General features: G+C 68.5%; 55 protein-coding genes (2 of these 55 only partly in view). 33 read left to right on the top strand and 22 right to left on the bottom strand.

All coding sequences use genetic code 11. The features are described from left to right. Positions 1–1,234: the 5' portion of a PLP-dependent aminotransferase family protein gene (locus tag WD026_RS12120; RefSeq protein ID WP_425723914.1), read on the bottom strand. 272 nt of this gene lie to the left of the window's left edge; only the first 1,234 of its 1,506 coding nucleotides appear in the window; the start codon lies at positions 1,232–1,234; the stop codon falls past the left edge of the window. A 79-nt stretch (positions 1,235–1,313) separates the two neighbouring features. Here WD026_RS12120 and WD026_RS12115 point away from each other — a divergent pair, with 79 nt between their 5' ends. The 12 genes from WD026_RS12115 to WD026_RS12060 all read left to right on the top strand — a co-directional run bounded on the left by WD026_RS12115 (position 1,314) and on the right by WD026_RS12060 (position 15,113). Next, positions 1,314–2,108, top strand: coding sequence for a gamma-glutamyl-gamma-aminobutyrate hydrolase family protein (locus WD026_RS12115; protein ID WP_425723913.1), 795 nt, complete (start codon positions 1,314–1,316; stop codon positions 2,106–2,108). A gap of 31 nt (positions 2,109–2,139) precedes the next feature. Then, positions 2,140–3,513, top strand: coding sequence for a glutamine synthetase family protein (locus WD026_RS12110; protein WP_425723912.1), 1,374 nt, complete (start codon positions 2,140–2,142; stop codon positions 3,511–3,513). Between the two features lie 21 nt (positions 3,514–3,534). After that, positions 3,535–4,974: an aspartate aminotransferase family protein gene (locus WD026_RS12105; RefSeq protein ID WP_425723911.1), complete on the top strand. Its 1,440-nt coding sequence runs from the start codon at positions 3,535–3,537 to the stop codon at positions 4,972–4,974. Between the two features lie 150 nt (positions 4,975–5,124). Continuing rightward, complete coding sequence (locus WD026_RS12100) at positions 5,125–6,300, top strand: extracellular solute-binding protein (RefSeq protein WP_425723910.1); 1,176 nt, start codon at positions 5,125–5,127, stop codon at positions 6,298–6,300. 110 nt (positions 6,301–6,410) lie between these two features. Next, a complete protein-coding gene (locus WD026_RS12095) occupies positions 6,411–7,514 on the top strand; it encodes an ABC transporter ATP-binding protein (protein WP_425723909.1) in 1,104 nt (367 codons plus the stop codon). A gap of 19 nt (positions 7,515–7,533) precedes the next feature. Next, complete coding sequence (locus WD026_RS12090; protein ID WP_425723908.1) at positions 7,534–8,442, top strand: ABC transporter permease; 909 nt, start codon at positions 7,534–7,536, stop codon at positions 8,440–8,442. Between the two features lie 10 nt (positions 8,443–8,452). Continuing rightward, the gene (locus WD026_RS12085) at positions 8,453–9,313 is read left to right on the top strand and encodes an ABC transporter permease (protein ID WP_425723907.1); all 861 of its coding nucleotides are present in this window, start codon (positions 8,453–8,455) and stop codon (positions 9,311–9,313) included. Positions 9,314–9,425: 112 nt separating this feature from the next. Then, positions 9,426–9,980, top strand: coding sequence for a porin family protein (locus tag WD026_RS12080; RefSeq protein WP_425723906.1), 555 nt, complete (start codon positions 9,426–9,428; stop codon positions 9,978–9,980). 172 nt (positions 9,981–10,152) lie between these two features. Then, entirely contained in the window at positions 10,153–11,640 is a 1,488-nt protein-coding gene (locus tag WD026_RS12075) for an aldehyde dehydrogenase (protein ID WP_425723905.1), read from the top strand. An 11-nt stretch (positions 11,641–11,651) separates the two neighbouring features. After that, a complete protein-coding gene (gene gabT, locus WD026_RS12070; protein ID WP_425723904.1) occupies positions 11,652–12,959 on the top strand; it encodes a 4-aminobutyrate--2-oxoglutarate transaminase in 1,308 nt (435 codons plus the stop codon). After that, positions 12,956–14,305: a type III glutamate--ammonia ligase gene (locus WD026_RS12065; RefSeq protein ID WP_425723903.1), complete on the top strand. Its 1,350-nt coding sequence runs from the start codon at positions 12,956–12,958 to the stop codon at positions 14,303–14,305. Before gabT ends, WD026_RS12065 begins: the two co-directional genes overlap by 4 nt. Before the next feature lie 49 nt (positions 14,306–14,354). Beyond that, positions 14,355–15,113, top strand: a complete 759-nt coding sequence (locus WD026_RS12060) for a hypothetical protein (protein WP_425723902.1) — start codon at positions 14,355–14,357, stop codon at positions 15,111–15,113. Between the two features lie 15 nt (positions 15,114–15,128). Here WD026_RS12060 and WD026_RS12055 read toward each other — a convergent pair whose 3' ends face one another. Beyond that, positions 15,129–15,899 carry a class II aldolase/adducin family protein gene (locus tag WD026_RS12055; protein ID WP_425723901.1) on the bottom strand — a complete coding sequence of 257 codons (771 nt, stop codon included), beginning with the start codon at positions 15,897–15,899 and terminating at the stop codon, positions 15,129–15,131. 178 nt (positions 15,900–16,077) lie between these two features. On the opposite strand from WD026_RS12055, the gene WD026_RS12050 reads away from it, so the two are divergent. The 4 genes from WD026_RS12050 (at position 16,078) to WD026_RS12035 (ending at position 18,181) form a co-directional block, all read left to right on the top strand. Then, the gene (locus tag WD026_RS12050) at positions 16,078–16,620 is read left to right on the top strand and encodes a cytochrome b (protein WP_425723900.1); all 543 of its coding nucleotides are present in this window, start codon (positions 16,078–16,080) and stop codon (positions 16,618–16,620) included. 20 nt (positions 16,621–16,640) lie between these two features. Next, positions 16,641–17,213, top strand: a complete 573-nt coding sequence (locus WD026_RS12045; RefSeq protein WP_425723899.1) for a YceI family protein — start codon at positions 16,641–16,643, stop codon at positions 17,211–17,213. Positions 17,214–17,249: 36 nt separating this feature from the next. Further along, positions 17,250–17,819: a YceI family protein gene (locus WD026_RS12040; protein WP_425723898.1), complete on the top strand. Its 570-nt coding sequence runs from the start codon at positions 17,250–17,252 to the stop codon at positions 17,817–17,819. Positions 17,820–17,902: 83 nt separating this feature from the next. Further along, positions 17,903–18,181, top strand: coding sequence for a hypothetical protein (locus WD026_RS12035; RefSeq protein ID WP_425723897.1), 279 nt, complete (start codon positions 17,903–17,905; stop codon positions 18,179–18,181). Here WD026_RS12035 and WD026_RS12030 read toward each other — a convergent pair. Both WD026_RS12030 and WD026_RS12025 read right to left on the bottom strand, forming a co-directional pair. Continuing rightward, positions 18,168–18,455: a YkgJ family cysteine cluster protein gene (locus WD026_RS12030; protein WP_425723896.1), complete on the bottom strand. Its 288-nt coding sequence runs from the start codon at positions 18,453–18,455 to the stop codon at positions 18,168–18,170. The genes WD026_RS12035 and WD026_RS12030 overlap by 14 nt on opposite strands. A gap of 5 nt (positions 18,456–18,460) precedes the next feature. Further along, positions 18,461–19,060 (bottom strand): NADPH-dependent FMN reductase, encoded by a 600-nt coding sequence (locus tag WD026_RS12025; RefSeq protein WP_425723895.1) that lies wholly within the window; start codon positions 19,058–19,060, stop codon positions 18,461–18,463. Positions 19,061–19,157: 97 nt separating this feature from the next. On the opposite strand from WD026_RS12025, the gene mnmG reads away from it, so the two are divergent. The 6 genes from mnmG to WD026_RS11995 all read left to right on the top strand — a co-directional run bounded on the left by mnmG (position 19,158) and on the right by WD026_RS11995 (position 25,177). Beyond that, entirely contained in the window at positions 19,158–21,158 is a 2,001-nt protein-coding gene (mnmG, locus tag WD026_RS12020) for a tRNA uridine-5-carboxymethylaminomethyl(34) synthesis enzyme MnmG (protein WP_425723894.1), read from the top strand. Further along, the gene (gene rsmG, locus WD026_RS12015; RefSeq protein ID WP_425723893.1) at positions 21,155–21,814 is read left to right on the top strand and encodes a 16S rRNA (guanine(527)-N(7))-methyltransferase RsmG; all 660 of its coding nucleotides are present in this window, start codon (positions 21,155–21,157) and stop codon (positions 21,812–21,814) included. Before mnmG ends, rsmG begins: the two co-directional genes overlap by 4 nt. A 485-nt stretch (positions 21,815–22,299) precedes the next feature. Further along, a complete protein-coding gene (locus WD026_RS12010; protein WP_425723892.1) occupies positions 22,300–22,914 on the top strand; it encodes a LysE family translocator in 615 nt (204 codons plus the stop codon). Between the two features lie 11 nt (positions 22,915–22,925). Further along, positions 22,926–23,696 carry a ParA family protein gene (locus WD026_RS12005; protein ID WP_425723891.1) on the top strand — a complete coding sequence of 257 codons (771 nt, stop codon included), beginning with the start codon at positions 22,926–22,928 and terminating at the stop codon, positions 23,694–23,696. A 20-nt stretch (positions 23,697–23,716) separates the two neighbouring features. Continuing rightward, positions 23,717–24,256, top strand: a complete 540-nt coding sequence (locus tag WD026_RS12000; RefSeq protein ID WP_425724169.1) for an RBBP9/YdeN family alpha/beta hydrolase — start codon at positions 23,717–23,719, stop codon at positions 24,254–24,256. Positions 24,257–24,259: 3 nt separating this feature from the next. Then, the gene (locus WD026_RS11995; protein WP_425723890.1) at positions 24,260–25,177 is read left to right on the top strand and encodes a ParB/RepB/Spo0J family partition protein; all 918 of its coding nucleotides are present in this window, start codon (positions 24,260–24,262) and stop codon (positions 25,175–25,177) included. A gap of 430 nt (positions 25,178–25,607) precedes the next feature. On the opposite strand, the gene WD026_RS11990 is transcribed toward WD026_RS11995, so the two are convergent. Then, entirely contained in the window at positions 25,608–27,029 is a 1,422-nt protein-coding gene (locus WD026_RS11990) for an FAD-binding oxidoreductase (RefSeq protein WP_425723889.1), read from the bottom strand. A 143-nt stretch (positions 27,030–27,172) separates the two neighbouring features. On the opposite strand from WD026_RS11990, the gene WD026_RS11985 reads away from it, so the two are divergent. After that, positions 27,173–27,739: a cob(I)yrinic acid a,c-diamide adenosyltransferase gene (locus WD026_RS11985; protein WP_425723888.1), complete on the top strand. Its 567-nt coding sequence runs from the start codon at positions 27,173–27,175 to the stop codon at positions 27,737–27,739. Continuing rightward, positions 27,736–28,065 carry a hypothetical protein gene (locus WD026_RS11980; RefSeq protein ID WP_425723887.1) on the top strand — a complete coding sequence of 110 codons (330 nt, stop codon included), beginning with the start codon at positions 27,736–27,738 and terminating at the stop codon, positions 28,063–28,065. Before WD026_RS11985 ends, WD026_RS11980 begins: the two co-directional genes overlap by 4 nt. A 10-nt stretch (positions 28,066–28,075) precedes the next feature. On the opposite strand, the gene WD026_RS11975 is transcribed toward WD026_RS11980, so the two are convergent. Both WD026_RS11975 and WD026_RS11970 read right to left on the bottom strand, forming a co-directional pair. After that, entirely contained in the window at positions 28,076–29,200 is a 1,125-nt protein-coding gene (locus WD026_RS11975; RefSeq protein WP_425723886.1) for a PilT/PilU family type 4a pilus ATPase, read from the bottom strand. Positions 29,201–29,213: 13 nt separating this feature from the next. Next, positions 29,214–30,500, bottom strand: a complete 1,287-nt coding sequence (locus WD026_RS11970; RefSeq protein WP_425723885.1) for a solute carrier family 23 protein — start codon at positions 30,498–30,500, stop codon at positions 29,214–29,216. A gap of 145 nt (positions 30,501–30,645) precedes the next feature. On the opposite strand from WD026_RS11970, the gene WD026_RS11965 reads away from it, so the two are divergent. Further along, positions 30,646–32,736 (top strand): acetoacetate--CoA ligase, encoded by a 2,091-nt coding sequence (locus WD026_RS11965; RefSeq protein ID WP_425723884.1) that lies wholly within the window; start codon positions 30,646–30,648, stop codon positions 32,734–32,736. A 154-nt stretch (positions 32,737–32,890) separates the two neighbouring features. After that, a complete protein-coding gene (locus tag WD026_RS11960; RefSeq protein WP_425723883.1) occupies positions 32,891–33,874 on the top strand; it encodes a tripartite tricarboxylate transporter substrate binding protein in 984 nt (327 codons plus the stop codon). Positions 33,875–33,886: 12 nt separating this feature from the next. Here the strand turns inward: WD026_RS11960 and WD026_RS11955 are convergent, their stop codons facing one another. Both WD026_RS11955 and WD026_RS11950 read right to left on the bottom strand, forming a co-directional pair. After that, entirely contained in the window at positions 33,887–34,789 is a 903-nt protein-coding gene (locus tag WD026_RS11955; protein WP_425723882.1) for a DMT family transporter, read from the bottom strand. A gap of 13 nt (positions 34,790–34,802) precedes the next feature. Further along, complete coding sequence (locus tag WD026_RS11950) at positions 34,803–35,318, bottom strand: flavin reductase family protein (protein WP_425723881.1); 516 nt, start codon at positions 35,316–35,318, stop codon at positions 34,803–34,805. Between the two features lie 102 nt (positions 35,319–35,420). Between WD026_RS11950 and WD026_RS11945 the strand changes: the two genes are divergently transcribed. Next, positions 35,421–36,242 (top strand): alpha/beta fold hydrolase, encoded by an 822-nt coding sequence (locus tag WD026_RS11945; protein ID WP_425723880.1) that lies wholly within the window; start codon positions 35,421–35,423, stop codon positions 36,240–36,242. Here the strand turns inward: WD026_RS11945 and WD026_RS11940 are convergent. Then, positions 36,228–37,580, bottom strand: a complete 1,353-nt coding sequence (locus tag WD026_RS11940) for a D-amino acid dehydrogenase (RefSeq protein WP_425723879.1) — start codon at positions 37,578–37,580, stop codon at positions 36,228–36,230. The two genes, WD026_RS11945 and WD026_RS11940, sit on opposite strands and share 15 nt — an antisense overlap. A 125-nt stretch (positions 37,581–37,705) precedes the next feature. On the opposite strand from WD026_RS11940, the gene WD026_RS11935 reads away from it, so the two are divergent. After that, the gene (locus tag WD026_RS11935; RefSeq protein WP_425723878.1) at positions 37,706–38,638 is read left to right on the top strand and encodes a LysR family transcriptional regulator ArgP; all 933 of its coding nucleotides are present in this window, start codon (positions 37,706–37,708) and stop codon (positions 38,636–38,638) included. A gap of 34 nt (positions 38,639–38,672) precedes the next feature. Here WD026_RS11935 and WD026_RS11930 read toward each other — a convergent pair whose 3' ends face one another. Continuing rightward, on the bottom strand, positions 38,673–39,128 hold the full coding sequence (locus tag WD026_RS11930; RefSeq protein ID WP_425723877.1) for a fasciclin domain-containing protein: 456 nt from the start codon (positions 39,126–39,128) through the stop codon (positions 38,673–38,675). 180 nt (positions 39,129–39,308) lie between these two features. On the opposite strand from WD026_RS11930, the gene WD026_RS11925 reads away from it, so the two are divergent. Continuing rightward, complete coding sequence (locus tag WD026_RS11925) at positions 39,309–39,950, top strand: TetR/AcrR family transcriptional regulator (RefSeq protein ID WP_425723876.1); 642 nt, start codon at positions 39,309–39,311, stop codon at positions 39,948–39,950. A gap of 27 nt (positions 39,951–39,977) precedes the next feature. Here the strand turns inward: WD026_RS11925 and WD026_RS11920 are convergent, their stop codons facing one another. The 3 genes from WD026_RS11920 to WD026_RS11910 all read right to left on the bottom strand — a co-directional run bounded on the left by WD026_RS11920 (position 39,978) and on the right by WD026_RS11910 (position 42,248). Next, a complete protein-coding gene (locus WD026_RS11920; RefSeq protein WP_425723875.1) occupies positions 39,978–40,400 on the bottom strand; it encodes a universal stress protein in 423 nt (140 codons plus the stop codon). 73 nt (positions 40,401–40,473) lie between these two features. Beyond that, on the bottom strand, positions 40,474–41,274 hold the full coding sequence (locus tag WD026_RS11915; protein ID WP_425723874.1) for a metallophosphoesterase: 801 nt from the start codon (positions 41,272–41,274) through the stop codon (positions 40,474–40,476). Then, positions 41,271–42,248: a LysR family transcriptional regulator gene (locus WD026_RS11910; protein ID WP_425723873.1), complete on the bottom strand. Its 978-nt coding sequence runs from the start codon at positions 42,246–42,248 to the stop codon at positions 41,271–41,273. Before WD026_RS11910 ends, WD026_RS11915 begins: the two co-directional genes overlap by 4 nt. A 102-nt stretch (positions 42,249–42,350) precedes the next feature. On the opposite strand from WD026_RS11910, the gene WD026_RS11905 reads away from it, so the two are divergent. Further along, positions 42,351–42,887, top strand: a complete 537-nt coding sequence (locus WD026_RS11905; protein WP_425723872.1) for a hypothetical protein — start codon at positions 42,351–42,353, stop codon at positions 42,885–42,887. 135 nt (positions 42,888–43,022) lie between these two features. On the opposite strand, the gene WD026_RS11900 is transcribed toward WD026_RS11905, so the two are convergent. The 4 genes from WD026_RS11900 to WD026_RS11885 all read right to left on the bottom strand — a co-directional run bounded on the left by WD026_RS11900 (position 43,023) and on the right by WD026_RS11885 (position 47,095). Beyond that, complete coding sequence (locus WD026_RS11900) at positions 43,023–44,879, bottom strand: phosphoenolpyruvate carboxykinase (GTP) (RefSeq protein WP_425723871.1); 1,857 nt, start codon at positions 44,877–44,879, stop codon at positions 43,023–43,025. Positions 44,880–45,234: 355 nt separating this feature from the next. Continuing rightward, positions 45,235–45,378, bottom strand: coding sequence for a hypothetical protein (locus tag WD026_RS11895; protein ID WP_179188548.1), 144 nt, complete (start codon positions 45,376–45,378; stop codon positions 45,235–45,237). Positions 45,379–45,443: 65 nt separating this feature from the next. After that, positions 45,444–45,869, bottom strand: coding sequence for a PaaI family thioesterase (locus WD026_RS11890; protein ID WP_425723870.1), 426 nt, complete (start codon positions 45,867–45,869; stop codon positions 45,444–45,446). A gap of 26 nt (positions 45,870–45,895) precedes the next feature. Further along, positions 45,896–47,095: a threonine ammonia-lyase gene (locus WD026_RS11885; RefSeq protein WP_425723869.1), complete on the bottom strand. Its 1,200-nt coding sequence runs from the start codon at positions 47,093–47,095 to the stop codon at positions 45,896–45,898. 142 nt (positions 47,096–47,237) lie between these two features. Here WD026_RS11885 and WD026_RS11880 point away from each other — a divergent pair, with 142 nt between their 5' ends. Next, positions 47,238–49,637, top strand: coding sequence for an ATP-binding protein (locus WD026_RS11880; protein ID WP_425723868.1), 2,400 nt, complete (start codon positions 47,238–47,240; stop codon positions 49,635–49,637). Positions 49,638–49,662: 25 nt separating this feature from the next. On the opposite strand, the gene WD026_RS11875 is transcribed toward WD026_RS11880, so the two are convergent. The 3 genes from WD026_RS11875 to WD026_RS11865 form a co-directional block, all read right to left on the bottom strand. Then, a complete protein-coding gene (locus WD026_RS11875) occupies positions 49,663–50,004 on the bottom strand; it encodes a hypothetical protein (protein WP_425723867.1) in 342 nt (113 codons plus the stop codon). Between the two features lie 168 nt (positions 50,005–50,172). Then, complete coding sequence (gene recQ / locus WD026_RS11870) at positions 50,173–52,074, bottom strand: DNA helicase RecQ (protein ID WP_425723866.1); 1,902 nt, start codon at positions 52,072–52,074, stop codon at positions 50,173–50,175. 4 nt (positions 52,075–52,078) lie between these two features. Beyond that, positions 52,079–52,498 (bottom strand): rhodanese-like domain-containing protein, encoded by a 420-nt coding sequence (locus WD026_RS11865; RefSeq protein ID WP_425723865.1) that lies wholly within the window; start codon positions 52,496–52,498, stop codon positions 52,079–52,081. 71 nt (positions 52,499–52,569) lie between these two features. Here WD026_RS11865 and WD026_RS11860 point away from each other — a divergent pair, with 71 nt between their 5' ends. Then, a complete protein-coding gene (locus tag WD026_RS11860) occupies positions 52,570–53,619 on the top strand; it encodes a homocysteine S-methyltransferase family protein (RefSeq protein WP_425723864.1) in 1,050 nt (349 codons plus the stop codon). Between the two features lie 239 nt (positions 53,620–53,858). After that, positions 53,859–54,809, top strand: a complete 951-nt coding sequence (locus WD026_RS11855) for a TerC family protein (protein WP_425723863.1) — start codon at positions 53,859–53,861, stop codon at positions 54,807–54,809. A gap of 36 nt (positions 54,810–54,845) precedes the next feature. Here WD026_RS11855 and WD026_RS11850 read toward each other — a convergent pair whose 3' ends face one another. Further along, positions 54,846–55,079: the end of a cyclic nucleotide-binding domain-containing protein gene (locus WD026_RS11850; RefSeq protein ID WP_425723862.1), read on the bottom strand. Its footprint extends 354 nt past the window's final position; only the last 234 of its 588 coding nucleotides appear in the window; its start codon lies off the right edge, out of view; it ends in the stop codon at positions 54,846–54,848.

Here is a 55,079-nt window from a genome sequence, read left to right as displayed (position 1 = left end):
CGTCGCGCAGCACCGGCCGCAGGGCATCGAGCAGCAGCTGGCGGCGCTCGGCATAGCTCTGGCGGGCGCGGCGCAGCGCGCTGGCAAAGTGGCCCATCTCGATGAACTCGGCCAGGGCCGCCTGCACCGGCATCTGGCCCGGCCGGTTGAGGTCGTAGTGGGCCCGGCGGAAGGCTTCGACCAGCGCCTTGGGCACCACCAGGTAGCCCAGCTTGATGCCGGGGTACAGCACCTTGGAGAAGGTGCCCATGTAGAGCACCCGCCCGGTGGTGTCCAGCCCTTCCAGGCTGGAGATGGGCGGGCCGCTGAAGCGGTATTCGCTGTCGTAGTCGTCCTCCAGCACCCAGGCTTCGTGGGCGGTGGCGGTGGCCAGCAGCTGGTGCCGCCGCTGCAGCGACATGACCGCTCCGGTGGGGTACTGGTGCGAGGGCGTCACATAGATCAGCCGCGGCGGGGTGGCATCGTCCTGCGGGCCGGGCGCGATGCCCTGGCGGTCCACCGGCACCGGGTGCACCTGCAGGCCGGTGGCCATGAAGGCCTTCATGGCGCCCCAGTAGGCCGGGTCTTCCACCCATACCGTGTCGCCGTGGTCGGCCAGCAGGCGGGCGCACAGCTCCAGCGACTGCTGGGTGCCGGTGGTGACGATCACCTGGTCGGCGTCCAGGTGCACGCTGCGGAACACGCGCAGGTAGTCGGCAATGGCGCGGCGCAGCGGCGCGTAGCCGCCCGAGGTGTTGTAGTCCAGCATGTCCGGGTAGGTCATGCGCCAGTGCTTGTTCTGCAGCCGCTGCCACAGGGGCAGGGGGAAGGCGCTGAAATCGGCGATGCCGGGGGTGAAGGGCTGCACCTCCAGGTCGGCCGCGCTGAAGCGGTGGGCCAGCCGTTCGCCGCGCTGCGACAGGCGCCCGGCCTGCTGCGGCGCCGCACGCAGCGGTGCCCCGGTGCTGGCGCGGCCCGGCGTGGCGCGGGGCACGTTGTCGTTCACGTAGGTGCCGCTGCCCACGCGGCTGGCCAGATAGCCTTCCACGCTGAGCTGGTTGATGGCCGCCACCACGGTGTTGCGCGAGAGGTTCAGGTCCTGCGCCAGATCGCGGCTGGAGGGCAGACGTTCGCCGGCACCGAGCTTGCCGTCCAGCATGGCGCGGCGCAGGGCCTCGTAGAGCTGGCGGTGCAGGGGCAGGGCGTCCTGGCTGCCCAGGCGGGTCATCTCACTGAGCAGGAATTCCGAGAGCAAGTGGCACCATGTGGTTGGCTCAACTGGCCCTCATTGTGATCCAATTTGCCCGCCACAATGGCCTGCAACCGGAGATTGCATGAACAAGCCGCCAAGCATGGTCTGGCTCCCCGCCGACCACCGCCTTCTGGGCGACCACGGCCATCAGATGCCCTTCCTGCTGCTGGGCGACAAGTACGCCCGCGCCGTCAAGGTGGGCGCCCAGGCCCAGCCCGTGATGTTCCCCCTGGCCAGCGCCGACCAGATCGACGAGCTGCTGGCCCTGGTGGATGGGGTCATGCTCACCGGCTCCCCCTCCAACGTGCACCCCTCGCATTTCGACGAGCCGGTGGCCGATCCCTCGCTGCCGCTGGACGCCGAGCGCGACCAGCTCACCCTGGCCCTGGTGCGGGCCTGCGTGCAGCAGGGCGTGCCGCTGCTGGGCATCTGCCGGGGCTTCCAGGAAATCAACGTGGCGCTGGGCGGCACGCTGTACCAGCAGGTGCACAACGTGCCCGGCCGCATGGACCACCGGGAACCCAAGGGCCAGCCGCCCGACGTTCAGTACGCCCCGCGCCACGCCATCCACCTGGAGCCCGGCAGCGTGTTCGCGCAGTGGGCCGGCGGCACCGAAGTGCAGGTCAATTCCCTGCACGGCCAGGGCATCCACCGCCTGGCCGACGGGCTGCGCGCCCTGGCCCGGGCGCCCGACGGCCAGATCGAGGCCTTCGAGGTGCTGGGAGCCCGCAGCTTTGCCTACGCGGTGCAGTTCCACCCCGAATGGCGCTGCTGGGAGAACCCGTTCTACAGCGCCATCTTCGAGGCCTTCGGCCGTGCCTGCCGCCAGCGGCGCAACGAACGCCTGAACCCGACCCCAGCGACATTGACCGCATGACAACACGAGCCCTGACGACAAGGAACCGGCCATGAACGCCCAGAAAACAGCCCCCAAGACCTTCAACGACCTGGAGAACTGGCTCAACGAACGCCGCGTGACCGAGGTGGAATGCCTGGTGCCCGACCTGACCGGTGTGGCCCGCGGCAAGATCCTGCCGCGCGAGAAGTTCACCGAAGACCGCGGCATGCGGCTGCCCCAGGCCATCGTGGCCATGGGCGTGACCGGCGAATTCCCCGAGAGCGGCCCCTACTACGACGTGATCGAACCGACCGACCGCGACATGCAGCTGCGGCCTGACCCCACCACCGCGCGCATCGTGCCCTGGGCCACCGACCCCACGGCGCAGGTCATCCACGACTGCTTCGACCACCAGGGCAAGCTGGTGCCGTTCGCACCGCGCAGCGTGCTGCGCCATGTGTGCAACCTGTTCGAAGCCGAGGGCTGGGACCCGGTGGTGGCCCCCGAGCTGGAGTTCTACCTGACCGCCCGCAACACCGACCCCAACACCCTGCTGCGCCCGCCGATCGGCCGCAGCGGCCGGGCCGAGACCTCGCGCCAGGCCTACTCCATCGACGCGGTCAACGAGTTCGACCCGCTGTTCGAAGAGATCTACGACTATTGCGAAAAGATGGAGCTCAACGTGGACACGCTGATCCACGAGGTGGGCGCGGGTCAGATGGAGATCAACTTCTTCCACGCCCACCCGCTGGGCCTGGCCGACGAGGTGTTCTTCTTCAAGCGCACGGTGCGCGAGGCCGCGCTGCGCCACGACATGTACGCCACCTTCATGGCCAAGCCCATTGCCGGCGAGCCGGGCAGCGCCATGCATGTGCACCAGAGCATCGTGGACAAGGCCACCGGCCGCAACATCTTCAGCAACGAGGACGGCAGCGCCTCCGAGGCCTTCCACCACTACATCGGCGGCCTGCAGCGTTACATCCCGGCGGCCATGGTGCTGGTGGCGCCGTATGTGAACAGCTACCGGCGCCTCTCGCGCCACACCGCCGCCCCCATCAACATCGAATGGGGCCACGACAACCGCACCGTGGGCATCCGCTCGCCCATTGCCAGCCCGCAGGCCCGCCGCGTGGAGAACCGCGTGATCGGTGCCGACGCCAACCCCTACGTGGCCATGGCCATGACCCTGGCCTGCGGCTACCTGGGCCTGAAGAACAAGATCAAGCCCAAGCCGGAGATGAAGGGCGACGCGTACCTGGCGCCGTACTCGCTGCCGCGCAGCCTGGGCGAGGCCCTGGACTGGCTGCGCCGCGAACCCGACCTGCACGAGGTGCTGGGCAAGGAGTTCGTGACCATCTACACCGAGATCAAGGAGCTGGAGTTCGACGAGTTCATGAAGGTGATCTCGCCCTGGGAACGCGAACACCTGCTGCTGCACGTCTGATCTGCCTGAAAGCGAAACGCCATGAACACCTCGACCCTCATTGCACCGCCCGCCATCGTCCGCCGCGCCGAGCAGCACGACACCAAGGCCATCCAGGCGCAGGACAGCGCGCACTTCATCCACCCGTTCACCGACCACGGCGATCTGGCCACGCGCGGCGCGCGGGTGGTGACCCGGGCCGAGAACATCTATGTGTGGGACTCCGAAGGCCACCGCATCCTGGACGCCATGAGCGGCCTGTGGTGCGTGAACGCCGGCTACGGCCGCAAGGAGCTGGCCGACGCGGCCTACCAGCAGCTCATGACGCTGCCCTACTACAACAGCTTCTTCCAGACCACCAACGTGCCGGCGGTGCAGCTGGCCAGCAAGCTGGCCTCGCTGGCGCCGGAGGTGGGCGGCCGCCGGTTTGAACATGTGTTCTTCTCCAGCAGCGGCTCCGAGAGCAACGATACCAACGTGCGTCTGGTGCGCCGCTACTGGGACCTGCTGGGCCAGCCGCAGCGCAAGGTCATCATCAGCCGGCACAATGCCTACCACGGCTCCACCATGGCCGGCGCTTCGCTGGGCGGCATGAGCGGCATGCATGCGCAGGGCGATCTGCCCATTCCCGACATCGTGCACATCGAGCAGCCCTACTTCTTCGAGAACGCGAAGCCGGGCGAGTCGGCCGCCGATTTCGGCCGCCGGGCCGCCGGGTGGCTGGAGGCCAGGATCCTGGAGGTCGGTCCCGAGCGCGTGGCCGCCTTCATCGCCGAGCCGGTGCAGGGCGCCGGTGGCGTGATCATCCCGCCCGAGACCTATTGGCCCGAGATCCAGCGCATCGTCGACCAGTACGGCATCCTGCTGATCTCCGACGAGGTGATCTGCGCTTTCGGCCGCCTGGGCCACTGGTTTGCCTACGAGAAGTTCGGCTACCGCCCCGACCTGGTGACCTTCGCCAAGGGCGTGACCAGCGGCTACGTGCCCCTGGGCGGCGTGATGGTGGGTGACCGGGTGGCCAAGGTCCTGATCGAGCAGGGCGGCGAGTTCAACCACGGCTACACCTACAGCGGCCATCCGGTGGCCTGTGCCGTGGCCCTGGCCAACCTGGAACTGATGGAGCGCGAGGACCTGCCCGGCCGGGTGAAGAACGACACCGGCCCCTACCTGGCCCAGCGCTTTGCCGAGCTCAACGACCACCCCCTGGTGGGCGTGGCCGAGACCTGCGGTTTCGTGGCCGGCCTGGTGCTGGTCAAGGACAAGGCCACCGGCCAGACCTTCGACCCCGATCTGGGGGTGGGCATGAAGTGCCGCGCGCACTGCTTCAGGAACGGGCTGATCATGCGCGCCGTGGGCGACCGCATGATCATCGCGCCGCCGCTGGTCATGACCCGGGCCCAGATCGACGAGATGATTGGGCTCATCCGACAGTGTCTGGACGCCACTTTGGTGCAATTGCGGGCCGAAGGGCTGCACTCCTGACTAGAATGACCGCCGCGCCATGCCCGGACCGCCTGCGGGCATCGGTGTCGCGCGCCACGGGTCTGGAACTTGCTAGCTGTCGGTGGGTCATCTTCCCGTTGCGTTGAAACCTTTCGGTCTACACACCCTCGTTCAGGAGAAAGCATCACCATGAAGAAGCACGTTCTGGTTCTCGCGATGTCGGCCATGCTGCTGGCCGCCTGCGGCAAAAAAGAGGAGCCGGTCGCTGCTCCGGCCGCCCCCGCCCCGGTGGCTGCTGCCCCGGCTGCCCCCGCCGGCCCGGTGCTGGATGACGAGAAGGTCCTCAACATCTACAACTGGCCCGACTACGTGCCGGAGAACCTGATCGCCGAATTCGAGAAGGCCACCGGCATCAAGGTCAACTACGACACCTTTGAGACCAACGAGGCACTCAACGCCAAGCTGGTCGCCGGCAACACCGGCTACGACATCGTCGTGCCCGGCACCGTGTTCGCCAAGCCCCAGATCGAAGCCGGCTTCTACCAGCCGCTGGACAAGGCCAAGATCCCCAACTACGCCAACCTCGACCCGGCCGTGATGCAGGTCCTGACCAAGGCCGACCCGGACAACAAGTACCTGGTGCCGTGGGCCTGGGGCTTCACCACCGTGGGCATCAACAAGACCAAGGTCGCCAAGGCCCTGGGCAGCACCCCCATGCCCGAGAACGCCTGGGACCTGGTGTTCAAGCCCGAGTACACCAGCAAGCTGAAGTCCTGCGGCATCGCTTACCTGGACTCGCCCACCGAGATCATCCCGGTGGCCCTGCACTACATCGGCAAGGACGCCTACTCCAACGACCCGGCCGACTACAAGGCCGCCACCGAGATGCTGGCCAAGGTGCGCAAGGACATCCGCCTGTTCAGCTCCACCATGATCGACGACATCGCCGGCGGCAAGGCCTGCGTGGCCGTGGGCTGGTCGGGTGACATCAACATCGCGGCCGGCCGCGCCAAGGAGAACGGCTCCAAGGACGAGATCGAGGCGCTGCTGCCCTCGACCGGCGCCCTGTCGTTCTTCGACACCATGGCCGTGACCAAGGATGCCAAGCACCCGAACAACGCCATGGCCTTCATCAACTTCTTCCTGAGCCCGGAGAACGGCGCCGCCATGGCCAACGAGATGAGCTACAACGCCGGCAACAAGGCCGCCATGGACAAGGTGAACCCCGAGATGGCTGCCAACAAGACCATCTTTGTGGACGCCGCCTACATGGGCAAGATGATCCCGCCGAGCAGCTTCACCAACGAAGCCCGCGAAGCCATGGCCACCGCCTACAACGCGTTCAAGACCGGCAAGGCCAAATAAGCCTGCTGTCCTGAACGGGCTGTGACCCCCGGGGCTGTTCGTACCGCCGTATGAACAGCCCCGTTTCTTTTTCTGTCGACCCACCCACCACCCCACAAGAGGCGCATTCCATGGCAGCGGCTGGACACACTGATGGCTACCTGATCACCGACAAACTGATCAAGCGCTTCGACGAGGCCGTGGCGGTCGACGAGGTGTCGCTCTCCATCGGCAAGGGCGAGATCTTTGCCCTGCTGGGCAGCTCGGGCTGCGGCAAGTCCACCCTGCTGCGCATGCTGGCCGGCTTCGAGAAGCCCACGTCCGGTCGCATCCTGCTGGGCGGCCAGGACCTGGTGTCCCAGCCGCCCTACGAGCGGCCGGTGAACATGATGTTCCAGAGCTACGCGCTGTTCCCGCACCTCAACATCTGGGAGAACATCGCCTTCGGCCTCAAGCGCGAGGGCCTGCCCAAGGCCGAGATCGAGAAACGCGTGGGCGACATGCTGGCCCTGGTGCAGCTCACCCCGTACGCCAAGCGCAAGCCGCACCAGCTGTCGGGCGGCCAGCAGCAGCGGGTGGCGCTGGCCCGCAGCCTGGCCAAGAAGCCCAAGCTGCTGCTGCTGGACGAGCCGCTGGGCGCGCTCGACAAGAAGCTGCGCGAACAGACCCAGTTCGAGCTGGTCAACATCATCGAGCAGGTGGGTGTGACCTGCGTGATGGTGACCCACGACCAGGAAGAGGCCATGACCATGGCCAGCCGCATCGCCATCATGAGCAAGGGCCGGGTGCTGCAGGTGGGCACGCCGCAGCAGATCTACGAATACCCGGGCAACCGCTTCGTGGCCGACTTCATCGGCAACGTGAACCTGTTCGAGGGCAAGCTCAGCCTGGACGAACCCGACCGCTGCGCCGTGACCACGGCCATCGGCGAGGTGCAGGTGGGTCACGGCATCAGCGGCAGCCTGGGCATGTCGGTGGCGGTGGCGGTGCGCCCCGAGAAGGTGAGCATCGGCAAGGAGCGCCCGGCCGACATGGACCACAACGTCTTCGGCGGCCGGGTCAAGGAGATTGCGTACTTCGGCTCCTACAACACCTACATCGTCATCACGCCGCAGGGCGCGCGGGTGAAGATCACCGAGCCCAACGGCTCGCGCCACGAGCGCCTGGGCATCACCTGGGAAGACGAGGTCTTCTTCTGGTGGGACGACACCGACGCCGTGGTGCTGCGCGACTGACCCCTGCCGGAGGATCACCATGAACCTGCCCACCCCCGGCAAACGATTCGTCATCGGCGTGCCCTACGCCTGGCTGATCGTCTTCTTCTTCCTGCCCTTCCTCATCCTGCTCTACATCAGCTTCGTGGACATGGGCGGCGACATCAGCCCGTTCAAGCCGCTGTGGGACCCGGACACCGGCGTGCTGAGGCTCAAGTACGAGAACTACCTCTCCATCTTCCGCATGGAAGAGGGCGCGCCGCTGTTCAAGACGCTCTATGTGGAGGCCTACCTGCGCTCCATCTGGTATGCGCTGTGCACGGCGGTGCTGTGCCTGGTGATCGGTTACCCGTTTGCCTACTTCATCGCCCGCTCGCCGGCCAGCGTGCGCCCGGCCCTGCTGCTGATGGTGATGCTGCCGTTCTGGACCTCGTTCCTGCTGCGTGTGTACGCCTGGAAGGGCATCCTGGCCGACCAGGGCGTGGTCAACCGCGCCCTGATGGCGCTGGGCATCACCAGCGAGCCCATCGCCATGCTCTACACCAACGTGTCCATGCTGGTGGGCATGACCTATGTGTACCTGCCCTTCATGGTGCTGCCGCTCTACGCCAACCTGGTGAAGATGGACTTCCGCCTGCTGGAGGCCGCCTACGACCTGGGCACCACGCCCTTCAAGGCCTTCTGGCTGGTCACGGTGCCGCTGTCGCGTTCGGGCATCGTGGCCGGCTTCATGCTGGTGTTCATTCCCTGCGTGGGCGAGTTCGTGATCCCCTCCCTGCTGGGCGGCCCGGAGAACCTCATGATCGGCCGCGTGGTGTGGGACGAGATGTTCACCGCCAACAACTGGCCCCGGGCCACGGCACTGGCCGTGGTCATGATCGCGGTCATCGTCGTGCCCCTGGCGCTGTACTACCACTACAGCGGCAACAAGAACGAACAGCGCGCCTGAGGAGCCGGCCATGAAGCAACTGCTTGAGAAACACACCGGCAAGCTCTGGATGGCGCTGGTGTTTGCCTTCCTGTATGCACCGCTGGTGTTCATGATGGTGTTCTCGTTCAACAGCACCCGGCAGGATGCCCGGTTCACCGGCTTCTCGCTGCGCTGGTACGAGGCCCTGACCCGCGACACCAAGATCGTCGAAGGCTTCTTCCTCTCGCTCAAGGTGGCGGCCATCACCGGCGTGCTCTCGGCCGTGCTGGCCACCTTCGCCGCCTTCGTGCTGGTGCGTTACCGCCGTTTCGTGGGCCGCACCATCTTCAGCGGCATGGTGAATGCGCCGCTGGTGATGCCCGAGGTGATCATCGGCCTGTCGCTGCTGCTGCTGGCCGTGGGCGCGCAGAACGTGTTCGGCTGGCCCGAGCGCGGCATGCTCACCATCATCCTGGGCCACACGCTGCTGGGCATGGCCTACGGCATGGTGGTGATCCAGTCGCGCCTGATGGAGATGGACCGCTCCACCGAAGAAGCCGCCATGGACCTGGGCGCCAAGCCCATCCAGGTGTTCTTCCTGGTCACGCTGCCCAACATCTTCCAGGCCATCCTGGCGGCCTTCCTGCTGGCTTTCACCCTGTCGTTCGACGACGTGGTGATCTCCGAATTCCTCTCCGGCCCGGGCGTGAGCACCCTGCCGCAGGTGATCTTCGGCTACGCCCGCCGGGGCATCAACCCGACCATCTACGCCGCCGCCACGCTGCTCATCGTCACCGTGACCATCGTCATCGTGGGCTATGCGGTGTGGGTGGCGCGGCAGACGCGACGACGCGAGCGCGAGATTGCCGCCGCCGCCCGGGCGGAGGTGGCGGCACTGCAGGTGAAGTGAGCGCCTAACCGCTCGCTGCCCGGGGAACCGGGGGAGGGTGTACGCCCCAGGTGAAACCTAGGATCGATCGGCCCATGCAACCGCATGGGTTCAATCTTTCCTTCCATTCACCATGCAACGTACCCTCATTGCTACCGCAGCCGCAGCGGCCTTCCTCACCCTGGCAGGCACCGCTCAAGCGCAGACCAACGACCTCAACACCTATGTGGAAGTGGGTTACTCGCGCGTCTCCGTCAAAGCCTCCGACTTCGGCCTCAAGGCCTCCCCCAGCGTGCTCAGCACCACCCTGGGTCGCCGGATCAACGCCAACCTGGCCGTCGAAGCTAACCTGGGCCTGGCCCTGGGCAGCGATGAGCTGACGTTCAATGGTGCGCCCACCGGCGTCACGGCCAAGCTGGGCACCAACCTCGGCGTGTTCCTGCGCCCCAGCGTGCAGCTCAACGACAGCGTGGAACTCTTCGGCCGTGCCGGCTGGCAGCGCACCCGCCTGAAGCTGTCCGCCGACGGTGCGTCCGATTCCGCCTCCGACAACGATTTCGCCTATGGCTTCGGCGTCAACTACAGCCTCAGCAAAACCTCGTACCTGCAGGCCAGCTGGCTTAACCAGCTGAGCAAGGGGGGTGTCAATGCCAAGGCCATCGGCCTGAGCTATGGCTACCGGTTCTGATCCGGTCCTGGCCTGACATGCAAAAAGCCGCCCGAGGGCGGCTTTTTCGTGGCTGGTTGCTTGATCTCCTGCGCGTGTACCCGTCCCTCGGTGGATGCCCGCCGGTCCGCCAAAGTGGACTGGCGCGGTGTGCCTTTCCCGGGCTAGCATGGGGGCCAATCTGAGGATGCCCATGAGCGACAACGCCAGCAACACCACCCCCCGCTTCGACGGCCGTGCCGTCATCAATGGCCAGCGCGTGGACGCGCGCGACGGTCAGACCTTCGACTGCCTCTCGCCGGTGGATGGCCGCCTGCTGACCCCGGTGGCCCGCTGCGGTGCGGCCGACATCGACGCCGCCGTGGCTGCGGCCCGCGCCGCCTTTGAAGACCGGCGCTGGAGCGGCATGGCGCCGGCGGCGCGCAAGCGGGTGATGCTGAAGTTCGCCGACCAGCTCATCGCGCATGCCGACGAGCTGGCGCTCACCGAAACCCTGGACATGGGCAAGCCGGTGAAGTACGCCCGCGCGGTGGACGTGAACAGTGCGGCCAACTGCATCCGCTGGTACGGCGAGGCGGTGGACAAGGTGTATGACGAGATCGCGCCCACGCCCAGCACCGCACTGGCGCTGATCACCCGCGAGCCGGTGGGTGTGGTGGGCGTGATCGTGCCGTGGAACTACCCCATGATCATGGCGGCCTGGAAGATCGCGCCGGCCCTAGCAGCCGGCAACTCGGTGGTGCTCAAGCCCAGCGAGAAAAGCCCGCTGACCGCGCTGCGCCTGGCCGAGCTGGCGCTGGCCGCCGGCATTCCGCCGGGCGTGTTCAACGTGGTGCCGGGTTACGGCCAGGAGGCCGGCAGCCCGCTGGCGCTGCACATGGACGTGGACTGCATCGCCTTCACCGGCAGCACCCGCGTGGGCAAGCAGATCCATGTGATGGCCGGGCAGAGCAACCTCAAGCGCGCCTGGACCGAACTGGGCGGCAAGTCGCCCAACATCGTGTTCGCCGACTGCCCCGACCTGGACCGTGCGGTCGAGGCCGCCGTGGGCAGCATCTTCTTCAACCAGGGCGAGAGCTGCAACGCGCCCTCGCGCCTGTTCGTGGAGGCCTCCATCAAGGACGCCTTCCTGGAAAAGGCCCTGGCCCTGGTGCCGCGCTACCAGCCGGGCAACCCGCTGGACAAGTCCACCGTGATGGGCGCCATCGTCGACAAGGTGCAGATGGACACGGTGCTGCGCTACATCGACAGCGGCCGCAGCGAAGGCGCCCAGCTGCTCGCCGGTGGCGAAGCCGCCGAGCCGGTGAAGGGCGGCTTCTATGTGAAGCCCACTATCTTCGACGGCGTGAAGAACGACATGACGATCGCCCGCGAAGAGATCTTCGGCCCGGTGCTCTCGGTGCTGAGCTTCACCGACGCGGCCGACGTGGTGCGCCAGGCCAACAGCAACATCTACGGTCTGCAGGCGGCCGTGTGGACGCGCGACATCAACAAGGCCCATGGCGTGGCGCGTGCGCTGCGGGCCGGCACGGTGCATGTGAACCAGTACGACGAGGACGACATCACCGTGCCCTTCGGCGGCTTCAAGCAGAGCGGCGTGGGCCGCGACAAGTCGCTGCACGCGTTCGACAAGTACACGGAAGTGAAGACCATCTGGATCCGGATTGATTCCCCTGTCTGAAGGAGACGCCCATGAACGCCCCGCAAACCCCCGACGCCCTGCAAGCCCCGCACACCAATGCCGCCTGGCATGCCCGCCGGCTGGCCGCCACGCCGCGCGGCGTGGGCGTGATGGGTGACTTCTTCATCGACCGCGCGAAGAACGCCGAGTTCTGGGACATCGAAGGCCGACGCTTCATCGACTTTGCCGGCGGCATCGCGGTGCTCAACACCGGCCATTTGCACCCCAAGGTGCAGGCCGCCATTGCGGCGCAGCTGCAGCGCTTCACCCACAGCTGCTACCAGGTGGTGCCCTACGCCGAGTACGTGGCGCTGGCAGAGCGCATCAATGCGCTGGTGCCCATCGACGGGCCGGCCAAGACGGCCTTCTTCTCGACCGGCGCCGAGGCCATCGAGAACGCCATCAAGATCGCGCGTTCGGCCACCGGCCGCAGCGGCGTCATCGCCTTCGGCGGTGCCTTCCATGGCCGCAGCCTGTTCTCGGTGGCGCTCACCGGCAAGGTGCAGCCGTACAAGGCGGGCTTCGGCCCCTTCCCGCCCGAGGTCTACCACGTGCCCTTCCCGTGCCACTGCGCCTCGCTGGACGACACGAAAAAGGCCATCGAGCAGCTGTTCAAGTGCGACATCGAGCCGTCGCGCGTGGCCGCCATTGTGTTCGAGCCGGTGCAGGGCGAGGGCGGCTTCAACCCCATCCAGCCGGCCGCCGTGAAGTGGCTGCGCGAGCTGTGCGACCAGCACGGCATCCTGCTGATCGCCGACGAGGTGCAGACCGGTTTTGCCCGCACCGGCAAGCTGTTTGCCATGGAGCATTACGGCGTGTCGCCCGACCTGATCACCATGGCCAAGAGCCTGGCGGGCGGCACCACGCTGTCCGCTGTGTCGGGCCGTCAGGCGGTGATGGACGCGCCGGCCCCCGGTGGCCTGGGCGGCACCTACGCCGGTCACCCGCTGGCCATTGCGGCCTCGCACGCGGTGCTGGACGTGATCGAGGAAGAGCGCCTGTGTGAACGTGCCCAGCGCCTGGGCGACAAGCTCATCGGCCACCTGATCGCGCAGCGCGCCGTGCGCCCCCGCATCGGCGACATCCGTGGCCTGGGTGCCATGGTGGCCTGCGAGTTCGTCGACCCCAAGACCGGCGCGCCCGATGCCGACACCACCAAGAAGGTGCAGGCCGCCGCACTCGCCCGTGGCCTGCTGCTGCTGACCTGCGGCGTGTACGGCAACGTGATCCGTTTCCTGTTCCCGCTGACCATCGAGGACGCGGTGTTCGACGAAGGCCTGTCGGTGCTGGACGCCGCGCTGGCCGAGGTGCTGGCTTGAGCCTGACGGCCTCGGCGCAGGCCGACCTGTCCGACCGCATGGCCGCCTTGCGGGCGCAGGGCATCCACTCGGTGCTGGCCACCTTCACCGACCTCGACGGTGGCGTCAAGGGCAAGCTGGTGCCGCTGGACCTGCTGCCCCAGGCCGTGGCCGAGGGGGCCGGTTTCTCCGGGCCCAGCATCACCGGCACCGGCCTGCCGCGCATGGGCCCCCGCAGCGAATACATGGGCCGGGTGCTGCCCCAGACCCTTCGCCCCTGGCCCTTCATGGCCGGCGTGGCGCACGCGGTGTGCGACGGCTTTGCCGGCGGCGAGCCGCTGGACACCTGCCCGCGTCAGGTGCTCAAGGCCCAGGTGGAGCGGCTGCGCCAGCGTGGCTGGACGCTGTGGGCCGGCATCGAGCCCGAATTTTTCCTGCTACGCCCCGTCGATGGCGGCTGGGCCGTGGCCGATGCGCAGGACACGCTGGCCAAGCCTTCGTACGACCTGCGGGCCATCGGCCGCCACTTCGGCCTGCTCGACCGGTTGCGCCAGGCCCTGCAGGACCTGGGCTTCGAGCTGCAGCAGATCGACCACGAGGACGCCAATGGCCAGTACGAGGTGAACTACCGCTTCGACGATGCCCTGGCCGCAGCCGACCGCTACCAGCTGTTCAAGCTGGCGGCCGGCGAGGTGGCGCGAGAGCACGGCATGGTGTTCTCCACCATGCCCAAGCCGCTGGCCCAGCCGCCGGGCAGCGGCCTGCATTTCCACCTGAGCCTCACCGACCACCAGGGCCACGGCCTCATGGTCGACCCGTCGGGCGTGCTGGGCTTGAGCGAGCTCGGTCACCGGTTTGCCGCCGGCCTGCTGCACCACGCCGATGCCCTGGCCGCCCTGTGCGCGCCCACGGTCAACAGCTACCGGCGGCTGGCCGCCAGCCGCAGCGCCTCCGGCACCACCTGGTCGCCGGTGTGGAAGGCCATCGGGGACAACAACCGCACCTGCCTGGTCCGCACCGTGGCCGGCCGGCTGGAGTGGCGGCTGCCCGACCCGGCCTGCAATGTGTACGCGGCCCTGGCCGGCACGCTGGCGGCCGGCCTGGACGGCATCGACCGCGCCCTGCCGCCGGTGCCCCCGACCGACGACGACCTGTACCAACGCCATGCCCGGGGCGATGAGCTGCCGCCGCGCCTGCCCCGCGACCTGCACTCCGCGCTGGACGCCCTGCAGGCCGATGGTGGTCTGCGCGAGGCTGTCGGTGCCGGTTTCTGCGAGCAGTTCCTGCAGGTCAAGCGGGACGAGTGGGCCGAGTTCAGCCGCGAGGTGTCGGGCTGGGAGTGGCGGCGCTACGCCGACGCGCCGTGACGGGGCGGGCGGTCTTGCCGGGATAATCGCCCGTCCTTCGCCGCCCCCCATGAGCCATCCCACCCCGCCCCCCGCCGCCCCCGAGCGCACCTGGACCAAGTCCGCCGACCGGCCCCTGCGCAGCGGGCGCAAGTCGCTCGGCATCTGGTGCATGGCACGGGCCCTGGGCGTGCCGGTGCCCTGGGCGGCCGTGCGGCAGACCGATGGCGTGGCCCTGCTGGCCCACGAACATGCGCGCCTGCAGGCCCTGGCCGCCGCCGGCGAGCGGGTGCCGGCGGTGCTGGCCTTTGACGGGCAGCACCTGGTCACCAGCGACATCGGCACCACCCTGGACCGCTGGCTGGATGCGGCGTCTCCGGCGGATCGGCTGCCGGTGATGTGCAGGGCTTGTGCCGATCTGGCCAGCTTTCATGCGCGAGGTCAGTGGCACGGCGGATCTCAGACCCGCAACCTCACATGGGATGGCGTTCACTTTGCCCGGCTCGATTTTGAAGAGCGTCTGGTGCCCGGCATGCCGCTGGACCTGGTGCAGCGCTACGACGCCGTGCAGCTGCTGCTGTCCATGACCCGCCATCTCGAGCCGCTGGGCCCGGGCGCGGTGCTGCAGGTGCTGCAGGCCTACGCCGAGGCCGGTGGCACGCACGTGCCCGACCTGCGTCCCTTTCTGGCCCGATTGCTGCCGCGCCTGCGGACGGTGCTGTGGCTGGTGGGCTGGTCGCCACGCCTGCGCCACTCGCGCGAGGCCCGGCGCCTGCGCACCGTGCTCGACGGCATGACCGCCTTCGTGGCGGACCGCGCCGCCGGTTGAATCAGCCCGCCCGGGTCAGGTCCGGAACGAGGGGTCGAGCTTCTCGGCCTTGCGCAGCAGCGCCGGCCAGGCCAGCTGCGCGCCCTGGCCGGCTGTGGCCACCCGCATCACGTCGGCCATGCCGGCCAGGATGGCGGGGTTCACCTGGGTGAGTGTGGTGCCGCCGGCCAGCGCGTCCACCTGGATGCGGCAGGTGTTCTCGAAGGTGTACATGGAGAGGAAGGCGTCCGGGATGCTGCGGCCCACGGTCAGCAGGCCGTGGTTGCGCAGCACCAGGTAGTTGGCCTGGCCCAGATCGGCCTGCAGGCGCGGCTTCTCGTCCGGGCGGAAGGCCACGCCCTCGTAGTCGTGGTACGCCAGCGATGAGAGCACGAAGGTGCTCTGCTGGCTGATGGGCAGGATGCCGTGCTGCTGCGCGCTCACCGCCACGCCGGCGCGGGTGTGGGTGTGCAGCACGCACACCGCATCGGGCCGGGCCTCGTGCACCGCGCTGTGGATGACGAACCCGGCCGGGTTCACCGGGAAGGGCGAGTCGTGCAGCTTGTTGCAGGCCATGTCGACCTTCACCAGGCTGGACGCGGTGATCTCGTCGAACATCAGGCCGTAGGGGTTGATCAGGAACTGGTGTTCGCCGCCGGTCACGCTATCGGGCAGCTTGGCGCTGATGTGGGTGAAGACCAGATCGCTCCAGCCATAGGCCGCCACCAGGCGGTAGCAGGCGGCCAGATCGCAGCGCAGCGCCCACTCTTCGACACTGACGACTTCACGCAGGGAGGGAATGTGCATGGGGCACCTCGGTGATGGCTGAAGGGAAGGGCCATTACACCGCCGATGGCCCCGTGGCGGCAGCCCCGGACCATCCCGCAGGCGACAGGCCCGGGGTCATGATCATTCAATGATTTCGAACACAGGGTTCAAGACCGTTCATCTGTGTTGCGCGATCTGCTGCCTACACTGCCGGTCCATGAGCACCACCCCCGCCCGTTACACCGCCACCGCCCGCTGGCTGCATGCGCTGCTGGGCCTGGCCCTGGTGGGTGTGTTCGCCATGGGGCTGTACATGACCGAGCTGCCGTTCTCGCCGCAGCGCCTGAAGCTCTACAACTGGCACAAATGGGCCGCCATGCTGGTGCTGGCCTTCTCGGTGCTGCGCCTGGTCTGGCGCCTGACCCACCGCCCGCCCGAATTGCCGGCGAGCATCCGCAACGCCATGCCGGCCTGGCAGCGGGTGGCCCACCACGGCACCCACGCCGGCCTGTACCTGCTGTTCTTTGCCGCGCCCTTGCTGGGCTGGGCCTACAGCTCCTCGGCCGGCTTCCCGGTGGTGCTGTTCAGCGTGCTGCCGCTGCCCGACTGGGTGCCGGCGAACCCGGACCTGGCCGAATTGCTCAAACCCCTGCACCGGCTGGCCGCTTACGCCCTGGCCGGCTTGGTGCTGCTGCATGTGGCCGCGGCCCTCAAGCACGCCCTGATCGACCGCGACGGCCTGCTGCGCCGCATGTTCTGAACCCCTCATCGGACCTCGCCATGAACCTCCGTACCGCTTTCACCGCCGCCGTGCTCGGCGCGGCGGCCTCCCTGCCGCTGTCGGCCTCGGCCCAGCAGGCCCTGGTGCCGGCGGGCAGCGAGATCCGCTTCACCAGCCGCCAGATGGGCGTGCCGGTGGAAGGCCAGTTCCGCCGCTTCGATGCTCAGATCAGGTTCGACCCGGCCCAGCCGGCCCAGAGCCGCATCGCGTTCACGGTGGACACCGGCAGCGCTACCCTGGGCGTGCGCGAGACCGATGCCGAACTGCCCAAGCCGACCTGGTTCAACGTGGCGGCCTTCCCTCAGGCCACCTTCCAGTCCACGTCCGTGCGCCGCATCGACGCCACCCGCTTCGAGGTGGCCGGGCGCCTGTCCATCAAGGGCGTGGGCAGCGACGTGGTGGTCCCGGTGACGCTGGCCCGCCAGGGCACGCAGACCGTGGCCACCGGCGCTTTCCCCATCCGCCGGCTGCAGTTCCGCATCGGCGAGAACGAGTGGGCCGACACCTCGATGGTGGCCGACGAGGTACAGGTGAAGTTCCGCCTGATCCTCAGCGGCGTGGCACCGCTCTGACCGTTTTCCGTTTTCCCCAACCCCCAGGAGATTTCCATGCGTTCTTCCCTTGCACTGCTGGCCGTTGCCGCCACGCTCGCCACCGGCGCTGCCCAGGCCGCCGACTACGCCGTCGACCCGACCCACACCTTCGTCACCTTCGAGATCGGCCACTTCAACACCTCCACCAACCGCGGCCGCTTCGACAAGAAGGAAGGCAGCATCCAGTTCGACCGCGCCGCCCGCACCGGCAAGGTGGACATCACCATCGACGTGGCTTCGGTCAACACCGGCACCGCCGCCTTTGACAAGCACCTCAACAGCGCCGACCTGTTCAACACCGCCGTGCACCCCAAGGCCCGCTTCGTGTCCGACAAGCTGGTGTTCAACGGCGACAAGGTGGTCGAGGTGCCGGGCCAGTTCACCTTCATGGGCAAGACCGCGCCCCTGACGCTGAAGGCGGTGCGCTTCAACTGCTACGACAATCCCATGCTCAAGCGCGAGGTGTGCGGTGGCGACTTTGAAGCCGTCGTCGACCGCACGGTGTACGGCATGGACTACGCCATCGCTTTCGGCGTGCCCAAGGACGTGCGCCTGGTGATCCAGGTGGAGGCGGTTCGCCAGTGACACTGGCAGCTGGCACACAGTGAGTGCCTGCTTTCAGTAAAGCCCGCCTTGAGCGGGCTTTCTTGTTTCTGAAAGGACGATCCATGACGCTGGGACACCGGCTGCTGTTCACCGCCATCGCCCTGGTGCTGGCGGCCCTGGGCGTGGCGGCCATCGTCACCGAGACCCACACCGGATCGTCCCGCTACACCGGCCTGACCACGCTGGTCGGCGATGACGCGGTGTGGTTCGGTCAGACCTGTCTGCTGCTGGCGGTCTTGCCGCTGCTGGTATGGGTGCCGCCGTCGCGCGTGGCGCTGGCCGGCGGCGTCTGGTGGCTGGTGCTGATGGCGTGGATCTTTCTGCCGTTCATCCTGCGCTGAGACGGCCCGAGCTGGTCGGCGCCACGGTGGTGGCGACCTCCAGCCGGTGCAGGTAGTGCAGGGCCTGGGTGCGGTCGGTCCCGCACATCTCGGGCTGGGGCCGCAACGATCCGCACACCGCCGGCCGCTCCGGCCGGCCGAACAGCCGGCAGCGCAAGGCTTCGTCCAGGTGGGGGCAGGGCATGCCGGCGGGCTTGCCGTGCGGCAGACCGGGCATGGGGCTGCTGATGCTGGGCGCGATGCAGCAGGCCGCGCAGCCCGGGCGGCAGTCCATGGCGCTCAGTGCGCCGCGTGGAGCGCGCGGGCGGCGTGGATCACCTGATCGACCACACCCTGCACGGCCTGGCGGGCGGCATCGGTAGCCAAGTGGCCGTCGGGGTCGAAGGCGTTGGCCGCCTGCCCGAGCGCGAACTGTTTCGGCGCCACCCAGCACTGCAGGTTGCGCAGCAGGGTGGCCAGGTGGGCCAGACCACGCACGCCGCCCAGGACGCCTGGCGAGGCGCTCAGCAGACCCACCACCTTGCCCTCGAAGGGTTTGGTGCCGCGCTGCCATTCGGGGTCGGTCTTGATGGGGCTGGACACCCAGTCGATGGTGTTCTTGAGCAGGCCGGTGTAGCTGCCGTTGTACTCGGGCGAACACACGATCCACGCCGGGTGGGCATGCAGGATGCGCTTGAGTTCCAGCGAGGCAGCGGGGGTGCCGCGGGCCTCAATGTCGGCGTTGTAAAGCGGCAGCTCGTGCGCGGCCAGATCGAGCACGGTGACCTGGGCGCCGGCGGCGCGGGCCATCTCGGCGGCAGCGTTCGCCAGCTTGCGGTTGTGGGAGCCGGTGCGGGTGCTGCCGGCAAAGATCAGGAGGGGCAGGGGGGTGTTCGACATGGCCGGGATTGTCGCGCAGCCGCTGTGGCGGCGTGCCCGGGGCTGGGCAGAAGCCGGGGCTTGATGGGACAATCGCGGGTTGCCCCGGAGCCCGACCATGCTGTACCCCCAGGAATTTGATGTCATCGTCGTCGGTGGCGGCCATGCCGGCACCGAAGCCGCCCTGGCCGCTGCCCGCATGGGCTGCGCCACGCTGCTGCTGACCCACAACATCGAGACGCTCGGCCAGATGAGCTGCAACCCCAGCATCGGGGGTATCGGCAAGGGCCATCTGGTGAAAGAAGTGGACGCTCTGGGCGGCGCCATGGCCCTGGCCACCGACGAGGGCGGCATCCAGTTCCGCATCCTCAACAGCTCCAAGGGGCCGGCCGTGCGCGCCACCCGCGCCCAGGCCGACCGCATCCTCTACAAGGCCGCCATCCGCCGCATGCTAGAGAACCAGCCCAACCTGTGGCTGTTCCAGCAGGCGGTGGACGACCTGATGGTCGAGGGCGACGGTGACGGCGCCCGGGTGGTGGGCGCGGTCACGCAGGTGGGCATCCGTTTCCGCAGCCGCACCGTGGTGCTGACGGCGGGCACCTTCCTGGACGGCAAGATCCACGTCGGCCTGAACAACTACAGCGCTGGCCGGGCGGGTGACCCGCCGGCGGTGAGCCTGTCGGCCCGGCTCAAGGAGCTCAAGCTGCCGCAGGGGCGCCTGAAGACCGGCACCCCGCCGCGCCTGGACGGCCGCACCATCGACTGGAGCCAGTGCACCGAGCAGCCCGGCGACGGCATGCCCGGTGGCCTCAACCCGGACCAGCCGGTGCCGGTGTTCAGCTTCATGGGCAGTGTGGGCATGCACCCGCGCCAGATCCCGTGCTGGATCACCCACACCAACGAGCGCACCCACGAGATCATCCGCAGCGGCTTCGACCGCAGCCCCATGTTCACCGGCAAGATCGAGGGCGTGGGCCCGCGCTACTGCCCGAGCGTGGAAGACAAGATCAACCGCTTCGCCGACAAGGACAGCCACCAGATCTTCCTGGAGCCCGAGGGCCTGACCACGCACGAGGTCTACCCCAACGGCATCTCCACCAGCCTGCCGTTCGACATCCAGTACCAGCTGGTGCGATCGATGAAGGGGCTGGAGAACGCGCACATCCTGCGGCCCGGCTACGCCATCGAGTACGACTACTTCGACCCGCGTTCGCTCAAGAGCAGCTTCGAGACGCGGCAGATCGGCGGCCTGTTCTTTGCGGGCCAGATCAACGGCACCACCGGCTACGAAGAAGCGGCCGCCCAGGGCCTGTTCGCCGGCATCAACGCCGCGCTGCAGTGCCGCCAGCTGACCGGGCAGGGCAACGACTTCGGTGGCGCGTGGCTGCCCGCGCGCGACGAGGCGTATCTGGGCGTGCTGGTGGACGACCTGGTCACCCAGGGCGTGACCGAGCCCTACCGCATGTTCACCAGCCGGGCTGAGTTCCGCCTGCAGCTGCGCGAAGACAACGCCGACATGCGCCTGACCGAAACCGGCCGCCAGCTCGGTCTGGTGGACGACGCCCGCTGGGACGCCTTCTGCCGCAAGCGCGATGCGGTTTCACGTGAAACCGAACGCCTCAAGGCCACCTGGGTGAACCCCCGCAATCTGCCGGCCGCCACCGCCGAGGCGGTGCTGGGCAAGGCCATCGAGCACGAGCACAACCTGTTCGACCTGCTGCGCCGCCCGGGCGTGTCGTACAGCGCGCTCACCGGCATGGAGGAGAGTCGTTTCGCCAGCCCCGATGTTTCACGTGAAACGCTGGGCGATCTGTATGCGCCGGTGGTGGAACAGGTGGAGATTGCCGCCAAGTACTCGGGCTACATCGACCGCCAGAAGTCCGAGGTGGAGCGGGCCGCCCACTACGAGCACCTGCGCCTGCCGGACGACATCGACTACCTGCAGGTCACGGCGCTGTCGTTCGAGGCGCGGCAGAAGCTGGCCAAGCACCGGCCCGAGACCCTGGGTCAGGCCTCCCGCATTTCCGGCATCACGCCGGCCAGCATCTCGCTGCTGCTGATCCACCTGAAGAAGGGCGGCTTCAAGGGCTTTGCCCGCCGCGAGTCGGAAGCGGCATGAGCGCGCCCGATCTGCGCCCGGCGCTGGAGGCCGGGGTGCGCGCGCTGGGCCTGTCGCTGCCGGACGCCCAGATCGACCAGCTGCTGGCCTATCAGGAGCTGATCGCCAAATGGAACAAGGTCTACAACCTGACGGCCGTGCGCGACCCGGCGGAGATGCTGACTCATCACCTGCTCGACAGCCTGGCCGCCATCCCGCCGCTGCTGCGCCAGACCGGTGGCCAGCCGGTGCGCTTGCTGGATGTGGGCTCCGGCGGTGGACTGCCTGGCGTGGTGATCGCCATCACCTGCCCGCAGATCGAGGTGCACTGTGTGGACACGGTGCTCAAGAAAGCGACCTTCATCCAGCAGGTGGCGGCCAGCCTGCGCTTGCCCAATCTGCGCGGCATCCACGCCCGGGTCGAGACGCTGACGGCAGAGCAGGGCGGCGGCTACGACGTGGTCTGCTCCCGCGCCTTTGCCTCGCTGGTGGACTTCACCACCTGGTCGCGCTCGGCCCTCAAGCCCGACGGGGTGTGGATGGCGCTCAAGGGAAAGCACCCGGCGGACGAACTGGCTGCGCTGCCTGACTCGGTGTCGGTGTTTCACGTGGAACCACTGATGGTGCCTGGGTTGGGGGCGGAGCGGTGTGTTGTGTGGCTTCGGGCTGCTTCCTGACTTTTCGCTCTGGGGTTGCTTCTGAGGGGTGAGGACCGGTGCGCGGCCGCAGGCCTGCTCGCGGGCGGCTGGGTCTGGGTGCGGCGGTTTCTGCGTTAACGCCGGTTGGGCGCACTCCCTCTGTGGCAACCGCGAATCGGGCCTGCGGCCGCGCACCGGTCCCTCACCCCTCCAAACCGGGCAGGCGCGCCAGCAAGGTGGGTGTTCCAGCGCTACTTCAGAAGGCTGCGGGGTGGCGCCGGGCGCCGGGCCGATTCGCGGTTGCCACAGAACAGGCGCGCCGGACCGGTGTTGACGAGCCAACGCCAGCCAACCTGAAGTCTTCGCCCGCGAGCGAACCAGAGCCCGGCGCCACCCCGCAGCCTTCCTGCCCACCCCTCCGCACACCACAACCAAGCAGCAAATCCGCCACTCACCACCCACCTCCAAACCGGCAACGCGGACCACTCACGTAAACTCCACCGTCCCCCACCCGGAGAGCTCCCATGTTCGGCATCGCAGATTACGGCGCCTTCGTCGTCGCCATCATCATCTTCCTGGCCATCCCCGGCCCGGGTAACCTGGCCCTCATCACCTCCACCGGCAAGGGCGGCATCCGGGGCGGCCTGGCGGCCACCATGGGCGTCATCGCGGGTGACCAGGTTCTGATGTGGCTGGCCGTGGCCGGCGTGGCGGCGCTGCTGGCCGCTACCCCGGCCGCCTTCAGCATGGTCCAGTGGGTGGGTGCCGCCTACCTGGCGTGGCTGGGCTGGAAGATGCTCACCGCCAAGCCCGGCGACGCCCCGGTGCTCAACATCCGGCCCCGCCAGTACTTCCAGCAGGCGGCTGCCATCACTCTGCTCAACCCCAAGGCCATCGTGTTCTACATGGCCTTCTTCCCGCTGTTTGTGGATCCGTCCCGGCACCAGGGCCTGGCCACCTTCGGCGCCATGGCGCTGACGATTGCGGCACTCACTTTCCTGTACGGGCTGGTCGTGGTGCTGCTCACCCACCACCTGGCCGAGCGGCTGCGCGCCAATCCGCGCATCACCCGTGGCCTGGAAAAGCTGGCGGGCGTGTTCCTGATCGGCTTTGGCGTCAAGCTGGCCCTGTCCAAGTAAGCGGGCGTCCCATGGCAAAAATATTCTGTGTGGCCAACCAGAAGGGTGGCGTCGGCAAGACCACCACCACCGTCAACCTGGCGGCCGGTCTGGCCAAGGTGGGGCAGCGGGTGCTGATGGTCGACCTCGACCCCCAGGGTAATGCCACCATGGGTTCGGGCATCGACAAGCGCACCCTGGAGCTGTCGGTGTACGACGTGTTGCTGGAGTCGGCATCGGTGGCCGAGGCGGCGGTGCTGTCGGACAAGTGCGGCTATCACGTACTCGGTGCCAGCCGCGATCTGGCCGGTGCCGAGGTGGAGCTGGTCAGCCTGGAGCGGCGCGAGAAGCGGCTGAAGACCGCCTTGGCCGCCGTGGACGCCGACTACGATTTCGTGCTCATCGACTGCCCGCCCAGCCTGTCCATGCTCACGCTCAACGGCCTGTGTTCGGCCCACGGCGTGATCGTGCCCATGCAGTGCGAGTACTTTGCGCTGGAAGGCCTGACCGATCTGGTCAACACCATCAAGCAGGTGCACGCCAACCTCAACCGCGACCTGCAGATCATCGGCCTGCTGCGGGTGATGTTCGATCCGCGCATCACCCTGCAGCAGCAGGTGAGCGACCAGCTCAAGGCCCACTTTGGCGACAAGGTGTTCGACACGGTGATCCCGCGCAACGTGCGCCTGGCCGAAGCACCCAGCTACGGCCTGCCGGGCGTGGTGTTCGACCCGTCGGCCCGGGGCAGCCAGGCCTTCGTGGCCTTTGCCGAAGAGATGGTGCAGCGCATCCGCACCATGTGACCGTTGCACCCGTGTTCCACGTGAAACCCGACCACGTCCTCATCCTGCCGGGCTGGCAGAACAGCGGCCCCGACCACTGGCAGAGCCGGTGGGAGGCCCTGCATGGCTACCAGCGCGTGGACCAGTCCGACTGGATGACCCCGCGCCGCGGCGACTGGATGGCCCGGCTGGACGAGGTGCTGCTGGGCCTGGACGGCCCGGCGGTGCTGGTGGCCCACAGCCTGGGCTGCATCCTGACCGCCGCCTGGGCCGCCCATTCCCGCCAAACCGCACGGGTGAAGGCCGCCTTGCTGGTGGCCCCGGGTGACCCGGAGCAGGAGGCGCTGCAGATCCAGCTGCCCAGCTGGTCGCCGGTGGTGCTGCAGCGCCTGCCGTTCCCCTCCGTGCTGGTGGGCAGCCGCAACGACCCGTACTGCGCCGAAGCCCGGGCCCGCCGCTTTGCCGACGCCTGGGGCTCGCGCTTCATCGACCTGGGCGACGCGGGTCACATCAATGCCGAATCCGGCCTGGGCGACTGGCCACAAGGCCACGCCTGGCTGCAAGAACTCACTAAGGACTGACACATGGTCACCAAGAAACCCAAGGGCCTCGGACGCGGCCTCGAAGCCCTGCTCGGACCCAAAGTGGAAGAACGCCCGGCCGGCGGCGACGCGACGGACACCACCCCCAGCAGCCTGACCCTCGATCAGATGGTGCCCGGCGTCTACCAGCCACGCACCCGCATGGACGAGGGTGCCCTGTACGAACTGGCCGAGAGCATCAAGTCCCAGGGCATCATGCAGCCCATCCTGGTGCGCCGCCTGAGCGCCGGTGAGCACGCCGGCAAGTACGAAATCATTGCCGGCGAGCGCCGCTTCCGCGCCTCCAAGCTGGCCGGGCTGGACCGGGTGCCGGTGCTGGTGCGCGAGGTGCCGGACGAGTCGGCCGCTGCCATGGCGCTGATCGAGAACATCCAGCGCGAAGACCTGAACCCGCTGGAAGAGGCCCAGGGCCTGCAGCGTTTGGTGAAAGAGTTTGGGCTCACTCACGAGCAGGCGGCTCAGGCGGTGGGCCGCTCCCGCAGCGCGGCCAGCAACCTGCTGCGCCTGCTGCAACTGGCCGAGCCGGTGCAGACCATGCTGATGGCGGGCGACCTGGACATGGGCCATGCCCGCGCGCTGCTGGCGCTGGAGAAGGCGGCCCAGATCACGGCGGCCCACCAGATCGCGGCGCGCAAGCTGTCGGTGCGCGAGACCGAGGGCCTAGTGAAGAAGCTGAGTGCCGAGTTCGAGCTGTCACCGCAGAAGCCGCGCAAGGAGAAGTCGCGCGACATCCGCCGGGTCGAGGAGGAGCTGGCCGACCTGCTGACCGCCGAGGTGGAGGTGCGCATCAAGAAACGGGTGAAGCGCCACGGGCGGGTGGAAGAGATGGGGGAACTGGCGATCCAGTTCGGGTCGCTGGAAGCGCTCAACGGGCTGATCGACCGGTTGCGGGGGCAGTGACCTGCCTCTCTGGGGCTGGGGTTTCGTTCGTGGCCTTTGTGGGGGGCGGCGGGTGACCCCCGCAGACTCTGGCTCTGCTCGCGGGCGGCTGGCCGGGCGTGCTGAGGTGGCTTCGTCAACACCGGGTGGGTGTGCGGGCTCTGTGGCAACCGCGAATTGGCGCCGGCGTCTGCGGGGGGGCACCCGCCGCCTTGCACATCCACTTGGTCAACCCACGGTTCGAGTGCCTGCATCACCTCAGACGAAGGGTGCGGCCTGCGGACGCAGGCGCCGATTCGCGGTTGCCACAAAAAGCAGCGCGCTCACACCGCCTTGATGAAGTAACGGCCGCGAACTCACCCAGCTCGCTAGCGAGCAGCGCCGAAGACCGTAGGCCGCACCCTTCGTCCCACCCACCCCTCCGAGCGAACCCCCCCGACCGGAAGACAGGTCAGGAAAAGATCTTCCCCGGGTTGAGGATGTTGTCCGGGTCCAGCGCCCGCTTGAGAGTGCGCATCATGTCCACCGCGCCCGCGCCGGCTTCGTCCAGCAGAAAGCCCATCTTGTGCAGGCCCACACCGTGCTCGCCGGTGCAGGTGCCCTCCAGCGCCAGGGCGCGGGTCACCAGCTTCACGTTCAGGTCCTCGGCCACGCGGCGCTCCTCGGCGTTGTCCGGGTCGATCAGGTAGCCGAAGTGGAAGTTGCCGTCGCCCACATGGCCCACCAGAAAATAGGGCAGGCCGCTGGCGTCGGCCTCGGCCACCGAGTCCAGCAGGCAGTCGGCCAGCTTGCTGATGGGCACGCAGGTGTCGGTGCTCACGGCGCGGCAGCCGGGCTTGCTCTGGATGGCCGCAAAGTAGGCGTTGTGCCGCGCGGTCCACAGGCGCGTGCGCTCTTCCGGCGTGGTGGCCCACTCGAACGCGTTGCCGCCGTGCTCGGCCGCGAGTTCCTGCACCGTCTCGGCCTGCTCCTTCACGCTGGCCGGCGATCCGTGGAATTCCATCAGCAGCATGTGTTCTTCACGCAGGCCCAGCTTGCTGTGGGCATTGACCATGCGCACCGTGCCGGCGTCGATGAGTTCGCAGCGGGCGATCGGCACGCCCAGCTGGATGATCTGGATCACCGTGTGCACGGCCGCCGCGATGCTGGGAAAGGAGCACACCGCCGCCGAGATGGCTTCGGGCAGCGGGTAGAGCTTGAGGGTGATCTCGGTGATCACGCCCAGCGTGCCTTCGCTGCCCACCATCAGGCGGGTCAGGTCGTAGCCGGCGCTGCTCTTCTTGGCGCGCGTGCCGGTGCGGATGACCTCGCCACGGGCGTTGACCACCTCCAGCGCCAGCACGTTCTCGCGCATGGTGCCGTAGCGCACAGCGTTGGTGCCGCTGGCGCGGGTGGCGGTCATGCCGCCGATGGAGGCGTCGGCACCGGGGTCGATGGGGAAGAACAGGCCTTCGCTCTTGACGGCCTCGTTGACCGCCTTGCGCGTCACGCCGGGCTGCACCGTCACCGTCAGGTCTTCGGCGTTGATGGACAGCACCCGGTTCATGCGGCCCAGGTCGATGCTGATGCCGCCTTGCACCGCCAGCAGATGGCCTTCGAGCGACGAGCCCACACCGAAGGGAATCACCGGCACCCGATGCTGCGCACACAGGGCCACAGCATCGGCCACGTCGGTGGTGGATTCGGCAAACACCACGGCGGCCGGCGGCGGCACGCTGAACACCGACTCGTCGCGGCCGTGCTGTTCGCGCACCGCCAGGGCGGTGGAGCACTGCGCGCCGAAGCGCTGCTGCAGGGCGGCCAGGAAGGCGTCGGGCACCGGGCGCTGGTTCACTTCGGGCAGCAGGTGCTGGATGTCGGCGGGGGCGTTCATGGGGTGTCTCCGGGGTCGTGTTGTCCGGCCAGTTTAGCGGGGGAACCCCCGTGCAGGGGCGACAGACGGTTGTCAGATCATCGACAATCCGGCGACCGACTTCCATGCGCCGCACTGGCCGGCGCCCCTCGCAAAGGAACCCCATGGGCAACCGACTGACCCAGATCGCCACCCGCACCGGCGACGCCGGCACCACCGGCCTGGGCGACAACTCCCGCGTCTCCAAGAACAGCCTGCGCGTGCACGCCATGGGCGACGTGGACGAGCTCAACAGCCAGATCGGCGTGCTGCTGTGCGAAGACATGGCGGCCGATGTGCGCGAGCTGCTGGTGGAGATCCAGCACCAGCTCTTCAACCTGGGTGGCGAGCTGTCCATCCCCGGCTTCGAGCTGCTCAAGCCCGAGGCGGTGGCCGCCCTCGACGAAGCCCTGGAGCGCTACAACGCCCAGCTGCCGCGCCTGCAGGAATTCATCCTGCCGGCCGGCTCGCGGGCGGCCAGCCTGGCGCATGTGTGCCGCACCGTGGCCCGCCGCGCCGAGCGTGCGGTGGTGGCGCTGGGCAACGAGGAAGCCATCAAGGACGCGCCGCGCCAGTACCTCAATCGCCTGTCCGACCTGATGTTCGTGCTGGCCCGCGTGCTCAACCGCATGAACGGCGGCGACGACGTCTACTGGAAGAGCGAGCGCATGGCCCAGGGGGGTGCCGCATGAAGGCGCTGGCTGCGGCCATGCTGATGGCCTGCGGGGCCGGTGCCGCCCAGGCCGCCGTGCAGCAGGTGCAGCTGGTGTGTGATGCGGTCTACATGCCCTCGCGCAGCAGCTGGAGCCGGGTGGTGGACATCGGCTACGACCAGAAGCGGGTGCGCAGCGTGAGCATCGACGGCGTGCCGGTCTACACCTTCGCCATTGCGCAGACGGTGATCCTCACCGCGCTGGACAACGAACGCATCCAGATCGACACCGCCAGCCAGACCTGGACCAGCGACTTCCGCGGTCAGGCCACGGCCCAAGGCCGCTGCGAGCGCGCCGCGCCCTGAAGACAGCGCCTCAGCGCTGGATGCCCAGGCCCGAGGTGTCCGGGCGGTGCCCGGTGTGCAGCCGGATGCGCAGCGACACATCGGTGCGCGAGTCGGCGTAGTCGATGGCCTGATCGGCCGTGATCTCGCCGCGCAGGTAGAGCTCGTAGAGCGACTGGTCGAAGGTCATCATGCCGAGCTCGTTGCTCTTGGCGATCGCCTCCTTGATGTCGTCGGTCTGGCCCTTCTGGATCAGCTCCGAGATGTAGGGCGAGAGCAGCATCACCTCCACCGCCGGCACCAGCTGGCCGTTGCTGTTGCGCAGCAGGCGCTGGCCCACCACGCCCTTGAGGTTGAGCGACAGGTCCATCAGCACCTGGCGGTGCGCAGCCTCGGGGAAGAAGTTGAGGATGCGCTGGATCGCCTGGTTGGTGTTGTTGGCGTGCAGGGTCGACAGGCAGAGGTGGCCGGTTTCCGCATACGCCATGGCGTGCTGCATGGTGTCGCGGTCGCGGATCTCGCCGATCATGATGACGTCGGGCGCCTCGCGCATGGCATGGCGCAGCGCCTCATCGAACGAGCGGGTGTCCAGCCCGACCTCGCGCTGGTCGACGATGGCCACACCATGGCTGTGCTCGAACTCCATCGGGTCTTCCACCGTCAGGATGTGGCCGCCCACCGTGCGGTTGCGGTGGTCGATCATGGCCGCCAGCGTGGTGCTCTTGCCCGAGCCGGCGGCGCCCACCATCAGCACCAGACCGCGCTTGAGCTGGCACAGCTGCTTGAGCACCGGCGGCAGCTTCAGGCTGTCGATGGAGGGGATGCGGGCATTGATGTGCCGCACCACCACCGCCACCTCGCCGCGCTGGCGGAACACATTCACGCGAAAGCGCCCCGGGCCCGGCAGGGCGATGGCGAAGTCGCATTCCAGGGTGGCCTCGAACGACTTGATCTGCGACTCCCGCATGATCGAGTAGGCCAGCGCCTGGGTCTGGCTGCCGTCCAGCGCGGGCTCGTCCAGCCGGCGCAGGGTGCCCTGCACCTTGATGCCGGCCGGCGTGCCGCTGGAGAGGAACAGGTCGGAGGCCCCGTGCTGCACCATCACCGCCAGGTAGCGGCTCAGGTCATCGTTCTGCGCGTGGGTGCGTTCGAGCATGGGGCCTTCCTTTTCAGTTGCGACGGCTCAGCAGGGCGTACAGCAGGATGGCGCCGAAGGTGGCGGTGCCGATGCCGCCCAGGGCAAAGGCGCCGAACTTGAGCGTGTAGTCGCCGGTGCCCAGAATCAGTGTGACGGCCGCGACGATCAGGTTGCGGTTGTCGCTGAAGTCCACCTTGTTGTCCACCCAGATCTTGGCGCCGGCCACCGCGATCAGGCCGAACACCACGATGGACACGCCGCCCATGACCGGCAGCGGGATGGCCTGGATCAGCGCACCGAACTTGGGGCTGAAGCCCAGCACGATGGCCATGATGCCGGCGATCAGGAAGATGGCGGTCGAGTAGATCTTGGTCGCGGCCATCACGCCGATGTTCTCGGCATAGGTGGTCACGCCGGTGCCGCCGGCGCTGCCGGCCACCATGGTGGCCACGCCGTCGCCCATGAAGGCACGGCCCATGTACTGGTCCAGGTCCTTGCCGGTCATGGCGGTCACGGCCTTGATGTGGCCCAGGTTCTCGGCCACCAGGATGATGGCCACCGGGGCGATCAGCAGCATGGCGTTGGCGCTGAACACCGGGGCGCTGAAGTTCGGCAGGCCGATCCAGGCCGCATTCGCAATGCCCGAGAGGTCCATGGGCTTGCCCAGGCCGAAGCCGTTGGTGAGCACCGCGTAGATCACGCTGGCCACGATCAGGCCCACCAGGATTAGCAGGCGCTGCACCATGCCGCGGGTGAACACGGCCACCATGCCCACCGCCACGAAGGTCACGGCCTGCATCCAGGCGTCGAACGCCGTGGGGGCCATGTTCTTGATCGGGATGCCGGCCAGGTTCAGGCCGATCACCGCCACCACCGAGCCGGTCACCACCGGCGGCATGAAGCGTTCGATCCAGCCGGTGCCCACCGCCTGCACGATGGCGCCGATGATGAAGTACAGCAGGCCGCAGGCGATGATGCCGCCCAGGGCCACGCCGATGTTGGCGTTGGGGCCCGGTCCGGCGTAGCCGCTGGCGGCGATCACCACGCCGATGAAGGCGAACGACGAGCCCAGGTAGCTCGGCACCTGGCCGCCGGTCATGAAGAAGAAGATGAGCGTGCCGATGCCGCTCATGAGGATGGCCACGTTCGGGTCGAAGCCCATCAGGATGGGCGCCAGTACCGTGGCGCCGAACATGGCGATCAGGTGCTGCACCCCCATCACCGTGGTCTGCCCCCAGGGCAGGCGTTCGTCCGGTCCGATCACGCCACCCTGTGCCAGCACCTCGGTGCCCTTTTCACGCCAATCCAGCATGCCCATGCGTCACTCCTCCGTGGTTGAAAAAATACCCGCGATCGTATTCGCAAACCCCGTGCCTGCCGGCCCGCCCTGGCGGCCCCGGGGCTGTCCCGCAGGGGCCATCGGGCCGTTGCCGGGTGCCCGGGGGGGTTTCCATAATGGCCGCATGAGCACCGCCCCCTACATCCCCCAGATCCGCCGCTACCAGCAATGGCTGGGCGAACACCGTGGCCTGCACTTTGCCGACTACGACGCCCTGTGGCGCTGGTCGGTGACCGACATCGAGGCCTTCTGGCAGAGCATCCGCGACTACTTCGACCTGCGCTCGCCCACACCCCATTCGGCGGTGCTGGAGCGCAACGTCATGCCCGGCGCGCGCTGGTTCCCCGGTGCCCAGGCCAACTATGTGCACCAGGTGTTCCGGCATGTGGATGCCGCGCACGCGGCCGGCTTCCCGGCCGTGATCAGCCGCAACGAGAAAGGCACGCACCGCGAACTGTCCTGGCCCGAGCTGCGCCGCCAGGTGGCGGCCATGGCCCTGCACCTGCAGGCGCAGGGGGTGCACCCCGGCGACCGGGTGGCGGCCTACCTGCCCAACACGCCGGAGACCATGGTGGCTTTCCTGGCGGTGGTGGCCATCGGCGGGGTGTGGAGCATCTGTGCGCCCGACATGGGCACCAACGCGGTGCTCGACCGTTTCCGCCAGATCGACCCGGTGGTGCTGATCGCCTGCGACGGCGTGACCTATGGCGGCCGCGACCACGACCGCCTGGGCGTGGTGGCCGAACTGCGCGCCGCCCTGCCCACGGTGCGGCATGTGGTGCTGCACACCAACCTGGCCGACACCCCGGCCGCGCGCGAGGCCGCCCTGGCGCGCAGCGCCCCCTGTGCCGATTTCGAGCTGGTCACGGCCCGGGCCGATCCGCCCACGCTGGCCTTCGAGCCGCTGTGGCTGCCCTTCGACCACCCGCTGTGGATCGTCTATTCCAGCGGCACCACCGGCCTGCCCAAGCCCATCGTGCACGGGCACGGCGGGACCGTGCTGGTGAGCATGGCGCTCAAGGCCCTGCACAACGACATCGGCTGCAGCTACGACCCCAACTCCTGGGGCGAGCGCTACCACTGGTACAGCTCCACCGGCTGGGTCATGTGGAACGCCCAGGTGGGCGGCCTGCTGGGCGGCACCACCTGCGTCATCTACGACGGCAACCCCGGCGGATCGAAGGAGCGCCCCGACTGGACCGTGCTCTGGCGCTTTGCCGCCGAGACCGGCGTCACCTTCTTCGGCGCCGGCGCTGCCTTCTATGCCAACTGCATGAAGGCCGGCGTGGACATCGCCGCCTGCGGCGACCTGCGCCCCGTGCGCGCCCTGGGAAGCACCGGCTCGCCCCTGTCGGAAGACGTGCAGCGCTGGGGCACCGAGCAGTTCGACCGGATCCACCCGGAGCGTGGCGGCCCCATCTGGTGGTGCAACATTTCTGGAGGGACGGATTTCGCCGGTGCCTTCATCGGCGGCCACCGCGACCTGCCGCAGACCCCCGGCCGCATGCAGTGCCGTCTGATGGGCTGCGCGGTGGAGGCCTGGGACGAGCAGGGCCGGCCGGTGATGGACGCCGTGGGCGAACTGGTCTGCACCCAGCCCATCCCGTCCATGCCGCTGTACTTCGTGGGCGACGTGGGCCACAAGCGCCTGATCGGCAGCTACTTCGACATGTACCCGCCGGGCCATGGTCGCGGCCCGCAGGGCACCGATCTCGGCCCCGAGGCCGGCGCGGTCTGGCGCCACGGCGACTGGCTGCGCATCCACCCCGACGGCTCCTGCGTGATCTACGGCCGCTCGGACGCCACCATCAACCGCCACGGGCTGCGCATGGGCACCAGCGAGCTCTACAGCGCGGTCGAGGCCCTGCCTGAGGTGCTGGACTCCATGGTGGTCGACCTCGAATACCTCGGCCGCGAGAGCTGGATGCCGCTGTTCGTGGTGCTGCGCGACGGTCATGCGCTGGACGATGCGCTGACCGGCCGGATCCAGGCCGCCATCCGCACGGCGCTCTCCCCGCGCTTCGTGCCCGACGCCATCTACCAGGTCAGCGAGATCCCGCGCACGCTCTCCGGCAAGAAGCAGGAGCTGCCCATCAAGAAGCTGCTGCTGGGCCAGCCGCTGGAGAAGGTCATCAACCGCGAGGCCATGGCCAACCCGGCCTGCCTGGACTGGTACGTGCAGCTCGCGGCGCAGCGCACGGCAGCGGCGGGCTGATCCGCCGTCCGTGCACCACGGCGGGGCAGGGCGTCCCGCAAGCGACGCCGCCCAGGGTCAACCCCGAGCCGGCCCCCGGGCCAACCCGGTGGGCGCGGGCAGCGGCTTGGGTTAATTTGCCGTCTCATCCCAACGACCCCACCGGAGACCCGCCATGACCCATCCGAACCCGAACCGCCGCCAGGCCCTGTCGCTGGCCGCCGGTGGTGCTGCCCTGATGGCCGCGCCCGCCCTGTTCGCGCAGGACAAGTTCCCCTCGCGCCCGATCACGCTGATCGCGCCGTGGCCGGCCGGTGGCAGCAGCGATGCCGTCATGCGGGCCTTCGGCCAGAGCGCCAGCAAGATCCTGGGCGTGCCGGTGGTGGTCGAGAACAAGCCCGGCGTGGGCGGCACGCTGGGCGCCAGCGCCATGCTGCAGGCCAAGCCCGACGGCTACACCGTCACTCAGCTGCCCCTGGGCATCTACCGCCTGCCCCACATGCAGACCATGCCCTTCAACCCGGTGACCGACATCACCCACATCGTCTGCCTGACCGGCTACACCTTCGGCATTGCCTGCACGGCCGACGCGCCCTTCAAGACGCTCAAGGACATGGTGGCCTATGCCAAGGCCAACCCCGGCAAGCTCGAATACGGCCACACCGGCACCGGCACCACGCCGCACCTGGCCATCGAGGAGTTTTCGGAGAAGGCCGGCATCAAGCTCAACCCGATCCCCTTCAAGGGCTCGGCCGAGATCATGCAGGCCATCCTGGGGGGCCACATCCGCGTCATGAGCGGCACCACCGAATTCGCGCCGCACGTGCAGAGCGGCAAGCTGCGCCTGCTGGCCACGCTGGGCAGCCAGCGCAACAAGGCCTTCCCCGATGTGCCCACGGTCAAGGAAAGCGGCTGGGACACCATCACCGAGTCGCCCTTCGGCATCGGCGGGCCCAAGAACATGGACCCGGCCGTGGTCAAGGTGCTGCACGACGCCTTCAAGGCCACGCTGGACGACCCCGAGGTGAAGGCGGCGCTGGACAAGTTCTTCCAGCCCACCATCTACATGAACACCGCCGACTACACGGCCTATGCGCAGCGCACCTTCGCGGCCGAGAAGGCCACGATCGAGCGTCTGGGGCTCGCGAAGAAGAGTTGACCCCCAGCGGGTCTAGCGCTTGCTGACCAGCACGATGCCGGTGGCCACGCCCAGCAGGGCGACCACCAGCTGCCAGGTCAGCGGTTCACCGAGCAGGGCCACGCCGAAGACCAGCGCGAACACCGGGGTCAGGAAGGTGAAGGTGCTCATCTGGGTGGCGGGGTAGTGCCGCAGCATCCACATCCAGGTGAGGTAGCTGGCGAAGGCGCCCACAGCGGTCTGCAGGCCGATGGAGGTCCAGGCGGCGGCCGAATAATCGAAGCGCCAGGTCTCGCCCAGCGCCAGCGAGATCAGCGGCGCCACCAGGGCGGTCACACCCACCTGGAAGAACAGCGTCTTCTCGGCGCTGGCCGTCGCCAGCTTCGTGGCCCGCAGGGTGAGGGTGGTCAGGCCCCACAGCATGCCGGCGGCCAGGCCCAGGGCGTCGCCGCGCCACTGGCCCGCCACCGGCGAGCTGTGGATGAAGCCTTCGCTGAAGGCCAGTGCCACGGCGGCAAACGCGATGGTCAGCCCGACCCACTGGATACGGCGCAGCGTCTCGGTGCGCACCACACGCGGCAGCAGCAGGGCCACCACGAACGGGCTGGTGTAGAGGAACACTGTCAGGCGCGAGGCGCTGGTGTACTGCAGCCCCAGGTAGATGCCGGCGAACTCGCCGGCGAACAGCAGGCCGGCCAGCAGCCCCGGCCACAGCGTGCCGTCGCGCTCGAACAGCGCCACGCCGCGTGCGCGGCACCACAGCCACAGCAGCAGCGTGGCGCCCCAGAAACGGATGGTGGCCTGCCACAGCGGCGGCACTTCGCCCACCGTGGTCTTGATCAGGATCTGCTGAAAGCCCCAGAACGCGCAGCACACCACCAGCAGCGTGATGGCGAGCGAATCGAGGTGGGTCTTGCGCTGGACGGGGCTGTTCACGCGGTGGTTCGGTTCAGAGCGGGTGCTCGGTGTAGAAGCGCCCGCCGTGGAACAGCAGGGGCGAGACGTCGGGGTTGTGGCTGCAGCGCTCCACCTCGCCCACGAAGATCACATGGTCGCCTTCGGCGTACTGGCTGCGGTTGAAACATTCAAACGTCGCGGCCACGCCCGGCAGCAGCGGCGCGCCGCTCATGCCTTCGCTGAAGTTCACCCCGGCCCAGCGGTCGGTGTGGCGGGCGGCAAAGCGTTCGGCCAGGGCCTGCTGGTCGGACGCCAGCACATGGATGGCGTAATGGCGGCCGTTGGCCAGCGCCGCCATCGATCCGGCCTGTTTCGACAGGCTCCACAGCACCAGCGGCGGCTCCAGCGACACCGAGTTGAACGAGTTGGCCGTCAGCCCCACCAGGCTGCCGTCGGCCGCGCGTGCGGTGACGATGGTCACCCCGGTGGCGAACATGCCCAGCGCATTGCGGAACGCCCGGGTCGAGAAGTCGGGCGGCCGGGGGCCGGGGGCAGGGTGGGCAGACATGGTGGATCGTTGCAAAGACCAGGCGGGGCCGCGATTGTCCGCCATGCGGCGGTCCGGGTGCGTCGCTAGGGCTACCCGGCCCGCGCCGATAAGATGCGGCGCATGAGCCTCACCCCCGCCTTCACCGCCCTGGGCAGCGGCCCCACCGTGCTGCTGCTGCATGGCATCGGTGGAGGGCACCTGGCGTTTGCCCCGCAGGTCGAGACGCTGGCCGCCGCCGGCTACCGCGCCGTGGCCTGGGACATGCCCGGCTATGGCCACAGCGCCCCCATCGAGCCCTACACCTTCAAGGGCCTGGCCCAGCGCTGCATAGCCCTGATCGATGCGCTGCAGTGCCCCGACGTGGTGCTGGTGGGCCACAGCATGGGCGGCATGGTGGCGCAGGAGGTGGTGGCGCGCCATCCGCAGCGGGTGAGCCGGCTGGTGCTGGCCGGCACCTCGGCCGCCTTTGCCCGCCACGGCAGCGGCCGCAGCGCGGACGACTGGGCGCGCCAGTTCGTGGCCGAGCGCACCGCGCCGCTGGATGCGGGTCAGGGCATGGAAGGCATGGCCCAGACCCTGGTGCCGCGCATGGTCGGCCCCGGTGCCCTGCCCGAAGGCCTGCGCCTGGCCGAGCACTGTATGGGCGGCGTGCCCGAGGCCACCTACCGGCGTGCGCTGGAATGCCTGACCGGGTTCGATCGCCAGTCGGCCCTGGCCGCCATTGCGGTGCCCACGCTGCTGGTGGCGGGCGAGTTCGACAGGGTGGCGCCCCCCGCGCTCATGCGCCGCATGGCCGACCAGATTCCGCGTTCGCGTTATGTGGAGCTGCCCGGCATCGGGCACCTCATGAACCTGGAAGCACCGGAGGCCTTCGACGGCCAGCTGCTGGACTTTCTGGCCGATACCGCGGCCGATGCCGCCCGGCCTTCAGCGCTGCACTGAGGCCGCCTGCAGGCGGTTGCCGCCCGTGGCGGAACGCACCGGCGCGCTCGGCTGACCAGTGAAGCCGAATTCCATGGCCGGCTTCTCGCCGCTGATGAGCTCGGCCAGCGCCTTGCCCGAACCCGCGCCGTGCGTCCAGCCCAGCGTGCCGTGGCCGGCATTGATCCACAGCTTGCGGCGCGGGAGCTGACCGATCAGGGGGATGTTGGTCGGCGTGGCGGGGCGCAGGCCGGTCCAGAACTGCGGGTTGCCGCCTTCCTGCGGGGTGCGGGTGTCGGCCACGCCGGGGAACACCGCCTCGATGCGGCGCACCAGCATCTCGCAGCGGCGGCGCGCCAGGGGGGTGTCGAGCGAGAGGTCGAAGCCGCCGAGCTCGATGGTGCCGGCCACCCGCAGCTGATTCCCCAGGCGCGAGATGGCGATCTTGAGCTGGTCGTCGATCATGCTCACCGAGGGGGCGTCCTGCGGGCGCAGCAGCGGCAGCGTGGCGCTGTAGCCTTTGCCGGGGTAGATGGGCACGTCGATGCCGATGGTCTTGAGCAGCGGCGTGGTGTAGGAGCCGCAGGCCACCACGAAGGCATCGCCGGTCAGCATGCGCAGCTGGCCGTCGAAGCGGTTGCGCACCCGCACGGCGCTGATCTCGTCGCCGCGCTGCTCGATCTGTTCGATGTCGTGGCCCCAGAGCATCTCGGCACCCCGATCGGCGCAACGGCGGGCCAGGGCCTGGGTGAAGACGCGGGCGTCGCCGGATTCGTCGGTCTCGGTGTAAGTGCCGCCCTTGATGCGGTCGCCGAAGGCGCGCAGCGCCGGCTCGATGCCCAGCAGCTCCTCGCGCGAGACCACGCGGCGCTTCACGCCGAAGCGCTGCATCACCTCGGCGGCGGCGGCGGCGCCGGCAAACGATTGTTCGTCGGTGTAGTAGTGGGCAATGCCGCGCTCCAGGCGGTGGAATTCGATGCCGGTGTCGGCCACCACGTCCTTCAGGGCGGCGTGGCTGTACGAGCCCAGGGCCACCAGCTGCGCCACGTTGCGCACGAACGCCTCGTCGTTGCACTGGCCCAGGAACTTCAGGCCCCACAGCCACTGCGCCGGGTCGAGCTGCGGGCGGAACAGCAGCGGCGAGGTGGCCGAGAACATCCACTTCAGCGCCTTCAGCGGCGCTTCGCGGTTGGCCCAGGGCTCGCAGTAGCTCACCGAGATCTGTGCCGCATTGGCAAAGCTGGTCTCCAGCGCCGCGTCGTCCTGCCGGTCCACCAGCGTGACCTCGTGCCCGCGCTGCAGCAGGTGCCAGGCCGTGCTGACGCCGATGATGCCCCCACCCAGAACCGTGACACGCATGGTGCGCTCCTGATCAGAAAACGTGATCTGCGCAGTATCGAAAATCCGCCGGTGGAAATGAAGCGGAATCAAACTAAAATCGATCTCATCAGATTGACTAATGAGAAGCCGAGCCCGGTCCGCCCATGAGCACCTTCGACCCCGACGCCCTGGAATGCCTGGCCGCCATCATCGAGGAGGGCGGGTTCGAGCGGGCGGCGCAGCGCCTGTCCATCACCCAGTCGGCGGTGTCGCAGCGCCTGCGCGCGCTCGAAGCCCAGGTGGGCACGGTGCTGATCGTGCGCAGCCGCCCGCTCAAGCCCACGCCGGCCGGCCAGCTCATGCTCAAGCACGCCAAGATGATGCGGCTGCTGCGCGCCGACCTGGAGAAGGACCTCAAGGAACTGGCGCCCAGCAGCACCGGCGGGCGTGAGGACGAGCGCATCTCGGTGGCCATCAATGCCGACAGCATCGCCACCTGGGCCCTGCCGGCGCTGGACGCGCTGGCCCGCGACGGCCTGCCGATCGAGATCATCACCGACGACCAGGAATTCACCCATGAATGGCTGCGCGAAGGCCAGGTGCTGGGCTGCGTGACCTCGCTGGGTCAGGCGCTGCGGGGCTGCCGCATGGAGCCGCTGGGCACCATGGACTATGTGGCCGTGGCCCATGCCGACTTCGTGGCCAAGCACCTGCCCAAGGGCTTGACGGCGCACAACTTCCACCAGGTGCCCTTCGTGGCCTTCAACCGCAAGGACACGCTGCAGCACAGCTTCGTGGCCAAGGCCTTCAAGCTGCCCCGGGTCATCCTCAAGCAGCTGTTCGTGCCCTCCAGCGAGGGACAGATCCGTGCCGTGGCGTCCGGCTGGGGGGTGAGCGTGGTGCCCGAGCTCGGGGTGCGCGAGCGGCTGGCCAGCGGCGAGCTGGTCAACCTGCTGCCCCGGCACCGGCTGGATGTGCCGCTGCACTGGCACTGCTGGAACCTCCATTCCGACGTGCTGGAGGCCCTGACGGCGGCGCTGCGCACGGCAGCGCGCCGCAGTCTGCGGCCCCCGGCGCGCTCTGCACCAGGGGCCTGAGTCACCGACCCGTGCGGGTCAGCGCATCAGCGCATCAGCGCGGCAGGACCACGGTGTCGATGACGTGGATCACGCCGTTTTCGGCTGCGATGTCGGTCTTCACCACATTGGCGTTGTCCACCTTCACGCCGCCGGTGGTGCTCACGGTGAGCTCGCCGCCCTGAACCGTCTTGACCTTGCCGGCCTTCACGTCCTTGGCCATCACCTTGCCGGGCACCACGTGGTAGGTGAGCACGGCGGTCAGCTTGGCCTTGTCTTTCAGCAGCGCGTCCAGATCGGCCTTGGGGATCTTGGCGAAGGCTTCGTCGGTGGGGGCGAACACGGTGAACGGGCCCGGGCCCTTGAGCGTGTCGACCAGACCGGCCGCCTGCACGGCGGTCACCAGGGTCTTGAAAGAGCCGGCGGCCGCGGCGGTGTCGACGATGTCTTTGGCCTGGGCGGAAACCATGGCACCGAAGGCCAGCAGGCCGGCCACGAGGGTCTTCTTCATGTGGGTCCTTTCAAAGGTGTGGATGGGTGCCCGCAAAGCGTGATGTGCATCACGGGCGCCGCCAGTATTGGCCGACCAAGATCAAAACGCAACCGATCAGTATTTATCCATACGAGTCGGTATGAATTGCGCCGTCAGCGTCGAAAGGTGACAATCCCGGTTCCGCCGAAAAGGTTCCCCATGTCCAGCGCCACGTCCTCCACCGCCACACCGCCCGTCAAACGCAGCTTTCGCGAGCAGATGCACCAGGCCCGCGAGGACGCCATCGTGGCCGCCGTGAACCGCCTGCTGGCCGAGAAAGGCTTCGAGGCCATGACGGTGGACGAAGTGGCGGCCGAGGTGGGCATTGCCAAGGCCAGCCTGTACAAGCATTTCCCGAGCAAGGAAGACCTGGCCGCTGCGGCCATGGTGAAGGTGATGCAGCGTGCCCAGACCTTTCTGGACGAGCTGCAGGCCCGGGCCGGTCTGACGCCGCTGCAGCGGCTGCGCGAGGTGGCCCGCTGGACCATGGAGGTGCAGCTGGCCGGCGAGATGCCGTCGCTGCCGAGCGAGAACTCCAGCCTGCGGGCCGCGCTGGCCGCGAGCAAGCCGTATGTGGACGGGCTGATGGACGTGAGCGACCGCCTGGGTGGCTGGATCGTGGAGGCCCAGGCCGACGGCAGCGTGAATGCGGCGCTGCCGCCGATCGCGGTGCTCTACACGCTGTATGCGCGGGCCTGCGATCCGGTGCTGGGCTTCCTGAGGGCCTCGGGTCAGTACGACAGCGAACGCATCATCGAGATGGTGCTGTCGACCTGCTTCGACGGTCTGCGCCAGCGCTGAAGGCTGCCGCAGACCGCTGCTGCCGCGTCAGCGGACCAGCAGCACCGGCACCTTGCATTCGGCCAGCACGCGGGTGGCGACCGAACCCATGACCAGGTTGCCCAGGGCGCTGTGGCCGTGCGAACCCATCATCACCAGGTCGAACTTGCCGGCGTGGGCGGTCTTGGCAATGAGCTCGCCCGCCGAACCCACCTTGCTCACCACCTTGGCCTCCACGCCATGGCGCTTGAGGAACTTGACCACCGGGCCGGTGACCTTGGCGGCCTCGTCGGCGTGGTACTGGTTGGCGATCTCGGCACCCACCGCGGCACGGGCCCGGGGCGGCAGCGGGGCCTGCACGGTGATCAGGGTGAAATCGTTGGACGCGGCGAACAGCTCGTCGTGTGCGGCCACATAGGCCAGCATCTTCTTGGTGTAGGCGCTGCCGTCGACAGCCAGCAGGATCTTCATGGGTGGCTCCTTGATGTGTAGGTATGGGAGCTGCCGAGTGTAAGAGGCGCCCATGACCCGCCTTTGCGGCAGATCAAGGGTGCTGCGACTTGCCGGGCGGCAGGGGCACCCGGATGAGGCCGTCGGGCACGAAGGCCGCCTGCTCGTTCTTGTCGGCATAGCCCAGCGGGTTGGCATGGATGCGGCAGCGGCCCACCTGCACGTCGGTGGGGCAGTGCAGGTGGCCATGCAGCCAGAGGTCGGCCATGGGCAGCAGGTGGTCCAGGCCGTTGCAGAAGCCGGCGGTGCCGGGGGTGGCACCGTAACGCGGGTCCATGCTGTGCAGCGTGGGCGCGAAATGGGTCACCACCACGGTGGGACCGTCCCAGGGGGTCTGCAGCGCCTGCGCCAGCCAGCGCTGGCAGTCCAGCGCCACGGCGCGCATGGCTTCGGCATCGAACAACGCGCCATGGCGGCGGCCGTCCATCTTGCGCAGGTAATGGTTGGCGGCACGGTAGGCCTTGGGCCGGTCGCCGAACACGTCGTAATCGCTCCACAGCGTGGTGCCGACCAGCCGCACGCCCTGCATCACCACCACCTCACGCTCCAGCCAGATCAGGCCCAGCCGCTCGCAGGCTTCGCGCAGGCGGGCATGGGTGTCGTCCCAGTCCAGGGCGTCGTACTCGTGGTTGCCCGGCACGTAGACCACCGGCACTGGCCAGTCGGCAAAACGCCCCAGGCCCCAGTCCGCCTCGGGCATGGTGCTGCCGTCGCGCCGGTGCTGGTAGGAGCCGATGTCGCCGGCCAGCACCAGCAGGTCGGCGCCGGCTGCCGGGGTCGGTACGAAGTCCGGGTTGTTCTCGAGGTGCAGGTCGCTGAGCAGCTGGATGTTCATGGGGACAAGGGGTCGGAAGGGCTGAAACCATCGGCCGAGGCGCGCCGCACCGCCTCGCGCAGCCAGCGGTGGGCGGTGTTGTGGGTGGCTTGCCGGTGCCACAGCGTATCCACATGCACGGCCGGCACCGGCAGCGGCAGGTCGGACAGCGCCAGCCGGTGCTCGATGCCGGTGGCGCTCACGAAGTGGCGGGGCAGCACGGTGAGCAGGTCGGTGGTGGTGACCACCAGGCCGGCGGTGAAGAACTGGTTGACGGTGAGCACCACCCGCCGCTGCCGCGAGACGGCGGTGAGTGCCTCGTCCACAAAGCCGAAGGGCCGGCCCGAAAAGCTCACCAGCAGGTGGCGCGCGGCGCAGAAATCGTCCAGCGTGAGAGGCCGCCCGGCCAGCGGGTGGTCGCGGCGCATCACCACCACGTATTCGCCGTCGTACAGGCGCTGGTACAGGAAGGCCGGGTTCTCTTCCTTCAGGTGCTGCGCGCCCAGCTCGGCCACCACACCGGGGAAGTGGCCGATGGCCACGTCGGCCGAGCCGGATTCGAGCAGCGAACGCGGGTCGCGCGTGGTCAGCGGCAGCACCCGCAGGCTCACGCCCGGTGCCTCCTGTTCGCAGATGCGCACCAGGCTGGGCACGATCTTGGCGGCGGTGGCATCGGCCATGGCCAGCACGAAGCTGGACTGGGCATGGGCCGGGTCGAAGGTGTCGGGCGACAGGGTCTCGCGCAGCAGCGCCAGGGCCTCGCGCACCGAGGGCCACAGGGCCTGGGCCACGGGGGTGGGCTCCACCCCGTAACCAGCCCGGTGCACCAGCTCGTCCCCCACCACCTCGCGCAGCCGGCGCAGCGCATTGCTCACCGCCGGCTGCGTCATGGCCAGGTTGTGCGCGGCCCGGGTCAGGTTGCGCTCGGCCATCACCTCGTCGAAGACGCGCAGCAGGTTCAGGTCGAGCGTGCGGAAGTTGAGGCCTTTGATCATTCCTGTGAATGGTAGGCATCACAAAGATAAATTGGCGCAAGATCAGGGATAACCCTAGTATTCGGCTGTCCACAAGACAAAATCCACCTTCAGGAGTTCACCATGAGCACCACCGCCACCGCTTCCTCTGCCCCGCTGGGCCTGCGTCAAGCCGCCCCGGCATCCGCCCGTCCGGTCACCGCATCCCGCAGCTTCGGCGCGCGTGGTCTGGCCGCCCTGCTGCTGGCCGCCGTGGTCGCCGCCATGGTGCAGGTCGCCGACCACCTGGTCAGCACCTGGGCCGACGGCCACCTGTTCCTGGCCTGGGTCATGCTGTGGGTGATCGTGTTCGCCGGCTTCGCGCTGTTCGCCGACACCGCCCGCGTGGTGGCCCGCCGCACCCTGGCCGGTCTGGACCAGTGGGCTGCTGCCCGCGCCCAGGTCCGCGCCGAAGAGCGCCTGTGGGACATCGCCCGTGCCGATCCCCGTGTCATGGCCGAGCTGGTGCAGGCCCGCAGCCGCGATGAGGCCGACGAGACCCCGGCCCCGGTGGCCGCCCCGGTCGTGGCCCGCGCCGTTGTGGAGCAGGACGCTGCCGTGTCCGTGTGGGAAAAGATCGGCCGCCAGCGCGCCGCCCGCGCCCTGGCCTACCGCATCTGACCTCGCGAGTGGCGCGCGCCGCGCGCCCACAAAAAAGCCACCGGATCGGTGGCTTTTTTTTCGCCCGGCGGGGATGTCACCGGGGGAGACCGGGTGCCGGCAGGTCATGCCGGCACCGGACGTTTGGCGCTGCCCTCAGGCGGCCAGGCGCTGTTCGATGCGCGCCTTCGTCTCCTCGAGCTCACGGGGAAGATGGTGCTTGAGCTGCTGGAACAGCTCGCCGTGCAGGGCGAGTTCCTGGGTCCAGGCGGCCTTGTCGATGTGGGTCACGGTCTGGTACTGCTCGGCGCTGAAGTTCAGGCCGTCCCAGTGGATGTCCTGGTAGGTGGGGCTGATGCCGAAGGCGTGCTCCACGCCCTGGCCGCGGCCTTCCAGGCGGTCGATCATCCACTTGAGCACGCGCATGTTCTCGCCGAAGCCCGGCCAGACGAACTTGCCGGCCTCGTCCTTGCGGAACCAGTTGACGCAGAAGATGGCCGGCAGCTGTGCGCCCTTGGCCTTGAGCTGCGCGCCCAGGTTGAGCCAGTGCTGGAAGTAGTCGCTCATGTTGTAGCCGGCGAACGGCAGCATGGCGAACGGGTCGCGGCGCACCACGCCCTGCGCGCCGAAGGCGGCGGCGGTGGTCTCGGAACCCATGGTGGCGGCCATGTAGACGCCCTCGGTCCAGTCGCGGGCCTCGGTCACCAGCGGCACGGTGGTGCTGCGGCGGCCGCCGAAGATGAAGGCGTCGATCGGCACGCCGGCCGGATCGTCCCAGGCGCTGTCCAGGGCCGGGTTGTTGGTGGCGGCCACGGTGAAGCGGGCGTTGGGGTGGGCGGCCTTGGCGCCGGTTTCCTTGGCGATCTGCGGGGTCCAGTCCTTGCCCTGCCAGTCGATGGCGTGGGCCGGGGCCTCGCCCATGCCTTCCCACCACACATCACCGTTGTCGGTGAGGGCCACGTTGGTGAAGATCACGTCGCGGTCCAGGCTGGCCATGCAGTTCGGGTTGGTCAGCGTGTTGGTGCCGGGGGCCACGCCGAAGTAGCCGGCTTCCGGGTTGATGGCGTGCAGGCGGCCGTTGGCCTGGGGCTTGATCCAGGCGATGTCGTCGCCGATGGTGGTGACCTTCCAGCCCTCGAAGCCCTTGGGCGGGATCAGCATGGCGAAGTTGGTCTTGCCGCAGGCGCTGGGGAAGGCAGCGGCCACGTGGTACTTCTTGCCCTCGGGGCTGGTCACGCCCAGGATCAGCATGTGCTCGGCCAGCCAGCCCTGCTGGCGGCCCATGGTGGAGGCGATGCGCAGCGCGAAGCACTTCTTGCCCAGCAGCGCATTGCCGCCATAGCCCGAGCCGTAGCTCCAGATCTCGCGCGTCTCGGGGTAGTGGACGATGTACTTGGTGCTGGGGTTGCAGGGCCAGGCGGTCTTGTCGGTCTCGCCGGCGGCCAGCGGGGCGCCCACGGTGTGCACGCAGGGCACGAAGTCGCCGTCGGCACCCAGCACGTCGAACACGCCCTTGCCCATGCGGGTCATGAGCTTCATGTTCACGGCCACGTAGGCGCTGTCGGAGAGCTCGATGCCGATGTGGGCAATGGGGCTGCCCAGCGGGCCCATGCTGAACGGCACCACGTACATGGTGCGGCCGCGCATGCAGCCATCGAACAGGGGCTGCAGGGTGGCGCGCATCTCGGCCGGATCCTTCCAGTTGTTGGTCGGGCCGGCGTCTTCCTGGCGCTGCGAGCAGATGAAGGTGCGGTCTTCCACGCGGGCCACGTCCGACGGGTCGGACCAGGCCAGGTAGCTGTTGGGGCGCAGCTCGGGGTTCAGGCGCTTGAGGGTGCCGGCGTCCACCAGCTGCTGGCAGAGGCGGTCGTACTCCTCGTCGCTGCCGTCGCACCAGACGATCTGGTCGGGCTTGCACAGGGCAGCCATGTCGGCCACCCAGGCGATCAGCCGGGCGTGCTTCACATACGAGGGGGTGTTGAGGGACAGGCCCTGCATCACGGGTGAGTTCATGGGGACGGCTCCAGAGTGAATGTGCGGCGCGCCCCACAGACGCTGACAGCCGCAGGTCTCCGGGACGGCTGCGGCTGTCGCTGTCTGCAAGGCAGATTCGGGCGGTCGGCGCTCAGGGCTGCAGTGGCGTTTGGCTGGTGCAGCAAAGTGCGGGCGCGCTGGGGGGTGATCGCGGCGTCCGGTGGGCGGGTCGGCCAGTGCCGTTATTTTAGGCAAGCACCCGTCAGGTTACCGACGGGTTACATGCAAAGCCCGCATAACGTGATGCGGTATCCAGACCGTTGCGGACAGGCTGGCGAAAGAAAAGGCCGGACCCCTTGCGAGATCCGGCCTGGCGGATGTGAGCGCTGTGCGGTCAGGCCATGAAGACGGCGATGAAGGCCAGCAGGAACATCAGGACCGCGCCGGCCACCGGCAGCACGATGGGCATGTGGGGGACGATCGATTCCACCAGGTCCTGGGGCTGATCGGCGGGGGTGTGGTGATCGTGGTGCGACATGGCGGCAATGCTCCGTGAATATGAACGAACTGATGCGATTTTAGAGGATGGCCGGCGCCAGGAGTTCACAGCAGCGCGCAGGTGCTGGAAACGCGGCAGACACTGCGACCGTCGTCGGCTCCCCGCAGGTCCACCTCGCCGAAGGCCAGCGACCTGCCGGCGCGCAGCACCCGGGCCTCGATCAGCAGGTCCTGTCCCGAGAGCGGGCGCAGGAAACTGCTGGACTGCTGCACCGTGGTGCAGGGCCGGAACTGCCCGAAGTGGTGGATCAGGGCCAGCACCATCACGGTGTCGGCGGCCGACATCATGGCCTGGCCGCACAGGGTGCCGCCCTCCCGGGTGAGCTGGTCGCTCAGGGGCAGCCGGGCGACCACCACGCCGGTCTCGGGGGTGGCCTCGACCCGCAGGCCGAGCGCCTGCACCCAAGGGGCAAACAGCTCGGCCAGGGCGGCCTGCAGGTCGGCCGGGGTGGGGGCGGGGCGGTCGGTCATGGTCGGGGCTTTCGGGGATACAGGGTTCAGACGTGGCGGGCCTGGAAGCCGGCGTCGCGCAGCCGCTGCAGCACCGCCTCCACATGCTCGTGACCGCGGGTCTGCAGCACCAGCTCGATCTCCACGTTCTGGGCCGCCAGCAGCGTGAAGGCCCGCTGGTGGTGTACCTCGTCGATGTTGGCGCCCGCTTCGGCCACGAGTGCCGTGATGCGGGCCAGGTTGCCCGGCACATCCCGGGCATTGACGGCAATGCGCGCCAGCCGTCCGGCCCGCACCATGCCGCGCTCGATGATCGAGGCCAGCAGCAATGGGTCGATGTTGCCGCCGCACAGCACCAGGCCCACCCGCTGGCCATCGAAGCGACCTCGGTGCCGGATCAGCGCGGCCAGCCCGGCGGCGCCGGCGCCCTCCACCAGCGTCTTCTCGATCTCCAGCAGCATGACGATGGCCTGCTCGATGTCGCCTTCGTCCACCAGCAGCCAGTCGTCCACATGGCGGCGGGCCAGCGCCTGGTTGAGCTCGCCCGGCGAACCTACGGCAATGCCCTCGGCGATGGTGCTGCTGCCCTGGGCATGGTGGGTGCCGCACATGGCATTGACCATGGCCGGAAAGCGCTCGGTCTGCACGCCGACCACCCGGATGCCCGGCTTGAGCGCCTTGGCCGCCACCGCCATGCCCCCTATCAGCCCGCCGCCGCCCACGGCGATCACCAGGGTGTCCAGGTCAGGCTGGGCGCGCAGCATCTCCAGCGCGATGGTGCCCTGGCCGGCCACGATGGCCGGGTCGTCGTAGGGGTGCACGAACACCAGGCCCTGGTTGGTCGCCAGTTCGCGCGCATGGGCCCGCGATTCGTCCAGCGTGTCGCCGTGCAGCACCACCTCGGCACCGAAGCCCCGGGTGCGTTCCACCTTCACCCCCGGCGTGAAGCGCGGCATGACGATGACGGCCCGTATGCCCAGGCGCTGGGCGTGGTAGGCCACGCCCTGGGCATGGTTGCCCGCGCTCATGGCCACCACGCCGCGCGCGCGTTCTTCGGGCCCTAGCTGGCTGAGCTTGTTGCAGGCGCCACGCTCCTTGAAGGACGCGGTGTACTGCAGGTTCTCGAACTTGAGGAACACCTGGCAGCCCACCAGCTGCGACAGGGTGCGTGACTCGACACAGGGCGTGTCGAGGAGCTGGCCGGCCAGGCGCGTGGCGGCGGCTTCGATGTCATGGAGTGCGAGCATCGGGCCATTGTGCCGTCCGCCGCCCTGAAAAGCCCCCGCCATGGCGGCCATCATGCACTTCCATCCGGCATGAAGCTGGGTTATGGTCATTGCGCCAGCAGGCCTTGCCTGCCCACCGGTAGCCCGCCCAGGAGGTGCAACGATGAGCCGACGTCCGTCGCCGCTGCCCGTATCCGGCCGATCGCTCCCCGATGCCCGGGAGAGCCGGCTGGGCTGTGCCGCCGAAGCGCGTGCCGACGGCCGCGTCTTCGTGCCGCCGGGCCTGCGCCAGGCGCCGGTGCTCGACCTCATGTGTTCGCATTTCGTGCTGACCCTGGCGGCACGGCAAGGTCCGCGCTTCAATGTGCGGCGCGACCTCAACACCCTGCTGTCGCTGGCCGGCCGCCACCTGGTCTGGCCGCACACCGTGCTGTCTCGTCTGCGCGAGTTCCTGCAGCGGCGCTGCAAGGACAACGAGCTGTGGCTGGGCCACGATGCCCTGGCCACCACCGCCTTCATGGAGCGTTACGGCGTGTGGCGTGGCCCCTATGAAGAGGGCACGCTGTTCTTCTACCTCGACGAATACGCCAAGGAGTCGCCCAAGGACCTGCTGTCGGTGCTCTCGGTCACCGGCGACTGGCTGGGCCAGGCCCTGAAGAAGCAGAGCACCCTGGTCGAGAAGAACATCGATGCGCTGGCGGCCCTGCTGCAGCTCAACCGCGCCGAACGCGCCCTGCTGCTCTACGGCACCCTGGCCCGCTACCAGCGCGACCTGCGCTCCATCCTGGTGGAGTTCAAGGTCAACAACGCGCCCGAGGCCTATGCCGCCATTGCCGAGGTGGCCGGCGTGAAGGCCAGCGAGGTCGGCGAGGCGCTGCGCGCCGGCTCGCGGCTGGAGCGCATCGGCATGGTGGAGAACCTGATCTCCGAGCACAACATCACCGACCTGGCCGACCTGATGAAGGTCAGCGAGAAGCTGCCGCCGGTGCTGATGCGCGAGTACCGTTCCGAGAGCGAGCTGATGGCGGTCTTCACCCGCCCGGCCGCACGTTCGTCGCTGACCGAGCGCGACTTCGCCTATGTGGGCGAGGACGTGCGCCTGCTGTGCGGCCTGCTGCGCGAGGCGGTGGCCCGCAAGGAAGCCGGCATCAATGTGTTGCTGTACGGCCCGCCGGGCACCGGCAAGACCGAGCTGGCCCGGGTGGTGGCCCAGGCCGCCGGGCTGGAGCTGTTCGAGGTGGAGTACGCCGACCGCGACGGCAATGCGCTGTCGGGCCGCGACCGCTACCGCTCCCTGCAGATCGCGCAGGTGTTCCTCAAGGGCATGGCGCATTCGGCCCTGCTGTTCGACGAGGTCGAAGACGTGTTCCCGCCCATCTCCAGCGAGGCCGCCCAGCTCATGGCCCGGGCCGAGCATGTGAGCGCGCCCCACACCGGCAGCGTGAGCGGCAAGGCCTGGGTGAACCAGGTGCTCGAATCGAACGCCGTGCCCACCCTGTGGGTCACCAACCGCATCGAGCAGATCGACCCGGCGTTCCGCCGCCGTTTTGCCTACCACCTCGAACTCAAGAGCCCGCCGCCCGGTGCGCGCGAACAGCTGGTGCGCACCGCACTCGTGGGCGTGTCGGTGAGCGACGGCCTGGTGGCCCGGCTGACCGAGCGCAAGGGCCTCACGCCGGCGCAGATCCGCACCGCGGTGCGTTTCGCCCAGCTGGCCCAGGGGCCAAAGCCGGCCGGTCGCCGCCGCTCGGTCGCACCGCCGCTGGACGAACTCATCGAGCGCCAGCTGCGCAACGCCGACCACGCCCTGGGCCGCAAGCCCGACCCGGCGCAGCGCCCGGTGGTGACCCAGTACAGCCTGGACATGCTCAATGTGGAGTCGCGCCATCCGGTGGGCCGCATCATCGAGGCGCTCAAGGTGCGCGGCCACGGCTGCCTGTGCTTCCACGGTGCGCCCGGCACCGGCAAGACGGCGCTGGCCGAGCACATGGCCCAGCAGCTGGACCGTCCGCTCATGATCCGCCGCGCCAGCGATCTGGTGAGCAAGTTCGTGGGCGAGACCGAGCAGCAGATGGCCGCCATGTTCCGCGAGGCCGAGGCCGAGCGCGCGGTGCTGCTGCTGGACGAGGCCGACAGCTTCCTGCAGGACCGGCGCGGCGCCCAGCGCACCTACGAGGTGACCGAGGTCAACGAGATGCTGCAGGGCATGGAGCGGTTTGCCGGCATCTTCATCTGCACCACCAACCTGATGGACAGCATCGATCAGGCGGCATTGCGGCGCTTCACCTTCAAGATCCGCTTCCGGCCGCTCACGGCGGTGCAGCGCGAGACCATGTTCGTGGTGGAGGCCCTGGCGGGCGATGCGGCCCGGTTCGACGAAAGCCTGCGGCAGCGGCTGGCGCGGCTGGAGCAGCTGTGTCCGGGGGACTTTGCGGCCGTGAAGCGTCAGGCCGAGATCCTGGGCGAGGCGCTGGCGCCCGAGGCATTCATGGACCAGCTCGAAGCGGAGCACCGCATCAAGCCGGAGGTGCGCGAGTCGCGCCGGCTCGGCTTCATGGCCTGAACCGGTCGCACCCGCGCGGGGCTGCTCAGTGCAGCGTCATGGGCCGGGAAGGAATCTCTTCCGGCGAGTAGTCGGGGTGGTGTTCCACGAAGAACTGCAGCTTCTCGTCCAGGCGGGCGATGCGGCGGTTGGCTTCGGATTCGCAGTGGTGCTTGGACACCAGGTTGAAGATCTTGCTGCGCAGGAACCACAGGTCCTTGGGGTGCTGCGCCAGCATGAGGGCGGCATGGATGCGCCCCCGCAGCGGGTCTTCGATGTCGGCCAGCACGGCGTGGAACTCGTCCACCAGAAAATCCATTTCCAGCAGCTGGGTGTGCTGGTAGGTCGGGGTTGCGGCTTTCTTGAACCAAGGCAGCTTGAAAAACATGCCGCTCTCCTGTCGGGAATTCGAGGGGAACATCCCCCTGGTATCCATGACATCGGCACGCCACGGCAGCCCCTTGAGGCCGTGACGGGTTTCACAGGTCACCCCGCCGACGAACGGTAAGGGCTGTCAGACCTAGGTTCTCGACCGGGCCGGCGAAAACTTGAGGGCTTACGCAAAAGCACTCACCACCCGCAGCACCTCGGCACCGTAGGCTTCGCGCTTTTTGACGCCCAGGCCGGCAATGCCGTCCAGATCGGACGGTTCGCGGGGCCGGCGCACCGCGATCTCGCGCAGGGTGCTGTCGTGAAAGATCACGTAGGCCGGCAGGTTGTGGGCGCGGGCCACCTCGGCGCGCCAGGCCCGCAGGGCGTCCAGGCAGTCGCGCTCGGCCAGCGAGAGCGGCTGGCCGTTGTGGTCGGCCTCGGTGCGGGCGGCACGCCGGCTGCGGCCGCCAGGGGCCTTGTCGGCGAGCTGGCGCAGCTGCACCGTGCTTTCGCCCTTGAGGATGGCGCGCGCGCCATCGGCCAGGTGCAGGGTGTTGTAGGGCGCGTCCTCCACCCGCAGGGCCTCGCGGGCGATCAGCTGGCGCACCAGGGCGCGCCACTGCGTCTCGCTCCAGTCGGCGCCGATGCCGAAGGTGCTGAGCGACTGGTGGCCGTTCTGCAGCACCTTCTCGGTGGCCTTGCCCCGCAGGATGTCCATGATGTGGCCGGCGCCGAAGCCGTGGCCGGTGGCCTGCTGCACCCGGTAGATGCACGAGAGCAGCTTGCGCGCCGGCTCGGTGGCATCGAACAGGGCGGGCGGGTTCAGACAGTTGTCGCAGTTGCCGCAGGGCTGGCTGTGTTCGCCGAAGTAGGCCAGCAGCCGCACCCGCCGGCAGTCGGCGGCCTCGGCCAGGGCCAGCAGGGCGTCGAGCTTGCCGCGCAGCACCTGCTTGAAGGCATCGGCCGCAGGGCTTTCGTCGATCATGCGGCGCTGGTTGACCACGTCCTGCAGGCCGTAGGCCATCCAGGCGTTGGCGGCTTCGCCGTCGCGCCCGGCGCGGCCGGTCTCCTGGTAGTAGCCCTCGATGTTCTTGGGCATGTCCAGGTGGGCCACGAAGCGCACGTCGGGCTTGTCGATGCCCATGCCGAAGGCGATGGTGGCCACCATGATCACGCCGTCCTCGCGCAGGAAGCGGTCCTGGTGGTGCTGGCGCACGGCGGCGTCCAGGCCGGCGTGGTAGGGCAGGGCATGGAGGCCTGCATCGCTCAGCAGCGTGGCCACCTCTTCCACCCGCCGGCGCGACTGGCAGTACACGATGCCGGCGTCCGTGCCGCCCGGGCCGGTGTGCTCGTCGCGGATGAAGCGCAGCAGCTGCGCGGTGGCGTCCTTCTTTTCCACCACCAGGTAGCGGATGTTGGGCCGGTCGAAGCTGCTGATGAAGGTGCGCGCCTGCTGCAGCTGCAGCCGCTCGATGATGTCGGCGCGCGTCAGGTCGTCGGCGGTGGCGGTGAGGGCCACGCGCGGCACGCCGGCAAAACGCTCGGGCAGCACCGAGAGCTCGCGGTACTCGGGCCGGAAGTCGTGGCCCCACTGGCTCACGCAGTGGGCTTCGTCGATGGCGAACAGGGCGAGTGCGCCGCGTTCGTGCAGGGAATCGAGCAGGGCCAGGAAACGTGGCGTGGTCAGGCGCTCGGGCGCGGCATACAGCAGCGTGAGTTCGCCGCGCAGCATCTGCTTCTCGATGCGCTGCGCGTCTTCGCTGCTCAGGCTGGAGTTGAGAAAGGCCGCGGCCACGCCGGCTTCGAGCAGGGCGCCCACCTGGTCGTGCATGAGTGCGATCAGCGGGGACACCACCACCGTCAGGCCGCAGCCGGCCTGCTGGCGCACGATGGCCGGCACCTGGTAACACAGCGACTTGCCGCCGCCGGTGGGCATGAGCACCAGGGCGTCGCCGCCGGCGCCCACATGGCTCACGATGTCGGCCTGCGGCCCCCGGAAGGCATCGAAGCCGAACACCTCCTGCAGCACGGCCAGCGAGGCTTCCAGCACTTCGCTGCCCGGTGCGACGTCGATGGCGTCCAGCATCGGCTTACATCTGTTCCCACGGCAGGCCTTCAAAACGCCAGCCGTTCACGCTGGAGCGCTTGAAGTGCTCGTTGAGTTCGCCCTCGAAGCCGTTGACCACATGGCTCACGTCGGTGAAGCCGGCGGCTTCCAGGGCCTTGCCGGCATCCAGCGTGCGCTTGCCGCTGCGGCAGATCAGCAGGATGGGGCGGGCCTTGTCGCCGGCTTCGTCCTCGACCATGCGGGCAAAGCGCGCCGGATCGGGGGTGAGGTCGGGGTATTCGTACCAGGGGATGTTCTCGACGCCGGGCGGGCGGCCCACATAGAGCGACTCGATCTCCATGCGCACGTCCACGAACAGCGGAGGGGCCTCGCCACGGGCTTCGCGGGCCTGCCGTTCGGCCTGCAGCCAGGTCCAGGCCTGCGTGGGGGTGAGGTGCTTCATGGGCGGTGATTGTCGGGGATTTCGCGGCGGCGCCTGCCGGTCTGCCGAGGGGGCCTACCTACAATCGAGGCATGAACGCCCCCGAACGTCTGCCCGTCTACACCCGCGCCCAGGCCCTGCCGGGCATCCTGCGCCAGCGCATCGCCATCCTGGACGGCGCCATGGGCACCATGATCCAGCGCTTCAAGCTCACCGAGGAGCAGTACCGGGGCGAGCGCTTCAAGGACTTCCACCGCGACGTCAAGGGCAACAACGAGCTGCTCAGCCTGACCCGCCCGGACGTGATCCAGGACATCCACGAGGGCTATCTGGCCGCCGGTGCCGACCTGATCGAGACCAACACCTTCGGCGCCACCACCGTCGCCCAGGAGGACTACGACATGGCCGGCCTGGCCCGCGAGATGAACCTGGCCTCGGCCCGGCTGGCCCGCGCCGCCTGCGACCAGTTCAGTACCCCGGACAAGCCGCGCTTCGTGGCCGGCGCCCTGGGCCCCACGCCCAAGACCGCCAGCATCAGCCCGGACGTGAACGACGCCGGCGCCCGCAACATCACCTTCGAGCAGCTGCGTGCCGCCTACCTGGAGCAGGTGCAGGCGCTGGTGGAGGGCGGGGCCGACGTGCTGCTGGTGGAAACCATCTTCGACACGCTCAATGCCAAGGCGGCGCTGTTCGCCATCGACGAGTTCTTCGAGCAGAGCGGCGAACGCCTGCCCCTGATCATCAGCGGCACCGTCACCGACGCCTCCGGCCGCATCCTGAGCGGCCAGACGGTGAGCGCCTTCTGGGCCAGCGTGCGCCACATGCAGCCGCTGGCGGTGGGCCTGAACTGCGCCCTGGGCGCCACGCTGATGCGGCCCTACATCCAGGAGCTGGCCAAGGTGGCGGGCGACACCTTCATCAGCTGCTACCCCAACGCCGGCCTGCCCAACCCCATGAGCGACACCGGCTTCGACGAGACGCCCGAGGTCACCAGCCGGCTGCTGCGCGAGTTCGCCGCCGAGGGGCTGGTCAACATCGTGGGCGGCTGCTGCGGCACCACGCCGCAGCACATCGAGGCCATCGGCCAGGGCGTGCAGCCGCTGGCGCCGCGCCTGCTGCAGCGCGGCCCTTTCCGCGCCTGAGCGGTTGCGCGCCGTGCCGGGGATTCCCGGTCGCGGTCTGGGGGCATTTCGTCACCCGGCATAATCCGCCATCCCTTCAAGGGGAGTAGTCACCTGCCACCCGGCGCCACGCCGGGCCCTCGGCGGGCGGAGTTCTCGTCAATCCGCAGCCTCACCGCTGCCGGGAACGGCCCAATCGGCTCCACGCCGGTTGCTGACAAGACCTTGGGGTGTTCGTCAACACCAAATCCGAGGTTTTTATGGAAAGCATCGCGCCAGTCTGGCTGTGGGTCGTTTTTGTCGCCTTCGTTCTGGCGGCACTGTTCGTCGACTTCGTCGTCCTCAAGAAGCAGGGCGCGCACGAGGTGGGCGTCAAGGAGGCATTGAACTGGTCCATCGTGTGGGTGGCCCTGAGCTTCCTGTTCAACGGCCTGTTCTGGTGGGCCATCAAGGACACCACCGGCTCCACCGAGATCGCCAACGAGAAATCGCTGGAGTTCCTCACCGGCTACCTGATCGAGAAGAGCCTGGCGGTCGACAACATCTTTGTCTTCCTGATGATCTTCACCTACTTCGCGGTGCCGCCGGCCTACCAGAAGCGGGTGCTCATGATCGGCATCATCGGTGCCATCGTGCTGCGCACCATCATGATCCTGGTGGGTGGCTGGCTGCTGCAGCAGTTCCACTGGATCCTGTATGTGTTCGGTGCCTTCCTGATCCTCACCGGCGTGAAGATGTGGTGGGCCGCCGGCAAGGAGCCGAGCCTGGACGACAACCCGGCCCTCAAGCTGCTGCGCCGCCTGATCCCGGTGAGCCGCGGTTTTGACGGCGAGAAGTTCTTCACCCTGGAGAACGGCAAGCGCATCGCCACCCCGCTGTTCATGGTGATCTGCCTGGTGGGCCTGACCGACGTGATCTTTGCCGTCGACTCGATCCCGGCCATCTTCGCCATCACGCAGGACCCGTTCATCGTGCTGACCAGCAACGTGTTCGCCATCTTGGGCCTGCGCGCCATGTTCTTCCTGCTGCAGGCCGTGGCCAGCAAGTTCCACCTGCTGAACTACGGTCTGGCCGTGATCCTGATGTTCATCGGCACCAAGATGGTCCTGATCGACATCTACAAGATCCCGGTGGTGGTGTCGCTGGGCGTGGTGGTGGGCATCCTGACCATCACCATGATCTGGAGCGCCAGGACCGCGCCCAACACCTGACCGGGCTGCCGGTCAGCGGGTCAGCGGGTCAGCGGGTCAGCGGCGTGCAGGCCGGGCCACCTCGGCCTGCAACGACGCCACCAGGCTGTCGTAGACCTTGTACTTGGCCTCCAGCTCGCGCAGGCGCAGACTGAGCCGGTAACCCACCGCGGCGAGCAGCCGCGTGGCGGTGACCGGCTCTTCGTCCATCAGCATCTGCAGCGATTCGCGCTTGAGCACGGCCAGCACGCCGTCGGTGCTGGCGGTGCAGCTGGCCGAGCGGGCGTCGCC

The sequence above is a fragment of the Hydrogenophaga sp. R2 genome, from assembly GCF_049843595.1.
GTDB lineage: Bacteria > Pseudomonadota > Gammaproteobacteria > Burkholderiales > Burkholderiaceae_C > Hydrogenophaga.
Note: the sequence above shows the minus strand (reverse complement) of the source record. Positions and strands in the feature narration are given on the sequence as shown.

Bases quoted from the DNA above. Each gene is read 5' to 3' on its own strand.
- WD026_RS11860 (WP_425723864.1), top strand. From the start codon at position 52,570: ATGAACGCCCCCGAACGTCTGCCCGTCTACACCCGCGCCCAGGCCCTG.
- WD026_RS11880 (WP_425723868.1), top strand. From the start codon at position 47,238: ATGAGCCGACGTCCGTCGCCGCTGCCCGTATCCGGCCGATCGCTCCCC.
- WD026_RS11865 (WP_425723865.1), bottom strand. From the start codon at position 52,498: ATGAAGCACCTCACCCCCACGCAGGCCTGGACCTGGCTGCAGGCCGAA.
- WD026_RS11925 (WP_425723876.1), top strand. From the start codon at position 39,309: ATGTCCAGCGCCACGTCCTCCACCGCCACACCGCCCGTCAAACGCAGC.
- WD026_RS12045 (WP_425723899.1), top strand. From the start codon at position 16,641: ATGAACCTCCGTACCGCTTTCACCGCCGCCGTGCTCGGCGCGGCGGCC.
- WD026_RS12025 (WP_425723895.1), bottom strand. From the start codon at position 19,060: ATGTCGAACACCCCCCTGCCCCTCCTGATCTTTGCCGGCAGCACCCGC.
- WD026_RS11985 (WP_425723888.1), top strand. From the start codon at position 27,173: ATGGGCAACCGACTGACCCAGATCGCCACCCGCACCGGCGACGCCGGC.
- WD026_RS12035 (WP_425723897.1), top strand. From the start codon at position 17,903: ATGACGCTGGGACACCGGCTGCTGTTCACCGCCATCGCCCTGGTGCTG.
- WD026_RS11975 (WP_425723886.1), bottom strand. From the start codon at position 29,200: ATGCTCGAACGCACCCACGCGCAGAACGATGACCTGAGCCGCTACCTG.
- WD026_RS11960 (WP_425723883.1), top strand. From the start codon at position 32,891: ATGACCCATCCGAACCCGAACCGCCGCCAGGCCCTGTCGCTGGCCGCC.
- WD026_RS11900 (WP_425723871.1), bottom strand. From the start codon at position 44,879: ATGAACTCACCCGTGATGCAGGGCCTGTCCCTCAACACCCCCTCGTAT.
- recQ (WP_425723866.1), bottom strand. From the start codon at position 52,074: ATGCTGGACGCCATCGACGTCGCACCGGGCAGCGAAGTGCTGGAAGCC.
- WD026_RS12110 (WP_425723912.1), top strand. From the start codon at position 2,140: ATGAACGCCCAGAAAACAGCCCCCAAGACCTTCAACGACCTGGAGAAC.
- WD026_RS11965 (WP_425723884.1), top strand. From the start codon at position 30,646: ATGAGCACCGCCCCCTACATCCCCCAGATCCGCCGCTACCAGCAATGG.
- WD026_RS11980 (WP_425723887.1), top strand. From the start codon at position 27,736: ATGAAGGCGCTGGCTGCGGCCATGCTGATGGCCTGCGGGGCCGGTGCC.
- WD026_RS12095 (WP_425723909.1), top strand. From the start codon at position 6,411: ATGGCAGCGGCTGGACACACTGATGGCTACCTGATCACCGACAAACTG.
- WD026_RS12090 (WP_425723908.1), top strand. From the start codon at position 7,534: ATGAACCTGCCCACCCCCGGCAAACGATTCGTCATCGGCGTGCCCTAC.
- WD026_RS11895 (WP_179188548.1), bottom strand. From the start codon at position 45,378: ATGTCGCACCACGATCACCACACCCCCGCCGATCAGCCCCAGGACCTG.
- WD026_RS11990 (WP_425723889.1), bottom strand. From the start codon at position 27,029: ATGAACGCCCCCGCCGACATCCAGCACCTGCTGCCCGAAGTGAACCAG.
- WD026_RS11855 (WP_425723863.1), top strand. From the start codon at position 53,859: ATGGAAAGCATCGCGCCAGTCTGGCTGTGGGTCGTTTTTGTCGCCTTC.
- WD026_RS11910 (WP_425723873.1), bottom strand. From the start codon at position 42,248: ATGATCAAAGGCCTCAACTTCCGCACGCTCGACCTGAACCTGCTGCGC.
- WD026_RS11885 (WP_425723869.1), bottom strand. From the start codon at position 47,095: ATGCTCGCACTCCATGACATCGAAGCCGCCGCCACGCGCCTGGCCGGC.
- mnmG (WP_425723894.1), top strand. From the start codon at position 19,158: ATGCTGTACCCCCAGGAATTTGATGTCATCGTCGTCGGTGGCGGCCAT.
- WD026_RS11935 (WP_425723878.1), top strand. From the start codon at position 37,706: ATGAGCACCTTCGACCCCGACGCCCTGGAATGCCTGGCCGCCATCATC.
- WD026_RS12005 (WP_425723891.1), top strand. From the start codon at position 22,926: ATGGCAAAAATATTCTGTGTGGCCAACCAGAAGGGTGGCGTCGGCAAG.
- WD026_RS11995 (WP_425723890.1), top strand. From the start codon at position 24,260: ATGGTCACCAAGAAACCCAAGGGCCTCGGACGCGGCCTCGAAGCCCTG.
- WD026_RS11890 (WP_425723870.1), bottom strand. From the start codon at position 45,869: ATGACCGACCGCCCCGCCCCCACCCCGGCCGACCTGCAGGCCGCCCTG.
- WD026_RS11905 (WP_425723872.1), top strand. From the start codon at position 42,351: ATGAGCACCACCGCCACCGCTTCCTCTGCCCCGCTGGGCCTGCGTCAA.
- WD026_RS11950 (WP_425723881.1), bottom strand. From the start codon at position 35,318: ATGTCTGCCCACCCTGCCCCCGGCCCCCGGCCGCCCGACTTCTCGACC.
- WD026_RS12115 (WP_425723913.1), top strand. From the start codon at position 1,314: ATGAACAAGCCGCCAAGCATGGTCTGGCTCCCCGCCGACCACCGCCTT.
- WD026_RS11915 (WP_425723874.1), bottom strand. From the start codon at position 41,274: ATGAACATCCAGCTGCTCAGCGACCTGCACCTCGAGAACAACCCGGAC.
- WD026_RS11930 (WP_425723877.1), bottom strand. From the start codon at position 39,128: ATGAAGAAGACCCTCGTGGCCGGCCTGCTGGCCTTCGGTGCCATGGTT.
- gabT (WP_425723904.1), top strand. From the start codon at position 11,652: ATGAACGCCCCGCAAACCCCCGACGCCCTGCAAGCCCCGCACACCAAT.
- WD026_RS12040 (WP_425723898.1), top strand. From the start codon at position 17,250: ATGCGTTCTTCCCTTGCACTGCTGGCCGTTGCCGCCACGCTCGCCACC.
- WD026_RS12105 (WP_425723911.1), top strand. From the start codon at position 3,535: ATGAACACCTCGACCCTCATTGCACCGCCCGCCATCGTCCGCCGCGCC.
- WD026_RS12080 (WP_425723906.1), top strand. From the start codon at position 9,426: ATGCAACGTACCCTCATTGCTACCGCAGCCGCAGCGGCCTTCCTCACC.
- WD026_RS11945 (WP_425723880.1), top strand. From the start codon at position 35,421: ATGAGCCTCACCCCCGCCTTCACCGCCCTGGGCAGCGGCCCCACCGTG.
- WD026_RS12060 (WP_425723902.1), top strand. From the start codon at position 14,355: ATGAGCCATCCCACCCCGCCCCCCGCCGCCCCCGAGCGCACCTGGACC.
- rsmG (WP_425723893.1), top strand. From the start codon at position 21,155: ATGAGCGCGCCCGATCTGCGCCCGGCGCTGGAGGCCGGGGTGCGCGCG.
- WD026_RS12050 (WP_425723900.1), top strand. From the start codon at position 16,078: ATGAGCACCACCCCCGCCCGTTACACCGCCACCGCCCGCTGGCTGCAT.
- WD026_RS12100 (WP_425723910.1), top strand. From the start codon at position 5,125: ATGAAGAAGCACGTTCTGGTTCTCGCGATGTCGGCCATGCTGCTGGCC.
- WD026_RS12030 (WP_425723896.1), bottom strand. From the start codon at position 18,455: ATGGACTGCCGCCCGGGCTGCGCGGCCTGCTGCATCGCGCCCAGCATC.
- WD026_RS12075 (WP_425723905.1), top strand. From the start codon at position 10,153: ATGAGCGACAACGCCAGCAACACCACCCCCCGCTTCGACGGCCGTGCC.
- WD026_RS11920 (WP_425723875.1), bottom strand. From the start codon at position 40,400: ATGAAGATCCTGCTGGCTGTCGACGGCAGCGCCTACACCAAGAAGATG.
- WD026_RS12085 (WP_425723907.1), top strand. From the start codon at position 8,453: ATGAAGCAACTGCTTGAGAAACACACCGGCAAGCTCTGGATGGCGCTG.
- WD026_RS11970 (WP_425723885.1), bottom strand. From the start codon at position 30,500: ATGGGCATGCTGGATTGGCGTGAAAAGGGCACCGAGGTGCTGGCACAG.
- WD026_RS12010 (WP_425723892.1), top strand. From the start codon at position 22,300: ATGTTCGGCATCGCAGATTACGGCGCCTTCGTCGTCGCCATCATCATC.
- WD026_RS11875 (WP_425723867.1), bottom strand. From the start codon at position 50,004: ATGTTTTTCAAGCTGCCTTGGTTCAAGAAAGCCGCAACCCCGACCTAC.
- WD026_RS11940 (WP_425723879.1), bottom strand. From the start codon at position 37,580: ATGCGTGTCACGGTTCTGGGTGGGGGCATCATCGGCGTCAGCACGGCC.
- WD026_RS12055 (WP_425723901.1), bottom strand. From the start codon at position 15,899: ATGCACATTCCCTCCCTGCGTGAAGTCGTCAGTGTCGAAGAGTGGGCG.